The sequence below is a fragment of the Bacillus sp. SH5-2 genome (assembly GCF_008368905.1).
Taxonomy (GTDB): Bacteria; Bacillota; Bacilli; order Bacillales; family Bacillaceae_G; genus Bacillus_A; species Bacillus_A luti.
Window position 1 is genome coordinate 172,467 of record NZ_QOSD01000020.1, and the last position, 56,762, is coordinate 229,228.

Sequence of the window (56,762 nt, forward strand, 5' to 3'; positions counted from 1 at the left end):
GTAATACATGGTCAAGCAACTAGTCTTAAAAGATATGATGTTACAAAGAAAGTTAGGCTTTGCTTATCTTATATGTTTGTTTTTTCTCGCTATTGTTGATTTTCGCAGTGATAGTTTTCTGATGACATTTAGCATGTTTATACCTGTTCTTGGAATGATGCAGTCAATGAATTATGAGAATAAAAATAAAAGTGAAATGATAATAAACAGTTTACCGCTTCAGCGTAAAGAAATTGTCATAGCAAAATACATATTTGCAAGTATTTTAGTCGCTTTAGGCGGAGCTTTTCCTTTTACTGTTAGTTTAATCCAATTGCAAAATGAAAATACCACTGTATTTATGCTATGGGCAGCGATCCTTGGCGGAATAACGGGAGGGGTGGTTTATACTATGATCGTACTCCCGATTGAATTTTCAGTAGGATATAGTAGTGCAAAACAAATTGCTCCTTTCGCCGGACTTGCATTGGGATATTTAAGTGGAATGATTGTAAATAATGTGTGGTTAGATGTAGAGAATGCTTGGAGCACAAGTCTAGTCGTAAATATTTGTTTTATAGCAGGGTTGTTTCTTTTATCTATCATGTCTATGTTACTCTCAATTAATCTGTACAATGAGCGTGATTTGTGAGGGGGGAATAGCGTTGAAACAACTAATTTTAAAAGATTTCATCATTCAATGGAAATTTTTAATTTGGTACATACTGTATCCTGTTTTCTTTTATATGGCCTTAACAGATACGGAGAATCTGTTCATAATTATGTCGGTAATTATTACAATTGGGGCAACAGTAAAAACATTTGAAGTAGATAGTAAAAATGAGAGTGAAGTCATAGTAAATAGTTTACCAGTATTGAGAAAACAAATTGTGTTTGCAAAATATATAGTAGCAATTATTATTCTTTTTATAAGCGTAACGGTCGGTTGTTTCGCGATGGGGATGAAGAATGAGGTTAACCTATTTGAATTTATTGAAACGACAATGGTTGCTAGTATTAGCTTTATTTTAGTGTATTTAAGTTTTGTTTTACCAATATCCTTTTGGTTAGGGTATAAGAAAACTATTTTTATTACGATAGTAATATTCATGGCACCGATAGTTGTTTTAGAAGCTTTGTTTCAAATCAACTTGGAACAAATTCAATTATATAGTAGCTTGTTATTCATTGGTTCAATATGTATGTTCATAGCATCTGTCTTCGTTTCAGTGAAATTGTATGAGAAGAGAGAATTTTAAAAGGTGCCCTATAAAAGGCACCTTCTTCAATAACGACAATATGAAAGTAAAAGTTTATAAACAGAGAGGCTACCCGGTACAACATCTTTCGGAGTATGTAATATAAAGCTGAAAACGATAACGAGAATAAGAAAGAGGAAAAATAAAAATAGGATCTGCTTATGTATAGAATTTTGCATATTATCCACTCCTTTTTTAGGTAGTATGTCCAAAAGAAAGGAGTGTATGAAAAATTTTAGGAGGGAGAAGGATGAGCAAAAGAAAATGGTTATATAGAATAGGGGTACTTTTATTTTCAATCGGTCTCATATTAGCAAATGTTTACTCGAATATACCACCGCTATTTCCAAGTTTACATAAAGAGGTTGGTATAAGTATTGCCATAGTTGGTCTGTTTTGTCTTATCACATCTAACTTTTATAGAAAATCTGAATGAATACAAAAAAGGACAGTTACTCTTTTTCAGAAGAACTGTCCTTTTTAAATAACTTATTCCATAGAATGGCGATACTCCATATAATGATGATTGCAATGGAGGCAATGATGGACCAAACGATTGATATGATTTCAAGTGTCATGTTAGGAAGGAATGTGAGAATGGCTACCAGTTTATGAAACAACCATTCTATTATATGAAAACTTATTTGTAATAGAATGGCGATACCAAGTGTGATCCATGCTAACATTTGCTTTCCTTTTTCTTTCCACATGACATTCACCTCACGTTAGCTTAATAGTTTTAAGCCAACAGCGCCGCATAGAATGCAGCTTAAGAAAGCAAGACGACGCCAATCCGCTGATTCGCGGAAAATAAGGATGCCTAGAAGTGCACTTCCGGCAGTTCCGATTCCAGTCCAAATCGCGTAAGCAGTTCCCATCGGTAATGTGTTCATCGCAAGGGATAAGAAGAAGAAGCTTACGCCGAAGTTAGCGATTAAAATAACTTTTGGTGCCCAGCCTTTCTTTTCAGTGGCTACTTTCATAAAGAGTACACCAATAATTTCACAAATACCAGCTAGAATTAAAAATACCCAAGCCATTTTATGCGGCCTCCTTCGCTTCTTTTTCTTCTGTTACTCGTTTTAAACCAATTACGCCGAAGAAGATTAAACCAATTAATAATACTTTTACGATAGAGAATGGCTCTCCGAAAACGAAAATTTCTGTAAGAACGATTCCACCAGCTCCAATTCCAGTGAAGACTGCGTATACAGTACCAACAGGTAAATCTTTATAAGCTCTAAATAATAAGACGAAACTAATTGTAATTAATAACGCAACACCAGCCCATTCAAGTGGAGCCTCCGCGTGTTTTAATCCAATTACCCAAAAGATTTCAATAATACCAGCTAAGATTACATAAATCCATGCCATATGTCATTTCTCCTTCCTACCAGTCGTTAGGTAAAGGGCTTAAAAACGACGCATTGCAAAGGAGCAATCCGTCAGTTTGAAAGTCCACGCCAAAATACTTTCCAAGAAGCGTCTAAACGTGTCTCAAAACGATTTAAACCTGCGTATAGTAGTTCAACCATAAGACCGTCAAGTAAGCATAGAAAAGCCTCTAAGGCGTCTTTTACTTCAATGTTATGCAACTCATCTTGTTCGCTTGCTCTTTTAAATACAGGGAATAAAAGTTTTCCGACGTTTTCAATGTGTACATTTGCTTTATTAATAATTTGTTCGCGAAATGCATCAGGCGGAAAATAAGAAGTTCGTAACCAAAACATTGATTCTTCACTTTCACCAAATCGTTTTGCATAGCCCTTTAGTAACTGTAAGAGCAACTCTTCAGTAGACGAATTTGAAAACTTTTCTATATCGCCTGTGAAGCTCTGTAAATCTTTTTGAAGAGCAGATTCTAAGCATATAAAATATAGCTCTTCTTTTCCTTTAAAGTGTGCGTAAATTGATGGTTTTTTAATCCCGACTTCTTGAGCAATATTTGCTAATGAAGTTCCCTCGTAGCCGTAGCGTGCGAAATGAGAAAGTGCTACAGCTTTAATGCGATTTGCTGTCATTTTCATCCCCTACCTACCGTTCGTTAGGTTTATTATATGAGATGGAAAATGTAAAGTCAATAGGTGAAAGTCTGAAAAAGGAGCGTTATCGTTAACGCTCCTTTTTAGACTGTTCTCCGCTCAATTAAATGGAATGAAAGTTCTTCTGAGCTTCCGGTTATTTGTTCGTCTTGCATCTGTTTATGGAATAAGGTGAAAGCGCGTGATCCCATCGTGAGACCAGGATGTTCAATAGTCGAAATGTCTAACGCCTTTGAAATTTCATGATTATCAAATCCAAGAATAGCGAGGTCTTCGGGTACTTGAATGCCATGTTTTTTAGCCTCTGTTAGTAAACCGGCGGCAACTTGATCATTCGCTGTGAAAATAGCGGTTGGACGATTTTTCATCTTTAAAATACGATGAAGTATTTTTGCACCATCTTGCATCGTATAACATTGATGAAAAATCCAATCAGGATGTACCGTTTTACCTTCTTTACGAAGTGTATCAGCAAATGCTTTTTCACGCTCCATAGAATTTGCACTTGTTTTTCTTGCTAAACAAATCCCGATTTTTTCATGGCCTTTACTGAGTAAATAGGAAGTACCGAGACGGAAGCCTTCATAATGATCTACATAGACAGATGAAATGAGGGGGTGGTTCATTTTTTCACATGAAATAATAGGGGCAAATTTGGCGAAAGGTTCAATTTGTTCCCATGAACTCGTTTGAGAACAAATAATCATCCCGTCGAATTGTTTCATTTTCATCATTTCAAGAACGCGAATTTCTTCAATACTATCGTAATTTGTTTGGCATAAATTAATGTGATATCCAGCTGCTAATGCTTCGTTTCCGATTCCTTCAATAATGGTACTGAAGTATGGGAGGTTAATAAAAGGGAGCATAACACCGATTGTATATGTTTTACCCTTTATTAAATGAATAGCATTTATATTTTTGGCATAGTTCAATTCTTCAACAGCCTCTAAAACACGCTTACGTTTTTCTTCCTTTACGTAAGGGTGATTATTAAGGACGCGAGAAACAGTTGATATGGATACACCAGCGGTTTTTGCAATTTGTTTTATATTGGCCATATGTATCACCTCTTGCTCTTATTATAAAGGGAAAATAATAAGAATGAAAAAATCTTGACCTGAAAAGCTTTTCACAAACTATGTTATAAATATGACTTCTGTTATTCGCGTAACCTTTTTATTTGGGCGTGAGAATGATAGGGGTCTTTTTTGCGTCTATAAAAGAAGTTTTGTCAAAATGTGTGAGAATAACGTGGAAAGTATTCAAAGGAGGAGTTTGCGAATGAAGCGAATATGAAGAGCATATAAACGCTTCATTCGTTAAGAGAGCGGTAGGAAAGGACGGAAACAAATTGAAAAAAGGAATCATTTGTTTCGTGTTTTCTAGTCTAGTGCTAAGTTCATGTTCGTTTCAGCAAACGATGCAAGAAGAAAAAAACTTTGTGGGGACAACAGGTGGGGCTATGGATCGTGTTACGGATCCAATTCCGCTGAAGGAGCTTTCGAAATATTTTCCAGTGAAATTTAAAGTTCCGGCGTTTTTACCGTATGACATTACGAGTGATGTGAAGGGAGAAGTCAGAACGATTGGAAAAAAGAATGCTGTCGTAATGATTAAATATAAACAGCAGGATCCTGGTAGAAATGAGTATATTGAGTTAAATGTTGCGAACTTTCCTTATAGTTTTCCGGATCTTGTGGAAGAGAAACGATTTCAAGAACAATTGAAATTGAATAATGGAGCATTCGCTTATTTTAAAAATAAGGATGACTCCGAGCGAGGAGACGAATTTGCTGCGCTTATATGGAAAGAGAAAGGACTTGAATATCAGCTTCTGTATCGTAATGCACAAGAGAATGATAAAGATGTGATTAAGAAAAATTTATTATACATTGCAAATAATATGGAATGAAAAAACTAGCTGAATCACTCAGCTAGTTTTTGTATGTTATTATTTCTTTTTAATTTTTCCAGTCCACGATTTGAATCCACCTTGTAATTGGTAGAAATCTTTGTAGCCTTGTTTTTTTAAGTATTGAGCTGCACGACCTGTACGGAATCCGCTTTGGCAGTATAAGTAAACAGGTTGATCTTGACGAAGTTCTTTGTGACGAAGTCGAATTTGTGATAACGGAATGTTACGTGCACCTAAAATGTGCCCTGCGTTATATTCGTCTGCTTCGCGAATATCGATAAGCTGAGCTTTACGGTAGCCAGCGCGAAATTCTTCTTCTGTAAGAGTTTTAATTAATTTTTTCTGATAGAAATACATCCATACAGTGTAGCCGATGAACGCTACGATTACGGCTAATAAAATGATCCAAGTTGTTGACACGGTTCTATCGCTCCCTTTTTTCTTATCCTACTTTCAATATTATAATGCCCATATGTATTTATGCAACAGATTCATTTGTATATACGAAGAAATTTCGTATTCTTTCACAAACTTTGTCGAATTTGGTAGACTAGAGAATGTGAAAAATAATTGGTTATATGAGGTGCAGGATGGGAAAAGAAAAATGGTGTTATATTAACTCTGGTCAATGTTCACCAGCATTTAATATGGCGTTAGATGAATGTTTATTAAATTGGCAAAGTGAAAAGAAAATGCAACCAACAATTCGTTTTTATGAATGGGAAGTACCAACATTAACAGTCGGGTATTTCCAGCGTGTTGAAAAAGATATTAATATGGATATAGTTAATGAAAAGAAATATGGATTCGTTCGTCGTCAAACAGGTGGTAGGGGTGTATTACACGATAAAGAATTAACATACAGTGTTATTGTGTCTGAAGATCACCCGAATATGCCTAAAACAGTTACAGAAGCGTATCGTGTTATTTCGCAAGGTTTATTAGATGGTTTTAAAGCGTTAGGATTAGAAGCGTATTACGCAGTTCCGAAAACAGAAGCGGATCGTGAAAATTTAAAAAATCCACGCTCAGGCGTATGTTTTGATGCACCATCTTGGTATGAAATCGTAGTAGAGGGAAGAAAAATCGCAGGTAGTGCTCAAACACGTCAAAAAGGTGTTATTTTACAGCATGGATCGATTCCGTTAGAAATAGATTTAAACGAATTATACGACCTATTTTTATTCCCGAATGAACGTGTAAAAGAACGTATGAAGAGTATGTTCTCTTCAAAAGCGGTAGCAATTAATGAATTGACAGACCGTACTTTTACGATCGAACAATTAATAAAAGCGTTTGAGGTTGGGTTTGAAAAAGGATTAGATGTAGAGCTTGTTCCGTATGAATTAACAGAAGAACAGTTACATGAAGTTCAAACGTTAGCGAAAGAAAAGTATGAAAGTGTTGAATGGAATTATAAAAAATAAGAGGTGGCGATTGCCACCTCTTATTTTTTTATAGTAAATTAAGTACTTTTTCTACTTTGATTCCTTTATCTTGTAAAGAACGAAGGCGATTTACAACGTCCATAATTTCTTTGTCGAATGTAACGCTAATACCTTGGCTTTGTAGTTCTTCTTTTAAGCTTTCGATAGAATCATCTATGTCGATGCCAAGCTCGTAATCTTGACAAACTTCAATTGTCTTTTTCACGAGTTTCACATAATTTTCTTGTAGTTTTGAGTTTGTTTCAGTCAAAGCAGGCTGCTTCGGTTTTGCAGGAGTAACCGGTGCTGTCTCTTGCTTTGTAACTGGAGTCGGTACTTCTTTTTTCACAGGTGCTGGAGTAGATAATTCTACAGCTGCTTCCACACTTACTGGCTTCGGCGTTGATACCGGAGTAGGCCTAGGTATTGCAACAGGTGCTTCTACACGCGTAACAGGCTTTGGAGCAGGTGTAACTGCTTTTGGAGCTTCTACAACTACTTCTTTTTTCGGCGCTACTTCTACAGGTGCTTCTTCTTGCTCAGCAGCCTCTTTATTTTCTTTACTCCACATAACGCGTTCTATTTCTAGAGAAACATTGTTTTTGTTCATTGCTGTTAATGTAACTTTACCAACTTCAGCGTTTCCAGTGAAATCAACAATTTTATAAATAACACTCTTGTTCCAATCCACGTTTCCGCTCAAAAATAATTCTTCGTTACATTTCGGCGTTAAGCCCTCGATTTTAATTTCTGCGTTTACACCGTTTTCACTATATACCATAATTAGCGAAGCATTTACATCTTCGTCTGCTAACATTAGTTCACGTACCATTTTGCCGGTGCGTACTTGCGTTTTCTTCTTAACTGACATCTAATTTCTCCTCTCAAAAATTCAGTAATAATAAAAAAATCGTATAACGAAAAATAATTGCTCACGAAGATTTATGATACCGATAATAAAAGCATCACGTCAACAATTAACTTTAATTATTTTGCATTTTTCTTATTTTCTTTATGAAATTTTTCAATTTGTAAAATTAGACAGAAGAAAAACAGCCTTTTGAAAGGCTGTTAAAACGTGGAAAACTTTAATCTGTGTTAATTTTTCTTTGTTTCCCATACTAACGAGAGGAGGGGAAGCATATGAAACCATTTATGCCAAAGCTTGTTTACTTTGAACCGAAGGCGCTTGAATATCCACTTGGAAAAGAACTTTATGAGAAGTTTACGAAAATGGGATTAGAAATCCGTGAAACGACATCACATAATCAAATTAGAAATTTGCCAGGCGAAAATGATTTGCAAAAATATCGTAATGCAAAGGCGACACTTGTTGTTGGGGTGAGGAAGACATTAAAGTTTGATACATCAAAACCGTCAGCTGAATATGCAATCCCGCTCGCAACAGGGTGCATGGGACATTGTCATTATTGTTATTTGCAAACGACGCTTGGGAGTAAACCTTACGTTCGTGTGTATGTTAATCTTGATGAAATATTTGAGAAAGCAAAGCAATATATGGATGAAAGAGCACCTGAAATCACAAGATTTGAAGCTGCTTGTACATCAGATATCGTTGGGATTGATCATTTAACACACGCATTAAAGCGGGCGATCGAATTTATTGGAGAAAGTGAGCATGGGCGTTTACGTTTCGTTACGAAATATTCGCACGTTGATCATTTGTTAGATGCAAAACATAACGGGAAAACTCGTTTCAGGTTTAGTATTAATTCACGGTATGTAATTAAAAATTTTGAGCCAGGGACATCACCGTTTGAAGAGAGAATTGAAGCTGCTCGTAAAGTAGCAGGCACGGGTTATCCACTTGGCTTTATAGTTGCGCCACTTTATATGCATGAAGGATGGGAAGAAGGATATCGTGAACTATTTGAGCGACTGTACAATGCGTTAAAAGATTTATCGATACCGAATTTAACATTTGAACTAATTCAACATCGCTTTACAAAACCAGCAAAAAAGGTCATTCAAGAGCGTTATCCAAATACGAGGCTTGAAATGGATGAAGAGAAGCGGAAATATAAATGGGGACGATATGGCATTGGGAAATACGTCTATAAAAAAGATGATGCAGAAGTATTAGAAGAAACGATTAGAGGGTATATTCAACACTTTTTTTCGAACGCAGAAATTCAATATTTTACGTAAAAGGAACTTGTATTTGAAAGCAGGTTCTTTTCTCTTTTGTAGATTTGGGCTCGTTTTCACCTTGTCACGTTATTCTTTCTGGTGTATCATTTTATTGATTGCTTCGTACGGAATAAGCAAAATGAAATTGGATGGAGGAAACCGATGCCTACCCCTAGTATGGAAGATTATATTGAACAAATTTATTTGTTGATTGATGAAAAGGGTTATGCCCGCGTATCTGATATTGCTGAAGCGCTTAGTGTACATCCATCCTCTGTAACAAAAATGGTGCAAAAATTAGACAAAGATGAATATCTAATTTATGAAAAATATAGAGGGCTTGTATTAACATCAAAAGGTAAAAAAATCGGAGAACGTCTCGTATATCGTCATGACTTGCTCGAGCAATTTATGCGTATTATCGGTGTGGATGAAAGTAAGATTTATAATGATGTAGAAGGAATTGAACATCATTTAAGTTGGGAAGCCATTGACCGCATTGGTGATTTAGTACAATACTTTGAACAAGATGAAGTTCGAGTAGACACACTTCGTGGTGTTCAAAAAGCAAATGAAGAGAAAAGTAATTAAGGGGACCCTATGGCGTTTCCTTTTTTGTTTCAATTGAAAAAGACCGTATTTCCTAAAAGGAAGCACGGTCTTTCTTTTTGCTTTTCTTACCTTCAATGACAGTTAAATGAGATTGTTTTCTTTTTCGTTTCAAAGTAGAAGAATTCCCTTTTTTGCCCTTGTCATTAGAAGCATTTGACTTAAAGAAAGAATTGCTTAGGGGTGCTACATTTTGTTTCCCATGTTTGCGGTTCGATTGTTTGGCAGCGCGCTTATATGAGCTTTGCGAATTTGCAGAACCACTAGAATTTGTAAACATCTTGTATAGCAAATAAAAGATACCGACAACAAGTAACATGTACCCGATATTTCTTAATACACCCATTGGGTTTGTGATAACAGATGAAACAAGGCCGAATATTGCTAATCCGATAATAAGCACAAATATAGCGAATGTAAACGAACGACCGTTCATAAGGAACACCTCCTAAAAACATATATTGAAATTAGTATATTAACGATGAGGAAAGGAGTTGAACACCATTTTTAAATAATTATTGTTTGTTTTCTAAACGTAATAATTCTTCAAACGATGCAATGGCTACTTCCACTTGATCATCTGTTGGTTCTTTCGTTGTTAATAGTTGCAGCCATAATCCTGGATAGCCAAGTACACGCAATACAGGAACATCTCGTAATCGATTCGTAAATTGTAATACTTCAAACGAAATGCCGAGAACGACTGGAATTAATAAAATTCGGTTTACTACCCTTGCCCAAAGTGGATCTGTAGGGACGAGGAAATAAACAAACATTCCAATAATGACTGTAAATATAATAAAGCTACTACCACATCTATAATGGAGGCGGGTTTGTTTTTGAACATTTTCAACAGTCAATGGAAGGTTATTCTCATAAGCATTGATCACTTTATGCTCCGCACCATGGTACTGAAATACCCGCTTAATAAGTGGAGTTAAAGAAATAAAGTATATATAGCTCAATAATAGCATGAGCTTAATGACACTTTCGACAATGATTTGCCCTGTATGAGATGGGAAAATTGGTCTCGTTAATTCAGCTAGTAGTGCAGGAACTGCTGTGAAAATGACTTTACCGAATATGAAAGATAAAACGCCAACTGCTGCAACTCCTAATACCATCGTTAATTTCGATTGTTCTTCTTTTTTATTTGCAATTTGTTCGTCTTCTTCTGGGTGGACATCAAATCGTTCTGAAGCAAAGTTTAAATGTTTTGCCCCGTTCGCACTTGCATCCACAATAGCGGCAATCCCTCGTAAAAATGGAATTTTTTTTAGGATAGATAATGCTTTATTACGAACGCGTGGTAAACGATAAAATTCAATCGATTTATCTTTACGACGAACCGCTGTAACAGTATATTCTCTACCGCCAAACATAACTCCTTCTATGACTGCTTGCCCGCCATATATTTGTTTTGACTCTTCTGCCATGTTAACACCAACCTGTATTTGTTTCTCTCTTATGTAGAAAAAGAGGCAATTGTCATACTGGGTTCTGTCATTTTGAAATAAGACAATCACCGAGTTTCCTTTATTTTATCGACAAATACAAGTAGATGACAAGGGAAAATGTTACGAGAGTCGGACATTTCTTATTCTTTTTATAGACAAATTTCGCAGTATTTAAACATGGTTCAAAATAGTTTCGGGCATACTATTAAGCGGAGGTGTCGATGTGAGTCAAGAACAATTAGGAACAAGGAATTTTGTGCAAATTGGTTTATTTGGTGGACTCTTTTGGGGAGGGATATGGTATTTCCTTCATATATTTTCATTTACAGAAGTGGGACCGAATTATTTACTATTACCATTTGCCTTTGGAAGCTGGAAAGAAGGGATATGGGGCAATGTGTTAGGAATTGTTTGTATGGCACTACTTTCGATTTTAATTGCCTTTTTGTATAAAGCGTTTTTGGCAAAGTTTGAAGGAATTCTTCCAGGGATGATTTATGGTCTATTTTGGTGGGCGTTACTATTTTTCGGAGTGGGGTTACTAGCGCCTGCTATTAAAAGTGCGCTCCATTTACCGAAAGAAACAATTGTGACGACGATATGCATCTTTATATTGTATGGTGTGTTTATAGCATACTCTGTTTCCTACGCAGTAAATACGAATAAAGCTGAGCGAGAAGGAGAAGAGAAGACAAACTATTCAAATAAGTAACTCCTATGTTAAAATGTTATATAGATATTTAATATTAAGGAGTTTTAAACATATGAAAAAGGTACTCCTCGTAAACGGTCCTAACCTAAATCGCCTCGGTGTCAGGGAGGTAAATGTATATGGAAAGGGCACGCTAGCGACACTTGAAGCAGATATGAAGCAAAAAGCAGAAACAATGGGAGTGGAGTTAGAATGTTTCCAATCGAATCATGAAGGTGCGATTATCGATCGTATTCATGAAGCGGAAGATATATATGAAGGGATCATTTTAAATCCTGGAGCATTTACGCATTATAGCTATGCGATTCGAGATGCAATTGCGAGCATTTCGATTCCTGTTATTGAAGTACATATTTCTAACATTCACCAGCGTGAGTCGTTCCGTCACGAATCTGTGACGGCAGCTGTTTGTGCGGGACAAATTGTTGGATTTGGTTTTTATGGCTATAAGTTAGCGTTATTTGCATTAATGGAGAAATTGAGGGAGGCATAAAGTAATGGAAAAGATCGAGAAATTAAGAAGTGCGTTTGATGAGGCTGGTATTGACGGTATTTTGTTAACAAATGAACATAGCCGTAGATATATGGCGAATTTCACAGGAACAGCTGGTGTTGTACTGATTTCGAAAAATCGTGCTCAATTTATTACAGATTTCCGTTACGTAGAGCAGGCTACTAAACAAGCGGTTGGATACGAGATTGTACAGCATGCAGGATTAATTATCGATGAAGTTGCAAAGCAAGTGAAGGAACTAGGAATTCAAAAGCTTGGCTTTGAGCAAGATACTCTTACATATAGTTCTTATTCAGCTCATAAAGAAGCGATCGATGCTGAATTTATCCCAACTTCTGGGCTTGTAGAAAAGTTACGCTTGATAAAGACTGATTCAGAGATTAAGATATTAAAGGAAGCTGCACAGATTGCAGATGCTGCCTTTGAACATATTCTATCATTCATTCGCCCGGGAGTATCTGAAATTGAAGTGTCAAATGAACTTGAATTTTTCATGAGAAAACAAGGAGCAACATCTTCTTCGTTTGATATTATCGTTGCTTCAGGTCTTCGTTCGGCATTACCGCACGGCGTGGCATCTGAAAAAGTGATAGAAACAGGAGATTTCGTTACATTAGACTTCGGCGCTTATTACAAAGGATATTGCTCTGATATTACTCGTACGATTGCAGTCGGTGAACCATCTGATAAATTGAAAGAAATTTATAATATCGTTTTAGAAGCACAGCTTCGTGGTGTGAACGGTATTAAAGCTGGTTTAACAGGCCGTAAAGCAGATGCGCTAACGCGTGATTACATAACGGAAAAAGGATACGGTGAATACTTCGGACACTCTACTGGTCATGGAATCGGTCTTGAAATCCATGAGGCACCAGGTTTAGCGTTCCGTTCTGATACAGTACTTGAACCAGGTATGGCTGTAACAGTAGAACCAGGTATTTATATTCCAGGTATTGGCGGCGTACGTATTGAAGATGATATCATTGTAACGAGTGAAGGTAATGAAGTAATTACGAAATCACCAAAAGAACTTATTATTTTGTAATACACAGGAGGATTTTTTTACATGATTTCAGTAAACGATTTTCGTACAGGTTTAACAATTTCAGTGGATAATGCCCTTTGGCAAGTACTTGATTTCCAACACGTAAAGCCAGGTAAAGGTGCTGCTTTCGTTCGTTCGAAACTACGTAACATTCGCACAGGTTCTGTTCAAGAGAAAACATTCCGTGCTGGTGAGAAAGTAGAAAAAGCACACATCGAAAACCGTCGTATGCAATACTTATACGCGAGCGGTGAGGCTCACGTATTTATGGATAACGGAACTTATGAGCAAATCGAACTTGGTGAAAACCAAATCGAGCGCGAGCTTAAATTCCTAAAAGAAAACATGGAAGTAGCAATTATGACTTACCAAGGCGAAGTACTTGGTGTTGAACTTCCAAATACTGTTGAATTACAAGTGTCAGAAACAGAGCCTGGTATTAAAGGTGATACAGCTTCTAACGTAACAAAACCAGCTAAATTAGAAACTGGTCTTGTTGTACAAGTACCAATCTTCATTAACGAAGGCGAAATGCTTATCATCAACACTGGTGAAGGTAAATACGTTTCTCGTGCATAGTAAAAAAGCACTCGTGATTATCACGAGTGCTTTTTTATAGGAAATAGGGAAGGTAGTAAATCGCGGTGATAACAAAACTAATTAAAACAAGTGAAAGAGTACCCGCTATATATGGTGTGAAAACGAATTGAAATGGTTTTATTTCACCAGTCTCAACGCCAGTTAATGTTTTACTTACTGCGTGATCCATGTTGTTATTTCTATAGTTACTCATAATAATTAACCATGTGATTGCAAATATTGCCAAACTACCAAGAAAAAAAGTATCCATAAATGACCAACCGACCATTATTGAAAAAAGATAAATAAGAGCTAATTCTACTACAATCGTTAAACTAATTTTTAATGCCTTCATATTCTTCCTCCTCATTCTGTAATTCCAACCAGTTTAAAAAATTTTCACGTGACACGACATGCAGAGAACAAGGTGACTTTACTTCTTTCTCTAGTGCAGCGTGTTCGTCTGGAAACTTGTTTTCCACATGCAATGAAATATAAGGTAGTTTTTCTTGTGCTTTTAACGAGCGGATATTATTCATTTTAGCACCAGCAAATACGTAGGAAAGTTGTAAGTCTAAAAAGGCGATTTTAAAGATTTCTTTTTTAGCAGCCTCGTTATAGCCTTTTCCCCAGTACGGATAGCCAAGCCAACTACCAATGTGAGATTGCTTCTTCTCATCATTAATATGTTTAAGTGTGGTGAGACCAATTATTTCATTCTCTTCATTCACAATCATTCTCGATAAGGATTTTTTTTTGCGTTCTTCTTCTATTGCAAAAAGAAGAAACGCTTTCGTGTCTTTAATGTTTTCTACTGTTATCCCCAATGCATTTTTTATATGTGGATCACTTGATAGCTCGAAAATTAAATTTGTATAGCGTAAATCTAGTGGTAATAAAGTAACGTGCAGCATGGTTTATACCCCTTTTAAATTGAATATACCATAATATTCCGTGGAATAATATGAATATTCAGATTTAAATGCGGACTTTAGAGAAAAATTATGTTTTTACTTCTGAAATAGACAACCCCTGCATATGGTTGTACAAATATATTCTTTTTTTGAATGTAGAATTCGTAACCGTTACGAGAGAAGGTGGGAGAATGAAACAGTGGCTAGCGGCAATGGAAACATCTGTGCTTGTAATGGGATTACTTCGGTTGTTTTCAGGTAGCGCGGAAATATTCGCCGCTTTGCTTATGCTTTATGTGAATGATGCGAAGAAAGCATTATTTATAAATGGTATGTTGGCGTTTGTTGGACCGACCGTATTAATTTTAACGATGACAATTGGGATAGCGAGTGTGGCAAGTGAGATTTCTTTCTTAAAACTCTTTTTTCTAGCACTTGGAATCGGCTGTATTTTTATCGCGTTGTTGAAATAAGTAAGCCAGGTATAGTGGGGAGAAGCATATGAAAGAAGTATTAGAGGTTTTACCGAAGACGATGAAACAGTTAGTGGAAGGGTGTCAGCAATATGATACTTTAGAGGAAATTCGGGTTCGAATTGGAAAACCGCTAGAGTGTATTGCACATGGAGAGGTGTTTTTTTATGACTATATCACTACAGCAGAAGATGCTATTTACTTATTGAATAAGCTAAGTCAATTCTCAATTTATACGATGGAAGAGGAATTGAAACGAGGATACGTGACGCTTCGAGGGGGACATAGAATTGGTCTAGCTGGAAAAGTCATTACAGAAAAAAGTGCAGTGAAAATGATTCGTGATGTCTCTTCATTTAATATTCGTATTGCTCGTCAAAAAATAGGAATAGCTGAGCCACTTTTGCCGTATTTGTATGAAACAAGATGGTTAAACACAATGGTAATTGGCCCGCCGCAAACGGGGAAAACGACACTGTTAAGAGATGTAGCGCGCTGCATGAGTCAAGGGATAAGTGCTTCAGAAATTCCTTCTTGTAAAGTGGGAATTGTTGATGAGCGGTCAGAAATTGCTGGCTGTGTGAAAGGAATTCCTCAGTATGAATTTGGCACACGAGTAGATGTGCTAGACGCATGTCCAAAGGCTGAAGGCATGATGATGATGATTCGTTCTATGAGCCCTGATATTTTAATTGTGGATGAAATTGGCCGTAAAGAAGATAGTGAAGCAATTATGGAAGCGGTGCATGCAGGGGTTCAGCTTTTCATAAGTGCACATGGATTTTCCTATGAAGATGTTGTAAAGCGACCGTCGCTAAAGGCGGTGCTGGAGCTGGGTGTATTTGATAGGTTTGTGGAATTGTCAAAAGCAAGAGGCCCAGGGACAGTTATGCAAGTGAAAGATAGAGATGGAAAACCAGTACTATCAAATAGAAAGGCTGGGGGCGTATGGTGAAAATAATTGGTGCCGTGTTAATAGTTGCAGTTAGCACCTTTTTCGGGTTTTCATACGCTAAGAGGTACAGTGAGAGACCGAGGCAACTTAGATTGTTAAAAGCGGCACTTCAATCACTAGAAGCAGAAATTATGTACGGGCACACACCTTTATCCGAAGCCGCTGAGCGATTAGTTAAACAAATGCCGAAGCCACTAAATTGGATCTTTCAAAGTTTCGCTCAAAAATTAGAAAGCGGAGAGCAAACAGTGAGAGAAGCTTGGATAGATAGTTTGAAAGAGAACTGGAAGTTAACAGCATTTCAACAAACTGAGTATGAAATACTGCAGCAATTTGGTGAAACGCTTGGACAACATGATCGTGACTCTCAACAAAAGCATATTCGCTTATGTATTACACATTTGGAGAGAGAAGAAGGAGAAGCGAAAGCATTACAACTGCAATACGAAAAAATGATTAAGAGTTTAGGGGTACTAGCAGGACTACTTATCGTAATTTTACTGCTATAGGAGGGAGAAAGGCGATGTCCATTGATGTTGGATTAATATTTCAAATCGCCGGAATCGGCATTGTTTTAGCTTTCATTCATACTGTACTAAAAGAATTAAAGCGTGAGGATATTGCAAATTGGGTTATCCTTGTCGGTTTTGTCGTTATTTTATTTCACGTTGCATTTTTAATTAATACGCTATTCGACAAGATTAAAAGTGTCTTTCTCTTCCAGTAAAGGAGGCGGTTCGAATCGAAATTATACAAATTGTCGGATTAGGCCTCGTTGCTACATTTTTAGCAGCTGTTTTAAATCAGCATAAATCTAGTATTACATCGTTATTTATTGTGTTTGTAGGTAGTGTAATGTTTCTTCTATTAATTGATCAAATTCACTCTATTTTACAAATGATAGAGAGAGTAGCAAGTGAAGCGAAAGTTAGCAATGTATATGTAGAAACATTGCTGAAAATTATTGGGATTGCTTATATCGCTGAGTTTGGAGCGCAAATTACAAAAGATGCTGGTCAAGGTGCCATTGCTTCGAAAATTGAATTAGCTGGAAAGATCTTGATTCTCGTAATGGCAATTCCTATTTTGACGGTTGTAATTGAAACTATTCTCGGATTTTTACCGACGGGATAAGGGGGAGTGAATGTTGAGGAGGTTTGGAGCTAAGCTGCTATTTGCTTGCTTCCTTTTCTTTTCTTTACCAGTTGTTGTACAAGCTTCTCCTGTAGAAACAAACGTCGTTGATCAACAATTGGATAAGCTCGGAATTGAAGATGTGAAGCAATTTTGGGACGGGCTTGTTACAAAATATGGAGGCTATTTGCCAGAGAGTCAAAAAGGAAGCTTTATGGAGTTTGTAAAGGGAGAAAAAGAATTCTCTATAAAAGAGTGGATGATAGGTTTATTAAAATATTTGTTTCACGAGCTTGTTGCAAACGGAAAACTACTTGGAACGCTCATTATGCTCACAGTTTTTAGTGCGCTGTTGCAATCATTGCAATCTGCTTTTTCAAAGAGTAGTGTAAGTAAAATTGCCGATGCAGTTGTATATATGGTACTTATTATTTTCGCTTTAAATAGTTTTTACGTCGTCATGACATATGCAAGAGAAACGATACAAACAATGGTAGATTTCATACTAGCACTATTACCAATTTTGCTTGCACTCATAGCAACTGGGGGCGGTGTTGTATCTGTATCGTTTTTTCATCCGATTATCATTTTCTTGATGAATACAAGTGGGCTTCTTATGAATTATATTGTTCTACCACTTTTATTACTGGCAACGATATTAAGTATTGTAAGTACGATGAGTGATCAATATAAAGTTACGAAATTGTCCAAGCTTTTGCAAAACGTTAGCGTTGGGATTATCGGTATCTTTTTAACGATTTTTTTAGGGGTATTATCTGTACAGGGAACAGCGACAGCTGTTGCTGACGGGATAGCGGTGAAAACTGCCAAATTTGTAACAGGCAACTTCATTCCGGTAGTCGGAAGGATGTTTACAGAGGCGGCGGATACTGTTATTAGTGCGTCGGGATTATTAAAAAATACAGTCGGAATTATTGGGCTTGTCATTCTATGCTTAATTGTCGCTTTTCCAGCGATTCAAATCTTTTGTATCGCATTTATTTATAAATTCGCAGCAGCAGTATTACAACCAGTAGGCGGAGGAGCAATTATTCAATGTTTAGATATCATTGGTCGGAGCATCATTTACGTATTTGCTTGCTTAGCTATCGTATCATTTATGTTCTTTTTAAGTATCACAATTATTATTGCTGCGGGGAACATTACACTTATGATGCGGTAGGGGGTGGAGAGTATGCAATTTGTTACAGAATGGATTAGAAATATTATCGTTTTTTTACTCTTAGCGACAATGCTTCATCTTATTCTTCCAAATTCGAATTTGCAAAAGTACGTTAAATTTGTTGTAAGTCTATTATTAGTTGTTTTAATTTTAACGCCCCTTTTTAAACTATTGCAAACAGATGTAAATGAAGTAATCGCAAATTTTAATGAAGAAAAGTACGTGGCAGAAGGATCTGTAAAAAATTCAATAGATTCGAAGAAAAAAGAAATACAAGCTCTAACACGTGCATATAGTTTAGAAGAGATGGCTACCAAAATGAAAAAAAAAGTAGGAAAAGAATTTGAGAAAAAGTATGGTATGGCAGTCTCTGAAATACAAATAGTCGCAACGGAAAGTACAGAAGAAGTAAAGTCAGCAAAAGATATTCAATCTGTTGTGGTGACGTTGAAAGAAAAAGAACGTAGTAAAAATGATGCAATTGAAACAGTAAAGCCAATTGAAATTAATACGAAAGAACCTCCAAAAAAGGTAGAAGAAACAAATGTAGAAATGAAAGATTTCTTTTCAAGCAGGTGGCAACTAGAGAATAAACAAATCCAAGTTCAAATGGAAGGGAGGACAGGTAGAGTAAATGGACAATAAAGATAAAAATTCGAAGTTCTCATTTTTTCGAAACTTATTAAATGGGGATGAAAAAGAAAGCAGTGAGAAGGGAAAGAAGGTAACACCTAAGTTTTTACTTGTCCTACTTATACTTGGGATTTTGCTTATGTTTTCTAGTAGTCTCTTTTCAGGAAAAAAAGAAGAAGTGCCTGTATTTAAAGAACAAAAAAATCAAAACCAAGAAAAGGACGTACCAACTTTCGGGCAAAAAAGTAATGATAGTATGTCAAATGTAGAAAAGTATGAAAAAGCGTATGAACAAGAATTAAAAGCAGCTTTAGAAGAAATTGCGGGGGTAAAAGATGTAACGATTAAAGTGAATTTAGACTCTTCAGAGGAAAAAATATTAGAAAAAAATACAGTGAAACGTTCACAAACAACAGGTGAAACAGATAAGGCAGGCGGCAAGAGGGAAGTAGAGGACGAGTCTCTTGATGAAAAGACAGTCATTATACGTGAAGGGGATAAAGAAACCCCAGTTGTTTTACGAACAGAGAAACCGAAAGTGCGAGGTGTTCTTGTCGTAGCAAAGGGAGTGGATAATATACAAGTTAAAGCGATGGTAAAAGAAGCTGTCATACGGCTGCTAGATGTACCAGCTCATCGCGTTTCAGTATCACCGAAAAATTGATAGGGAGGAAATAAAGTGTTAAAAAAACAAACGGTTTGGTTATTAACGATGTTAAGTTTGGTGGTTGTACTATCTGTTTATTACGTAACAACTCCTGACAAAATGAATACAGCATCGCCGGCAACAGGTGAAAAGATTGGACAAGAAAAACAAGGTACTGATAAAGCAGTAACAAATGAAACGCCAAGCAAAGAAACAACAAAAGAATCTTCAAATAAAGAAAATACAAGTAAGGAAACACCAAATAAAGAAACAAATAAAGAAACTGATAAAAAAGAGAGTGCAAAAAAAGAAACAAGTAAAAAAGAAGCTAATGTATCAGTTCAATCAAGTGATGAAAACTTTACAGCTTTGCGCATGCAAATGGATGATCAAAGAAGTGAACAAAAAGCAAGATTACAAGAAGTAATGAATTCATCAAAATCTTCAGCAACAGAAAAGAGTAAAGCAAAAGATAATTTTGATGCGATCACTACAATGGAAACGAAACAAGAATTACTTGAAACAGTAATTAAGTCTCAAGGGGGATATAAAGATGCCCTTGTAAGAGCTGATGGAACTGACATTAAAGTAACTGTTAAAGCGGCAAAGCATTCACAAAAAGAAGCGAATAAAATTATACAGCTTGTAAGAAGTGAAGGCGGATCAAAAGATGTAGGTGTGAAATTTGATCCACCAGCAAAATAAATGGAATTTTAATCCGTGGGAAATTCCCCACGGATTATTAGCGATTGTATGCAAATGGTAGGAAGAGATAAAGGTTTATGTACTTCAAAATAGTTAGATAAAAATAATAATAGAAAAAAGCTATCACTTTCGATAGCTTTTTTCTATATCATCTTTGTAGTTGTTTTTACTATGTTCAACTCGAAACGGAGAAATACGCTGTGAGTAAAAGATTAACGGTTCATGGTAGTGGTGATTACTTTTCCCAGATTTGACGTGGATGAAGAGAACAAATGCCCAGACCATTACGGCAGGTAAGAAGAGAATGAGCCATATCATATGTCCACACCTCGATACAATATATTTTCTACACTTTGAACATACTATTTTTATATGAAGGAAGGATGAACGGTGTGTAAACAAAAAAATAATATTTGGTAAAAATATGTTATTGACTATAAATGAGGCGAAGAGTGGAGAGGGGATTGTATGTTTATGGTGTAGTATTTTTTAAAAGTAAGGAATGTTTTTTAGGAAGTGGTCTTGCCAATTTTGTGTGAAACTTGGTATTATTACTAGGTAATAATTTTTTAGTGGAATAATATTTTTACAGGAGTTTCGATTTATTATAAAGAAAAATAAATTGGAATGTTTAAAAAATTTATCGTAAGATAGGAATAGTTAAGATTTCTATTAGTAAATGAAATAAATTTTCTAATAGAATACATCGTATTTTTACAGTCAATCTAGTTTTAGTATCTGTAAAAACGGGACAAACAAGAGTATGGGAGTGGATTTTACATGTTTAAAATTCAAGAAGTTCGTGAATTAATTAAATTAATTGATAGCTCTAATATTGATGAATTTGAATACAAAAAAGATGGTACAACAATTAAAATGAAAAAGCGTGGTAATGAAGTTGTTGCGATGCAAGCACCTGTAGCAAAACAAGTTATGCAACCAGTAGCGCCTGTTGAAGTAGAAACAACAGTGGCAGCAGCACAAGTGGAAGCACCAAAACAAGAAGAGAAGAAAGCTATTCAAAATGAAAACCTACATAAAATTACATCACCAATGGTAGGCACATTTTATGCTTCATCTTCACCAGATACACCTGCATATGTAAGTGTTGGGGATAGAGTATCGAAAGATTCTATCGTATGTATCGTCGAGGCTATGAAGTTATTTAACGAAATTGACGCAGATGTAGAAGGCGAAATTGTTGAAATTCTTGTTAATAACGGACAGCTTGTTGAGTATGGACAACCGCTATTTCTTGTAAAAGCGTAATAAGGGAGTCTTTGTGATGATAAAAAAAGTATTAATAGCCAATCGTGGGGAAATTGCTGTACGAATTATTCGTGCTTGTAAAGAAATGGATATTGAAACAGTCGCAATTTATTCAGAAGCAGATAAAGAGTCACTTCACGTGCAAATTGCAGATGAGGCGTATTGTGTAGGACCAACGGTTTCAAAAGAAAGCTATTTAAATTTGACGAACATTATTAGCGTTGCGAAGTTAACGGGCTGCGATGCTATTCATCCAGGATACGGATTTTTAGCAGAGAATGCAGACTTTGCAGAGTTATGTCGTGAATGTAACTTGATTTTTATCGGCCCAAGCCCAGAAGCTATTTCAAAGATGGGCACAAAAGACGTTGCTCGTGATACAATGAAAGAAGCAGGGGTTCCGATTGTACCAGGTTCACAAGGGATTATTAAAAATACCGAAGAAGCGATCGAGCTTGCTAATCAAATTGGATATCCAGTTATTATTAAAGCGACTGCAGGTGGCGGCGGAAAAGGTATTCGTGTTGCACGCCATGAAGAAGAGCTTGTAAAAGGAATTCAAATTACACAGCAAGAAGCTAGTACCGCTTTTGGGAACCCTGGTGTATACTTAGAAAAGTACGTTGAAGATTTCCGCCATGTTGAGATTCAAATAATGGCAGATACACATGGAAATGCCATTCATTTAGGAGAGCGTGATTGTACAATTCAGCGCCGTTTGCAAAAACTATTAGAAGAAAGTCCATCACCTGCACTTGATGAAAATATTCGCAAGCAAATGGGTGAAGCGGCAGTTAAAGCGGCGGTAGCGGTTGATTATACAGGTGCTGGTACGGTTGAGTTTATTTATGAATATAAAACGAAAAGCTTTTATTTCATGGAGATGAATACGAGAATTCAAGTTGAGCATCCGGTTACTGAAATGGTAACAGGGATGGACTTAATTAAAGAACAAATTCTTGTTGCTTCTGGAGAAAAGTTATCGTTACAGCAAGAAGAAGTACAATTTAATGGTTGGGCAATTGAATGTCGAATTAATGCGGAAAACCCTGCCAAAAAATTTATGCCATCTCCAGGTAAAGTAGAAATGTACTTACCACCAGGCGGATTTGGTATTCGCGTCGATTCAGCTGTATATCCGGGATATTCAATCCCACCTTTCTATGATTCGATGGTTGCTAAATTAATTGTTCACGGAAAAACACGTGAAGAGGCAATTGCAAAAATGAAGCGCGCGCTTAGTGAATTTGTCATTGAAGGCGTACATACAACAATCCCGTTCCATTTGCAATTGCTAGATCATCCTGATTTTGTAAAAGGTGAGTTTAATACGAAATTTTTGGAAGAGCATGAACTTGTGACGCAGTGATACATTAAAGGAGGTTTTTTTCATGGCTGAACATATGTTAGATATGGGTCAAGATACAACTCTTGGTAAAGTAGAAATTGCACCAGAAGTAATTGAAGTAATTGCAGGTATTGCAGCTGCTGAAGTAGAAGGTGTAGCGGCAATGCGCGGTAATTTTGCTACAGATGTTGTTGAGAAGTTAGGTAAGAAAAATCATGGTAAAGGTGTAAAGGTTGAATTAGCAAACGAAGATATTATCGTTGACCTTTATGTTGTAATGTATTTTGGCGTAGCAATTCCAGTTGTTGCACAAAAGATTCAAGACAACATTCGCCAAGCACTCTTTACAATGACAGGACTTGAGCCAAAAGAAGTGAATGTTCACATCGTTGGCGTAACATTCGAAACACAAAAAACAGAAATCGAACCAGTGTAAGAATGAAAAAGGTGCCTAGTAACATAGGCATCTTTTTTATCGTTTCGTTTCTTCACAAATTACAACCCTCTAATTATTATACTATTTCAAAAAATGAGAAATAAGAAAGAAAATATTTCGTTTTTCCAAAAAACGTACATTGTGATAAGATATGGAACTTGAAGTTAATCTTTTTATTATTTTTCAGCCTTGTAACCCGTGTGTGAAACGATAAATTGTGTTATTATCATTGTATTATAAGGTTGGAAAATCAATGAAAACTGTAAGAGTAAGTGAATTGACGGCTTATAAATTATAATAATATAACAAAGCATAAGGAAAGACTTGAAGCATAAAGGAGAGTTACAATGAAACGTAGGACGGCTAGAGAAAGAGCTATGCAAGCATTATATCAAATGGATATTACAGGTGAATTAGAACCGAAAGTAGCGGTGGAAAACACGCTAGATGAAGGTGAAGAAACAAATGAGTTTCTAGAATCACTTGTTGTAGGTTTTGTAGAAAATAAAGAAGCAATTGATGAAGCAATTCGTCAAAATTTAAAAAAGTGGAAGCTTGAGCGTATTAGTATTGTTGACCGCAGTATTTTACGTGTAGCTGTGTATGAAATGAAATACATGGAAGAAATTCCACACAATGTAACAATTAACGAGGCAATTGAAATTGCTAAAACATTTGGGGATGAGGAATCTCGTCGTTTTATTAACGGCGTTTTATCTAATATAAAAGATACACTGTAATTTCTTTAAGGGGGAATCTTAAAATGGTAGCAGTAATCATCAAAGGAAATGAAGTTGCGGAGAAAAAACGAACACAATTAAAAGAAGAAGTTGTGAAGTTGAAAGAGCAAGGGATTGTACCAGGATTAGCAGTTATTTTAGTTGGAGAAGATCCAGCATCTCGTTCTTACGTAAAAGGAAAAGAAAAAGGCTGTGAACAAGTAGGGATTTATTCAGAGCTAATTGAACTTCCTGAAACAATTACTGAGGAACGTTTGCTTGCTGAAATCGATCGCTTAAATGGCGATGACCGTATTAATGGCATATTAGTGCAATTACCTTTACCAAAACATATTGAAGAAAAAGCTATCATTGAAAGAATTTCACCAGAAAAGGATGTAGATGGATTTCACCCAATCAGCGTGGGACGTATGATGACGGGGCAAGATACATTCCTTCCATGTACACCGCATGGTATTGTAGAACTAGTAAAAGAAACGAATCTCGATATTTCGGGAAAACATGTTGTAGTAATTGGAAGAAGTAATATTGTCGGCAAACCAGTGGGACAATTGTTCTTAAATGAAAATGCAACTGTCACATACTGTCATTCTAAGACGCAAAATATGAAAGAGTTATCGAAGTTAGCGGATATTTTAATCGTAGCAGTTGGGCGACCTAAAATGATAACAGCTGATTACATTAAAGAAGGAGCAGTTGTAATTGATGTGGGTGTAAACCGCTTAGAAACAGGAAAGCTTTGTGGTGATGTTGATTTTGACAACGTATTAGATGTTGCAGGTTACATTACGCCTGTTCCAAAGGGTGTTGGTCCAATGACGATTACAATGCTTCTTCATAATACTGTTGAATCTGCCAAGCGTGCAGGTGTTGTTTGTAAATAATTTGAGTCGGCTATGAGGAGAGAGAAATGGAGAAACAATATTTAACCGTTACAGCATTAACACGCTATATAAAAACAAAAATAGAATACGACCCGCATTTGCAGTCTGTTTGGTTAAAAGGTGAAATTTCCAACTTTAAAAATCATAGCCGTGGTCATATGTATTTTACATTGAAAGATGAAAATGCAAGAATTGCAGCGGTTATGTTTGCGGGTCATAATCGTAATATTAAATTCAGACCAGAGAATGGAATGAAGGTACTCGTGAAAGGGAAAATCTCTGTTTACGAGGCGAGTGGTTCTTATCAAATTTATATTCAAGACATGCAACCTGATGGAATCGGAAACTTGCATTTAGCTTACGAACAGTTAAAAGTTCGTTTAGAGGAAGAAGGTTTGTTTTCTCAAGTTTATAAAAAAACAATTCCTCCATATGCTAAAACAATAGGTGTGATTACGTCGCCAACAGGAGCAGCGATTCGTGATATTATAACAACGATTAAACGTCGTTATCCAATTGGAAATGTTATTGTATTTCCAGTACTTGTACAGGGGGAGTCAGCAGCTCCCTCAATTGTACAAGCAATTCGTACAGCGAATGAAATGGGAGAGATAGATGTACTAATCGTTGGACGCGGAGGAGGTTCTATTGAGGAATTGTGGGCTTTCAACGAAGAAATGGTTGCAAGAGCAATCTTTAAAAGTGAAATTCCTATTATTTCGGCAGTAGGCCATGAAACGGATTTTACAATCGCAGATTTTGTTGCAGATTTACGCGCACCAACACCGACTGCAGCAGCTGAGCTGGCAGCACCTAACATTATAGAGTTGCAAGAAAAGGTATTACAAAGAACTCTTAGATTGCAAAGGGCGATGAGAGAGTTAGTACATAAAAAAGAAGAAAAATTACAAGTATTGCAAAAATCTTATGCGTTCCGTTATCCAAGACAAGTATATGAACAAAAGGAAGAGCAATTAGATCGAGCATTAGAACAGCTTGTGTTAGCGAAAGAGCGCTATATTGATAAAAAAGTAAACCAGTTAAAACAGCTTTCATTTTATTTAGAAAAGCACCACCCATCTCAAAAAATTATGCAAACGAAGGTAGCAGTTGAAACGTTGCAAAAACAATTGCAACGTGAAATGCAAACGTTACTTCAAACGAAAGAATTTGCCTTCGTAAGAGCAGCTCAAAAACTTGAGGCATTAAGTCCTCTTAAAGTAATGATGAGAGGGTATGGGCTTGTATATGGTGAAGAGAAGCAAGTGTTAAAAAGTGTGAAAGATGTCAGCCTTGGAGATGCTGTTTCAGTTCAATTACAAGATGGAATACTAGATTGTAGCGTATCAGGCATAGAGGAGCGTGAATTGAATAATGGAAAATAAATTAAGCTTTGAAGAGGCAATTTCGCAACTTGAGCATCTCGTTTCTAAGCTAGAGCAAGGTGACGTACCTTTAGAAGAAGCAATCTCTTATTTTAAAGAGGGTATGGAGTTATCAAAGCTTTGTGATGAGAAGTTGAAGAATGTACAAGAACAAATGGCAGTTATTCTTGGGGAAGATGGAGAGCTTGAACCGTTTACTGCTTTAGGAGATGAAGCATAGTGACTATCGCTTTTGATACTTTTTTGAAAGAAAGTAAAACTTTCGTAGAAGAGAAACTTGTAAGCTATGCAAATGAATTGCAATGTCCAAATGTACTTCGTGAAGCGATGGCATATTCTTTGGAAGCGGGTGGAAAACGTCTCCGCCCGTTACTTTTATTTGCAACATTACAAGCGTTTGGGAAAGAAAGAAATCTTGGAGTAGGTGCAGCTTGTGCTCTTGAAATGATTCATACATACTCGTTAGTTCATGATGATTTACCTTGTATGGATGATGATGATTTAAGAAGAGGAAAGCCCACAAATCATAAAGTATTTGGTGAAGCGATGGCAGTTTTAGCGGGAGATGGTTTGTTGACGTATGCTTTTCAAGTTATTATGGCATATGAGCAAAAGGAAATCTCTGCTGAAAAAAAAGTAAGACTTGTACTTGAACTTGCAAAGGCAGCAGGACCCGAAGGAATGGTTGGCGGACAAGTGGCAGATATGGAAGCTGAAGGGAAACTGCTTACAATTGATGAATTGGAGTATATCCATAAGCATAAGACAGGGAAACTGCTTGAGTTCGCTGTACTTGCAGGAGCGATACTTTCTGATGCCACAGAAGAGCAGGAAAAAAACTTACTTACGTTTGCAAAATATATCGGTCTAGCTTTCCAAATTCGAGATGATATTTTAGATGTAGAAGGAACCGAAGAAGAGATTGGAAAACCGATTGGTAGTGATGTTTCAAATGAAAAGAGCACATATACAACGTTGTTTACTGTAGATAGAGCAAAAGATATTTTAGAAGACACAATTGCAAAAGCAAAAGATGCAATCAGCTCCTTGCAATTACAAGATGAATATCTATTATCTATTTGCGACTTGATTGCAAAACGTAATAACTAATATAACAGCGTTTTCATTTGTTGAGTCATTCATCATTTTATGATATAAATGTAGGAAAAGGTTTTTCTTTTCTTGTTATTGGCAAAAATATATGTAGATTACATTGCCGTTATCACTTCGTGTTAGCGGCTATTTTTTTCATCGCCTAAAGAAATATGGTTTATAATAAGATTAGGGTACAATAGACTGGTTAATAGCGAAACAAGATGAAAAATAAAAAGAGAATTTCTTGTGTTGTGTAAATGTTTCTTATAGTATTTGACATGTTGACAGATTATGAAATGAAAGTGAGTGATCCATGTGGATCTAACGCAAATTCAAAACCCTAGTTTTTTGAAAGATATGTCTATCAGTGAACTAGAGGGATTGAGTGAGGATATTCGTAAATTTTTAATTGAAGAGCTCTCTCAAACAGGTGGACATATTGCACCTAATTTAGGTGTAGTAGAACTCACAATTGCTCTGCATAAATTATTTGATAGTCCGAAAGATAAATTTTTATGGGACGTAGGACATCAATCCTATGTACATAAAATTTTGACAGGACGTGCAAAAGAATTCGGCACATTAAGGCAATATCAAGGACTATGTGGTTTCCCAAAACGTTGCGAGAGTGAGCACGATGTATGGGAAACTGGTCATAGCTCGACGTCATTATCTGCTGCAATGGGAATGGCTCTAGCACGTGATTTAAAGAAAACGAAAGAATATGTTATACCAATCATTGGAGATGGTGCTTTAACAGGCGGAATGGCTTTAGAAGCATTGAACCATATTGGACATGAAAAAACAGACATGATTGTTATTTTGAATGACAATGAAATGTCAATTGCACCAAACGTTGGTGCGCTTCATAATGTGCTTGGACGTCTACGTACCGCAGGAAAATACCATTGGGTAAAAGACGAACTAGAGTATATATTGAAGAAAATCCCAGCAGTTGGCGGGAAAGTTGCTGCGACAGCAGAGAAAATAAAAGATAGTCTTAAATATTTATTAGTATCTGGTGTCTTTTTCGAAGAGTTAGGCTTTACATATTTAGGTCCAGTCGATGGACACGATTATGAAAAGCTATTCGAAACGTTGCAATATGCAAAGAAAACAAAAGGCCCAGTGCTTGTTCATGTTATTACGAAAAAAGGAAAAGGTTATAAACCAGCTGAGAGTGATGTTATAGGAACTTGGCATGGAACAGGACCTTATAAAATTGAATCCGGTGACTTCGTTAAACCGAAAGAAGTTGCGCCAGCATGGAGTGCTGTTGTTAGTGAAACAGTACTTAAGCTAGCGAGAACGGACGAGCGTATCGTTGCAATTACTCCGGCAATGCCTGTTGGATCGAAACTTGAGAAATTCCAAAAAGAATTCCCGGATCGTATGATTGATGTAGGTATTGCAGAACAGCATGCTACAACAATGGCAGCGGGTATGGCAACGCAAGGTATGAAGCCATTCTTAGCGATTTATTCAACATTTTTACAAAGAGCATATGACCAAGTTGTTCATGATATATGCCGCCAAAATTTAAATGTTTTCATCGGAATCGATCGCTCTGGTTTAGTAGGAGCAGATGGTGAAACGCATCAAGGTGTATTTGACATCGCATTCTTACGTCACTTGCCGAATATGGTACTTATGATGCCAAAAGATGAAAATGAAGGGCAACATTTAGTATATACGGCGATGCAATATGAAGATGGACCAATCGCATTACGTTATGCGCGTGGTAATGGACTTGGTGTTCATATGGATGAAGAATTAAAGGCGATTCCAATCGGTTCATGGGAAACGTTAAAAGAAGGTACACAAGCCGCTATTTTAACGTTTGGTACAACGATACCAATGGCAATGGAAGCAGCTGAGCGTCTTGAAAAAGCTGGAGTTTCAGTGAAAGTAGTGAATGCTCGCTTTATTAAACCGATGGATGAAGCATATTTACATGATCTCCTAGGAAAAAATATACCGATTTTAACGATTGAAGAAGCTTGTTTAATCGGTGGTTTTGGAACAGGCGTAGTTGAATTTGCGTCTGAGAATGGGTACCATAGTACATTAATTGAACGAATGGGTATTCCGGATCGTTTCATAGAGCACGGTAGTGTAACAAAATTATTAGAAGAAATTGGTTTAACGACAGAGGCAGTTGTAGACCGTATTCATACAATGATTCCATCAAAACAAAAAAGGGCGTAACAAATGAGTGCAAAAAAAGAAAGAGTAGACGTACTATTAGTAGAGCGAGGACTTATAGAAACACGTGAGAAAGCAAAACGCGCCATTATGGCAGGCCTTGTATATGCAAATGAGATGAGACTTGATAAGCCAGGAGAGAAAATCCCACAAGATACAGAGATTACGGTGAAGGGACAAGTTATGCCGTACGTAAGCCGTGGTGGTTATAAACTTGAAAAGGCATTAGAGACGTTCCATCTTAATTTACAAGATAAAGTTATGATAGATATTGGTTCATCAACTGGTGGCTTTACAGATTGTGCGCTTCAAAATGGAGCGAAATTATCTTATGCATTAGATGTAGGATACAATCAACTTGCGTGGAAATTACGTCAAGATGAGCGTGTTGTCGTAATGGAACGAACAAACTTCCGTTACGTGACACCAGCAGACTTGGAACGTGGTTTACCGCAATTTGCTAGTATCGATGTTTCGTTTATATCATTGAAGCTTATATTGCCAGTTTTAAAAACAATGCTTATGCCTAATGGGGATGTAGCAGCGTTAATTAAACCGCAGTTTGAAGCTGGAAGAGAGCAAGTTGGGAAAAAAGGTATCGTTCGTGATAGAAAAGTACATGAGGCTGTCGTAGAAATGATTGTCGATTTTGCTTTAAAAGAAGGATACGATGTAGAAGGTTTAACATTCTCACCAATTACGGGCGGGGATGGTAATATTGAATTTTTAATCCACCTGAAATGGCATGGTGAACGTGAGAATGGCGAAAATCATTCTCCAGTTTCTGTTGAGCAAGTTGTTACAGAAGCGCATGATGTTCTAAAACAAAAAGGAAAAGGGGAATAACATATGTTGTTCCTCTTTTTGTTGTAATTGTATAATGATTGTAAAAACAATTGTGTACAAGTAACGAATTATACGTTAACATAAATAAGTGAAGTATACCAATGTTTAAACTATGGTAAGAGATAGTGTGAGGTGCAAATGTATGAATAAAGGTCAGCGCCATATTAAAATCAGGGAAATTATTGCGAACAAAGAAATTGAAACACAAGATGAATTAGTTGATATTTTACGTAATGAGGGATTTAATGTAACGCAAGCGACAGTATCGCGCGATATTAAAGAGCTGCACTTAGTGAAAGTGCCATTACATGATGGTCGCTATAAATATAGCTTGCCAGCAGATCAACGATTTAACCCGTTGCAAAAATTAAAACGAAATCTAGTGGATTCATTTGTAAAATTAGACACGGCAGGACATATGCTTGTGCTAAAAACATTGCCTGGTAACGCTCATTCACTTGGGGCACTTATTGATCATTTAGAGTGGGATGAGATCATCGGAACCATCTGTGGTGATGATACTTGCTTAATTATTTGCCGTACACCTGAAGACACAGGTGTTGTCTCTGATCGTTTCTTAAATATGCTGTAACAAAAAAATCTTGTTTACTTTCCTCTATAAAGTGGAAAGTAAACAGGATATTTTTATGGATTAAAAATATGTATTTTCAATTGCAATATAATATTTTGTTTGAATAAAGTTAGAAAATAGGTGGATTGACCCGTAAAACAAATGTTTGGTACAATGGAGCGGGTTAGAAAAGTAATGTATACATACAAATATATAGTATGACTATTTGAATAAAGAACTGAGAAAAGCCCTAATAGGGGATTAGTTTATAACGAGGTGAATGGGGCATTGTTATCGGAATTATCGATTAGAAACTTTGCTATTATTGAGGCATTAAATATTTCTTTTCAAAAAGGTTTAACGGTTTTAAGTGGTGAAACAGGAGCCGGGAAATCGATTATTATTGATGCGATTAGTTTGCTTGTAGGTGGCCGTGGTTCAGCAGAATTTGTTCGATACGGAACAGAAAAAGCTGAGATAGAGGGGCTATTTTATGTAGAAGATGATAAGCATCCATGTATTGAAAAGGCAGAAGAGTTGGATATAGAAATAGAAGATGGCATGATTATTTTGAAGCGAGACATCGCTGCAAACGGAAAGAGTGTATGTCGTGTAAATGGGAAACTGGTTACACTGAGTATATTAAAAGAAATTGGGAAAACGCTTGTTGATATTCATGGACAGCATGAAACACAAGACTTAATGAATGAAGAGCGTCACCTATTTATGCTCGATCATTTTGATGGAGAGCGTATTGTTAAACAATTGGATATATATCAAAACGTATACGCTGACTACGAGAAATTAAAAAAACAGTTGAAATCGTTAAGTGAAAATGAACAACAAATGGCACATCGCTTAGATTTAATTCAATTTCAGCATGAAGAAATTCGTAAGGCGGATTTAAAGATGGATGAAGAAAATGAATTAACTGAGGAACGATTGCAAATTTCTAATTTTGAAAAGATTTATAAAGCGTTAGGTGATGCGTATCGTTCGTTAAGTGCTGACGGACAAGGATTAGATAATGTTAGAAGCGCAATGGGACAAATGGAGAGTATTACACATTTAGATGAAGTGTATCAAGAAAATCATGATTCAATTGCAAACAGCTATTATTTATTAGAAGAAGTGGCGTATCAACTTAGAGAAAAGCTCGATATGATGGAATATGATCCGAATCGTCTAGATGAAATTGAGACACGTTTAAATGAAATTCGTATGTTAAAGAGAAAATATGGAAATACTGTAGAAGAGATTTTAGCGTATGCTGATAAAATTGAACAAGAAATTTTTACAATTGAAAATAAAGATGTTCATATCGAAACGACGAAGAAACAGTTAAAGGAATTAGAAAGTGTTATTCTGCAAGAAGCAACGTTGTTAAGTACTATGCGTCATGAGCTTGCAGAGCATCTTACAAATGCCATTCATCAAGAATTAAAAGAATTATATATGGAAAAAACGAAATTTGAAGTGAGAATCATGAAGAGAGAAGGAAATACAGAAGAACCTCTTGTGGAAGGTACACCAGTAAGACTGACGGCAGATGGTTATGATCATGTGGAGTTTTATATTTCAACGAACCCAGGTGAACCGCTAAAACCACTTTCAAAGGTCGCTTCTGGAGGGGAGTTATCTCGTATTATTTTAGCTTTAAAAAGTATTTTTTCTAAGCATCAAGGTGTTGCGTCTGTTATTTTTGATGAAGTGGATACAGGTGTGAGTGGCCGAGTTGCACAGGCTATTGCGGAGAAGATTTATCGTGTATCAGTAAACTCGCAAGTACTTTGTATTACGCACTTACCTCAAGTAGCTTCAATGGCGGATTCACATTTATTTATTCGAAAACAAGTAGCGAATGATCGGACAATTACATCAGTAACTGTTTTAACTATGGAGGATAAAGTAACAGAAATAGCTCGAATGATTTCTGGTGTGGAAATTACGGATTTAACGACAGAACATGCGAAAGAGTTACTTACGCAAGCACATCATTTTAAACAGACAGCAGAGGCTATCCAGTAATGGATAGCTTTTTTTCTCAAATGACGATTTCTTAATTCTTCCGGTTATAAATAAAGCACTGCAAGGAGAGATTAAAAAGTGAAGCCAAGAGGCTGAATGTGGGGTAGGAGCGAGGAGAGTGAACAAATTGAAATTAGAAAGATTTCGCAAAATAATAGGTCTTTATCTCCTTGTTTCTTTAGTATTTATTGGATGTTTTAAACCGCTTCGAACGTTTATTTCATCACCGAAACAACTTGTTATTTTTGAAGGACAACAATCAGAAATAGCTTCATTACCAGTTTTTCAAGCTTCATCTACAGATCGTCATGTATTTACAGTGAGTTCGAACGAACAAAAACAAGGACTTATGGTAAATTCTCACCAAAATGGTGAAGCAGATATGGTGTTTCAGCTTGCTGGTTTTCCAGTGAAAAAAGTAAATATAAAAGTGCTGAAAGATTTTAAAGTTATTCCAGGTGGACAATCGATTGGTGTGAAATTAAACACAAAAGGTGTACTGGTTGTAGGCCATCATTTAATTCAAACTGAAAAAGGTAAAATATCTCCTGGTGAAACAGCAGGTGTGCAAATTGGAGATATGATTACTGAAATTAATGGTAAAACAATTGAAAGAATGAGTGATGTGGCACCATTTGTTCATAGTAGTGGTGAAACAGGTGAGCCGCTTAATCTTGTTTTGTTACGAGATGGAAAATACATTCGCACTAAGTTAACACCACAAAAAGATAGTGGTGAATCGTCTTATCGTATTGGCCTATATATTCGAGATTCGGCAGCTGGAATCGGAACGATGACATTTGTTCATCCAGATTCTATGAAATACGGGGCGCTTGGTCATGTTATTTCTGATAATGATACAAAAAAACCGATTCAAGTTGAAGATGGGCAAATTATGCGTTCAACAGTTACATCAATTGAAAGAGGAAGTCATGGGAATCCAGGGGAGAAATTAGCAAGGTTCTCACCAGATCGTGAAGTGATTGGCAATATTACAATAAATAGTCCATTTGGAATTTTTGGGAAGTTAAATACAAATATGACAAATGGTATAATGGATAAAGCAATGCCCATTGCATTATCAAATCAAGTAAAAGAGGGACCAGCAAAGATTTTAACAGTTATTGATCAAGATAAAGTAGAATCTTTTGATATTGAAGTTGTTAGTACAGTGCCGCAAAAATTTCCAGCCACAAAAGGTATGGTTATCAAAGTAACGGATAAACGTTTATTAGCGAAAACTGGTGGTATCGTACAAGGAATGAGTGGAAGCCCAATCGTACAAAACGGGAAAGTAATTGGTGCTGTTACGCATGTATTTGTAAATGATCCAACGTCAGGATACGGTGTTCATATTGAATGGATGTTACATGAGGCTGGAATTAATATTTATGATCAGGAAAAAAAAGCGAGCTAATTTATTAATTAGCTCGCTTTTTCTGTTTAAAAATTCGTTGAAATTTTGTAAAAGCTCCGCAAGAGGTGTTTTTTGTTGTAAAATAAAAGGAAAGGGTTGAACGTTTCGTTGTATTTCTATGATGGAATGTGTTGTGAAAGGGAAAAAATGAACGATAAACATATTTTTTTGTGATTTTATCGGAAAGTAACAAACTTTAAAAGGGAATTTTCACACAATTGTCGAACAATTCATGTAGCCTAGAAGGATACACATGTCGGAGAATCGATTCGGTAAGGGAGGAAAAGCTGTGGAGAAAATTAAAGTATGTCTTGTGGATGATAATAAAGAATTAGTATCAATGCTAGAGAGTTATGTTGCTGCTCAAGATGATATGGAAGTAATCGGAACTGCTTATAATGGACAAGAGTGTTTAAACTTATTAAAAGACAGGCAGCCGGATGTACTCGTATTAGATATTATTATGCCACATCTAGATGGTTTAGCTGTATTAGAGAAAATGCGCCATATTGAAAGGCTAAGACAGCCTAGCGTAATTATGTTAACAGCATTTGGACAAGAAGATGTGACGAAAAAGGCGGTTGATTTAGGTGCTTCATATTTCATATTAAAACCATTTGATATGGAGAATTTAACAAGTCATATTCGCCAAGTGAGCGGTAAGGTAAACGCTACCATTAAACGTCCATTGCCATCTTTCCGATCAGCGACAACAGTAGATGGAAAACCGAAAAATTTAGATGCGAGTATTACGAGTATCATTCATGAAATTGGTGTACCTGCTCATATTAAAGGGTATATGTATTTACGAGAAGCGATCTCTATGGTATACAATGACATCGAATTATTAGGTTCTATTACGAAAGTATTATATCCAGACATCGCAAAAAAGTATAATACAACAGCAAGTCGTGTCGAACGAGCAATCCGTCACGCAATAGAGGTAGCTTGGAGCCGTGGGAATATAGATTCTATTTCGTCCTTATTCGGTTATACAGTATCAATGTCAAAAGCAAAACCTACGAACTCAGAGTTTATCGCAATGGTTGCGGATAAGCTGAGACTTGAACATAAAGCTAGCTGAGAATAGGTAAACTAAAGAGTTTACTCTTTAGTGAAACCGATGAATTATTGAATTTCATACTGAATATCGATTTTTAAACAAATAAATTATTTCACCTAAAGACCAATGGATTTTATGATTCATTGGTCTTTTTATTTACTTTGATTTAAGAATAGTGAGGTGATTTAATGGAATATATATGTAGAAAGGTGCAGGGAAAAAAGTGGGTTGTATAGGGAATACGTGAGTTTGACATCGTAATCTTGATAACGTATTATTGATTGGGAAATGATATAGATATAGGAGAATATAAGAATGTCTGTAAAAAAAATAGTGGATCGATTGTATCCAATCATTGTTATGACAGTGTTTTTGGCTGTATTTTCAATGATAGTAAGTAAGTTTTTCATTCCGAAAATAATTTTGATGAGTGGAGAATTTCCATATCCGACTGAGGAGTATACTGCAAGCAAAATAGGCGTTGTTATAGTAGCGACACTTCTTTTATTTGCACTCTTCTTTATGTATTACAAATGGGTTATTAATAAAATGAAAAGAACGTATACAAATATTATGATTACCTTAGGGATAATAAGTATTTTGATGGTAGAAATATTTATTACTTCTATAGCGTTTAATCCTGTTGTAGGGGATTATGCCATCCTTAAACAAGGAATTGTTTCTGTGTTTAATGGAGATAATCAATTTTTAGAAATGGGACAGCTTCTGTTTTATCCATATAATACACATATTGTATTATTAGGAGGATACTTTTCCAAATTAATAGGAAGCGTAGATGTAGCCATAAAAATATTACCAATAGTATGTATAACAGGTAGTATTATTTTAAATGTATTGATTGTAAGGAAGATTACAAACTTTAAAGTTGCTCACATATCGATTGTGTTATCTGTGCTAAATATTTTTATATATTGGCAGGCTCCGGTTTTTTACACGCATACATTAGTAATATTTTTTATTTCAGCAACGATGTATACATATTTGTGCTTGAAAACGGCGGAAACAAAACGAATGCAGATTATTTTGTGGATTTTGTTGGGAGTTTTCGCAGCTTGTACTTATATTATCAGACCGACAGCATTGGCGGTAGCGTTAGCGATTTTAATTGAAAATATTTTAAAGTTTCGTAAGGGATATTCTGTAAAGGTGTTAAGTAGTGTTGTATTTTGTTTAATCCTTATTGTAAGTTTTAAGGGTATAACGACAAAGCTAAATCTTAGTACCGATAATGAAATTGAAAAAATTCCGTATACTCATTGGGTAAAAATGGGTTTAAACAAAGATACGTATGGTGTTTGGAATCAGGCAGATGCGGATTATATTGATGATGAAAACATAAAGAATACGAAGGACTTGAATGAACACAATAAAGAAGTTATAGTACAACGTTTCAATGAGCTTGGTGTAATGGGTTATGTACAACATTTGAATGAAAAAATAACTAGAGAATGGGTATCGAGTCAGTTTTCTATGTACCGTATTGGGCAATGGTTCGAGCAGAAAAATGACAAGGTAACTAATTTTGTGTCGAACTATAGTACAACGAAGTATAAAATCGTTACTATATATTCTTACGTTATTAAATTATTCGTGTACATAGCTGTTATGGCGGCTGTTATTCTTTATACAAAGAAAGATGAAAAAGAATCGGAAGTTATACGAATTGCGATGATTAGTACATTAGGGGTATTTACTTTCTTGTTACTATGGGAAACAGCCCCGCATTATACTTATGAGGCATTTGCATTTATGAATATTCCAGCTTCTTTAGGATTGTATAAATTGTTTACGATTGTGACAAAAGATAAACACGGACAATTCGAATAATTAAAATGTTATAGTAAAACCCCCTCTTTTCATAAAAGAGGGGGTTTTACTATGTATAATTGAAGAGGGGTTTAAATTGGGGAATAGAATGTGCGTTGTATATTTTTAGTGGAGAAGTCATCCGTGATATAATAGTTGATAATAAAAAGCCCTGCAAAACAGGACCATATTATTCTTCATCTTTATTTTGTTTTTCTAATTCAACTAGCTTTTGAATTAAAATGTGCTGTGGCATATGCATGAGCTGTTCAAGTGGGACACCTAACGCTTTTGATAGACGGACTGCAGTGTCTGGAGAAATTTGTAATGGTCTCATAGAAGTACCTCCTTTTTCGTATAGTATAGCATAAGATTGGGGGAGTGAGGATGACTCTTATATTTGCACATCGTGGTGCAGCGGGAACATACCCAGAAAATACAATGATTTCATTTGAAGCGGCGGAGTCTTTTGGAGCGGATGGAATTGAGCTTGATGTTCAATTAACGAAAGATGGAAAGGTTGTCGTTATTCATGATGAAACGGTGAACCGGACAACAAATGGAAAAGGTGCCGTTCGAAATTATTTATATGAGGATTTATGTAAGTTAAATGCAAGTTATAAATTTGGTGATAAAGTAGGTTTTTGTAAAATACCACTTTTAGAAGAGGTATTAGAATGGCTTGTAAAAACAGATTTACTACTTAATATTGAACTTAAAAATAATAAAATCCCATATAGAGGTTTAGAAGAAGAGGTTATAACACTTGTGCGTAAATTTAGCCTAGAGGATCGGGTTATATTTTCATCGTTTAATCACTACAGTATGAAACGATGCCATATGATGGCTCCTGATATTCAAACGGCTATTTTATATCGCGAAGGTTTGCATAGTCCGTGGGCATATGCGAAAAAAATGGGTGCAACAGCAGTACATCCGAATTATCGTTACCTTCCAGATGCTATTGCTGAACTAACGATAGAAAGTGGCATAGAGGTTCGCCCTTATACAATAAATGAAGAAACACTTATGCGTAAATATTTTGATATGAATATATCGGCGATTATTACGGATTATCCTGAAACAGCAAGAACTTTATTGCCTATAAAAAAATGAGACCGAATGTAACGGTCTCATTTTTTTATTTATCCCGCTATTTTTCAGGCTAAGAATCCCGCCGCAAACAAGGTAGGTGGGGAATAGGGGCCAGAAAAGCCAGAGTGATGGGGCTAATTGATTAACTTTTTACCTTATTAATAGAAGAAAATTTTTCTATCTTCTAAAGCGGGCTTGAACTTTATTTCGTTTGCGGTCCCGGTGTAAGACGAAGCCACCAAAGATATAAAAGCCGAGTGCGAAGCAGAAAGCTCCGATTAAAAATTGTAACCATAGTATAGAGATTGGTGGAAATAGAATGCCGAATAAAGTATCCCTCATTAACTTAATGCCAAGCACGGCTAATGAAATGGGAATGAGTGCTAATAATAGAGCGAGGTAACGCTGCATACATAACGCTCCTTTTCAGATTATTTAGTATATTTTAATGATGTTATATGAAAAGGGGGTTTGTCAAGAGATTGCTGAACGAGTAAGATAAGGGTGTGAAAAAAATTGCAGAGATACTTCGAGAGGAAGTGTACGATATGAAACAAAAGGTGTTAATTGTTGGTGCAGGTGAAGGTGGTAGTACACTGCTGAATCTGTTACAAAGTTCGAATATATTTCAAATTATAGGGGTTATAGATATAAATCCGATGGCGAAAGGATTACAAATTGCTAAGGAATATGGGATTACGATTGGAGAAAGTATAACTCCGTTTCTTTCTATGCACATTGATGTAATGTTTGATATGACAGGTGACGATAATTTACATAAAGTTTTATTAGAGAAAAAGGATAAAGATACTCTTCTTATACCAGGTGATATTGCAAAAATTGTTACGAGATTAGCGCATGAGAAGGAAGATTTAATTGGAAAATTAGAAGAACAAACACAACAAGGGGATTTAATTTTAAATTCTACACATGACGGTATGATTGTCATCGATCGAGAGGGGCAAGTCCGCCTTTTTAATAAAAGTGCGGAGCGTATTATCGGATATAAAAAAGAAAACGCAATAGGGAAACATATTTTAGACGTGATTCCAACGAGTAAGTTGCTTCGTATCATACGAACGAAACAAATAGAAGTGAATTATGAACTGACGTTAGAGAATGAAAAGAAAATTATTACAACACGTATTCCAATATTGAAAGAGGGAGGAGAGGTGCAAGGAGCGTTTGCGATTTTTAAAGATATTACAGAAGTCGTAGATCTCGCGGAAGAAGTTACGGATTTAAAAGAGATTCAAACGTTACTTGAGGCGATTATTAACTCATCGGAGGAAGCGATTTCGGTCGTGGATGAAAAGGGAAGAGGATTAGTAATTAACCCCGCCTATACGAAGTTAACTGGATTAACAGAAGAAGATATACTTGGACAACCAGCTACAACAGATATTGTAGAAGGTGAAAGTATGCATATGAAAGTACTTCGAACACGCCGAGCGGTACGTGGAATACATATGAAAATTGGTCAAAAAAAGCGAGATGTAATCGTCAACGTAGCGCCAGTCATTGTTGATGGTATATTGAAAGGAAGCGTCGGTGTAATTCGTGACGTATCAGAAATTCAAAAGTTAACAAATGAATTGAATAGAGCAAGGCAAATCATTCGAACATTAGAAGCGAAATATTCATTTGATGATATTGTCGGAAATTCAGATGAAACAACGGCAGCTATTGAACAGGCGAAACTGGGAGCGAATACACCTGCAACTGTATTACTACGCGGAGAATCTGGCACAGGTAAAGAATTATTTGCGCATGCAATTCATAATGGGAGTAATCGAAAATATAATAAGTTCGTTCGTGTGAACTGTGCGGCTATTTCAGAGACGCTGTTAGAAAGTGAGTTATTTGGCTATGAGGAGGGTGCGTTTTCTGGAGCGAAGAGAGGCGGGAAACGTGGGTTCTTTGAGGAAGCAAATAACGGCAGTATCTTTTTAGATGAAATAGGAGAGTTATCTGCTAATACACAGGCGAAACTCCTTCGCGTGCTGCAAGAAAAAGAAATTGTAAAAGTTGGTGGGACGAAAGCGATACCTATTAATGTTCGGGTAATTGCAGCAACACATGTGAATTTGGAAAAGGCTATTTTAGAAGGGGAATTTAGGGAGGATCTTTATTATCGTTTAAATAAAATTCCAATTCAAATTCCATCTCTTCGTCAGCGTAAAGGAGATATACCGGCGATTGCAGAAAGATTAATTCAAAAAATAAATCAAGATTATGGCCGAAATGTTGAGGGGCTTACCGATTCGGCTATTTCATATTTACAATCATATGAATGGCCTGGAAATGTGAGGGAGCTTGAAAATATTTTAGGGAGAGCTATTATCTTTATGAATTATAACGAGATATATATTGATGTGCATCATTTACCACCTTTACATAAAGAAGAGCAGCAGGAGTTGAAACAAAATAACTTGTTACCTGAATTAGAAGAAAAGCCACTTGAACATTTAGTGACAGAGTTTGAAGGGAATATCATTCATAAATATTTAGAGAAATTTGATGGGAATAAAACAAAAACTGCAAGAGCGTTAGGAATTTCAGTTCGAAATTTATATTATAAGCTAGAAAAGTATGACTGTGCAAAAAATAGCATGCAATAAATTGCGTACCGTGCAATTTATTGCATGGTATACAAAAAGTGACAAAATAAGACAGAATCTTTTGTTATTTTCCAAAGTATTGATTTTACTGCATTTTGAATGCGTTTTCATTATTGGTAAGACCACTTTTAAAAGTTGGCACGGTATTTGCTTTATAAATAGACGAGGGACGACGGAAAGGGTTGATTACAAAATATGAAGTTAGAACACTTAATTGATCAAGCAGCAGGACAGCCTAAAAAAACTGTGGCTGTAGCAGTAGCTGAAGATCATGAAGTAATTGAAGCTGTAGCGAAAGCAATTACATTACAGCTAGCTCAATTTCGTCTATATGGAAATCAAGAAAAAATAATGGGGATGCTACAAGAACATGGTTTACAAACTTCAGAACATATTGAAGTGATTGCAGCAACATCAAATGCTGAGGCTGCAGAACTTTCTGTTAAAGCTGTGAGAAACGGTGAAGCAGATGTGCTTATGAAGGGAAACATCCCAACAGCAAATATTTTGAAGGCTGTGTTAAATAAAGAGTGGGGGTTACGTAAAGGTAGCGTACTTTCACATGTAGCAGCGTTTGAAGTTCCAAATTATAATCGTCTTATTTTCGTTACAGATGCAGCGATGAACATCGCACCTGATGTAACACAGAAAGCTGCTATTATACAAAATACTGTAGAAGTTGCCCGGGCAATAGGAATTGAGTTGCCAAAAGTGGCGCCAATCGCAGCAGTAGAAGTTGTGAATCCAGCGATGCAGGCGACAATTGATGCAGCGATGTTAACACAAATGAATCGCCGCGGACAAATCAAAGATTGTATCGTTGATGGACCACTTGCTTTAGATAATGCAGTATCACAAATTGCAGCAGAGCATAAAGGCATAGTAAGTGATGTAGCAGGTAAGGCAGACATTTTACTCGTCCCAACGATTGAAGCTGGAAATGTGCTATATAAATCACTCGTTTACTTTGCGGATGCCAAAGTAGGAGCAATGATTGCAGGCGCAAAAGCACCGATTGTTTTAACGTCTCGTGCTGATTCAGCAGAAACAAAAGTATATTCATTAGCATTGGCAGTTGCGACTGCTTCAAAATAAACCAAAAAGGGTAAAACATTAGGGGGAAACGACAATGACATTAGAAATCTTCGAATACTTAGAAAAATATGATTATGAGCAAGTAGTATTTTGTCAAGATAAAGAATCTGGTTTAAAAGCAATTATTGCAATTCATGATACAACTCTTGGACCAGCTCTTGGTGGAACAAGAATGTGGACATATGATTCTGAAGAAGCGGCGATTGAAGATGCATTGCGTCTTGCAAAAGGGATGACATACAAAAACGCAGCAGCTGGTCTAAACTTAGGTGGTGCGAAAACAGTAATTATCGGTGATCCACGTAAAGATAAGAGCGAAGCGATGTTCCGTGCGTTAGGACGTTACATTCAAGGACTAAACGGACGTTACATTACAGCTGAAGATGTTGGTACAACTGTAGATGATATGGATATTATCCATGAAGAAACTGACTTTGTAACAGGTATTTCACCATCATTCGGTTCTTCTGGTAACCCATCTCCAGTAACTGCATACGGTGTTTACCGTGGTATGAAAGCAGCTGCGAAAGAAGCTTTCGGTACTGATAATTTAGAAGGAAAAGTAATTGCTGTTCAAGGTGTTGGTAACGTAGCATATCACCTATGCAAACATTTACACGCTGAAGGAGCAAAACTAATCGTTACAGATATTAATAAAGAAGCTGTACAACGTGCAGTAGAAGAATTCGGTGCAACAGCTGTTGAACCAAATGAAATTTACGCTGTTGAATGTGATATTTACGCACCATGTGCATTAGGTGCAACAGTTAACGATGAAACTATTCCACAACTTAAAGCAAAAGTAATCGCAGGTTCTGCAAATAACCAATTAAAAGAAGATCGTCACGGCGACATCATTCATGAAATGGGTATTGTATACGCACCAGATTATGTTATTAACGCAGGTGGCGTAATTAACGTAGCAGACGAATTATATGGATACAATAGAGAACGTGCATTAAAGCGTGTTGAGTCTATTTATGACACAATTGCAAAAGTAATCGAAATTTCAAAACGCGATGGCATTGCAACTTATGTAGCAGCAGATCGTCTAGCTGAAGAGCGCATTGCAAGCTTGAAAAACTCTCGTAGCACATACTTACGCAACGGTCACGACATTATTAGCCGTCGCTAATCATTCATATATAACTTTTACAAAAGGTGTGGATACCTCTTATGAGGTTTCCACTCCCTTTTGAATTTATTAGTGGAGGTAGCAACATTGTCTGTAAATCGAATTCTTGTTATTAACCCAGGTAGTACATCCACAAAAATTGGTGTTTTTGATAATGAAAGACCTGTTCTAGAAGAAACGATTCGTCATGACGTAGAACAGATTGGAAAATATAAGAGAATTATCGACCAATATGAGTTTCGTAAAGAAACGATTTTAGAAGTTCTACATTCTCATGGTATTAACATTTCAAAATTAAACGCTGTTTGTGGACGTGGCGGATTACTTCGTCCAATCGAAGGCGGTACGTATACAGTAAACGATGCGATGTTAGAAGATTTGAAAAATGGGTTTAGTGGTCATCACGCTTCAAACCTCGGAGGCATTTTAGCCTATGAAATTGCTTCTGGATTAAATATTCCTGCATTCATTGTGGATCCGGTCGTTGTAGATGAGATGGAGCCAATTGCTCGTATAAGTGGTATTGCTGGTATGGAACGCAAAAGTATTTTCCATGCATTAAATCAAAAAGCAGTTGCTCGTAAAGTAGCTGATCAATTAAATCACAAATACGAGGATTTAAATTTATTAGTTACACATATGGGCGGCGGTATTACAGTTGGTGCTCATAAAAAAGGAAAAGTTATCGATGTAAATAATGGCTTAAACGGAGAAGGGCCATTTAGTCCAGAGCGTGCTGGTACAGTACCGGTAGGACAACTAGTTGAAATGTGTTTCTCTGGTGAGTATTACCGAGACGAAATGGTGAAACAGCTTGTCGGACAAGGTGGACTTGTAAGTCTAATCGGTACAAATGATGCGATTAAAGTAGAACAAATGGTTGAAAAAGGTGATCCTGAAGCAACTCTTATCTATAAAGCAATGGCATATCAAGTTGCGAAAGAGATTGGCGGAGCTAGCGCGGTACTTCGCGGGAAAATTGATGCAATCGTATTAACTGGTGGACTTGCGTACAGTAAAATTCTTGTTGATGAAATAAAAGAACGAGTAGATTGGATTGCAGATGTTATCGTACATCCAGGAGAAGATGAGTTAGAAGCGTTAGCAGAAGGAGCACTACGTGTATTACGTGAAGAAGAAGCGGCGAAAGAGTATGTTGTAAGAGAAAAACAAACAGTAGCTAGGGGTTGAGATAATGGCAAGAGAATATGATTTAGTCATCGTTGGCGGTGGTACTGGTGGATATGTTGCTGCTATTCGTGCATCACAACTAGGTTTAAAAACTGCACTTGTTGAAAAAGAAAATCTTGGTGGTACTTGTTTACACAAAGGATGTATTCCTAGTAAAGCCCTTTTACGTAGTGCGGAAGTATATGCAACTGCTAAAAAAAGCGAAGAGTTCGGAGTTATTGCAAGTAATGTAGAACTAAACTTTGCGAAAGTACAAGAGCGTAAAGAGAAGATTGTAACGCAGCTTCATAAAGGCGTTCAACATTTAATGAAACAAGGTAAAATTGATGTGTTTGAAGGTATTGGCCGTATTCTGGGCCCATCTATTTTCTCTCCGATGCCAGGGACAATTTCAGTTGAACTTGCAAGTGGAGAAGAGAATGAAATGTTAATTCCAAAAAATGTACTTGTTGCAACAGGTTCTCGTCCAAATTCATTACCAGGTTTAGAGTTAGACGGAGAGTACGTAATGTCTTCAGATCATGCTCTAAAAATGGAAACGCTTCCTAGCTCGATCATTATCGTTGGTGGCGGTGTAATTGGTATTGAGTGGGCATCTATGCTTGCTGACTTCGGTGTAGAAGTTACAGTGTTAGAGTATGCGAAAACGATATTACCACTAGAAGATCAGGACGTTTCAAAAGAAATGCAGCGTCTATTCAAGAAAAAAGGTATTAAAGTGGTAACTGGTGCAAAAGTATTACCAGAAACATTGGTAAAAGATAATGGAGTAACAATTCAAGCTGAACATAACGGTGAGAATAAAGAATTTAAAGCAGAAAAAATGCTTGTATCTGTAGGACGACAAGCGAATACGCAAAATATTGGTTTAGAGAATACGGATATCGTTGTGGAAAAAGGATACATTCAAACAAATGAGTTTTATCAAACGAAAGAATCTCACATTTACGCAATTGGTGATGTAATCGGTGGCTTACAGCTTGCTCACGTTGCTTCTCATGAAGGAATTGTTGCAGTAGAACATATTGCTGGTAAAGAAGTTACACCAATTGATTATTCTATGGTATCAAAATGCGTATATAGCAGTCCAGAAGTTGCTTCTGTCGGTTTAACAGAACAAGAAGCGAAAGAAAAAGGCTACAAGTTAAAAGTAGGTAAGTTCTCATTCCGCGCAATCGGAAAAGCACTTGTATACGGAGAATCAGATGGATTTGTAAAACTTGTAGTTGATGAAGAAACAAATGATATTCTTGGTGTTCATATGATTGGACCACATGTAACAGATATGATTTCTGAAGCTGGTCTTGCAAGAGTACTTGATGCAACACCTTGGGAAGTAGCACATACAATTCATCCGCATCCATCATTATCTGAGGCGATTGGTGAAGCAGCATTAGCTGTAGATGGAAAAGCGTTACACGCATAAAAATGTGGATTTAGGAGGTTATGAAAAATGGCAGAAGTAAAAGAAAAGCGCCATGAAGAGCTTGGCTTAAGTGATGAGCAAGTATTAGAAATGTTCCGTACGATGTTACTTGCACGTAAAATCGACGAACGTATGTGGTTATTAAACCGTGCAGGTAAAATTCCATTCGTAATTTCTTGTCAAGGACAAGAGGCTGCGCAAGTTGGAGCGGCGTTCGCTCTTGATAGAGAAAAAGATTATGCATTACCATACTACCGTGATATGGGTGTTGTATTAGCGTTTGGTATGACAGCGAAAGAGCTTATGTTGTCTGCTTTCGCGAAAGCTGGAGATCCGAACTCTGGTGGTCGCCAAATGCCTGGTCACTTCGGTCAAAAGAAAAATCGTATTGTTACAGGTTCATCTCCAGTAACAACACAAGTACCACATGCAGTTGGTATTGCATTAGCTGGAAAAATGGAGAAGAAAGATTTAGTAACGTTCGTTACATTCGGAGAAGGTTCTTCAAACCAAGGTGATTTCCACGAAGGTGCAAACTTTGCTGGTGTACACAAACTACCTGTTATTTTCATGTGTGAAAATAATAAATACGCAATCTCTATTCCGGTTGAAAAACAATTAGCATGTAAAAACGTATCAGATCGTGCAATTGGTTACGGTATGCCTGGATATACAATAGACGGAAATGATCCGCTTGCAGTATATAAAGCTGTAAAAGAAGCAGCAGACCGCGGCCGTCGTGGTGAAGGTCCAACTTTAATTGAAACAGTATCATATCGTTTAACAGCACACTCTAGTGACGACGATGATCGTGTTTATCGTGATAAAGAAGAAGTTGAAGAAGCAAAGAAAAAAGATTCAATTATAACATTCGCAGCTTATTTAAAAGAAGCTGGCGTGTTAACTGAGGAATCTGAAAAACAAATGTTAGACGAAATTATGCATATCGTAAATGAAGCAACAGAATATGCAGAAAATGCTCCGTATGCAGCACCTGAAGATGCATTGAAGCACGTATACGCAGAATAGGGGGGAACGTTTCATGGCTGTAATGTCTTATATTGATGCTATTACATTAGCAATGCGCGAAGAAATGGAACGCGATGAGAAAGTATTCGTTTTAGGAGAAGATGTTGGTAAAAAAGGTGGCGTATTTAAAGCGACACACGGTTTATATGATCAATTTGGTGAAGATCGTGCGCTTGATGCACCGCTTGCAGAATCTGCAATTGCTGGGGTAGCAATTGGTGCGGCAATGTATGGTATGCGTCCAATCGCTGAAATGCAGTTTGCTGATTTCATCATGCCAGCGGTAAACCAAATTGTTTCTGAGGCAGCAAAAATCCGTTATCGTTCTAATAACGATTGGACTTGTCCAGTTACAATTCGTGCGCCATTTGGCGGCGGGGTTCACGGTGCATTGTATCATTCACAATCTGTAGAAGCGATGTTTGCAAACCAACCAGGTTTAAAAATTGTTATCCCTTCTACACCATACGATGCAAAAGGCTTGTTAAAAGCAGCAATTCGTGATGAAGATCCAGTATTATTCTTCGAACATAAACGTGCATATCGCTTAATTAAAGGTGAAGTGCCAGAAGATGACTATGTATTACCAATCGGAAAAGCAGATGTAAAACGTGAAGGTGATGATATTACTGTTATCACATACGGATTATGTGTTCACTTTGCTCTTCAAGCAGCTGAGAAGTTAGCGCAAGATGGCATCTCTGCACACATTCTTGATTTACGTACTGTATATCCATTAGATAAAGAAGCAATTATTGAAGCTGCTTCAAAAACTGGTAAAGTTCTTCTTGTAACAGAAGATAATAAAGAAGGAAGTATTATGAGTGAAGTGGCAGCTATTATCGCTGAAAATTGTCTGTTTGATTTAGATGCACCAATCGCACGTCTTGCAGGTCCAGACGTTCCAGCAATGCCATATGCACCAACAATGGAAAAATTCTTTATGGTAAATCCAGATAAAGTTGAAAAAGCAATGCGTGAACTTGCGGAATTTTAATCGGGGGGACTATACATGGCTGTAGAAAATATTACAATGCCTCAGCTCGGGGAGAGCGTTACAGAGGGTACAATTAGTAAATGGCTCGTTAATGTTGGCGATCACGTAAATAAATATGATCCGCTTGCAGAAGTAATGACTGATAAAGTAAATGCAGAAGTACCATCTTCTTTCACTGGTATTGTGAAAGAGCTAATCGCTGGTGAAGGTGATACATTAGCTGTAGGTGAGGTTGTTTGTGTCATTCAAGTAGAAGGCGCAGATGAAGTAGCTGCAACAGCTGTAGAGGAAAAAACGAAAGAAGAACCAAAGGTAGAAGTAACTACTGCTGAGAAAGCACCAAAAGCGAAACAACCAACTGATGGAAAACCACGTTTTTCACCAGCTGTGTTAAAACTTGCGGGTGAGCATAATGTTGACTTAGATCTAGTAGAAGGTACAGGATCAAATGGTCGTATTACTCGTAAAGATATTTTAAAACTAGTGGAATCTGGAAATATTCCGCAAGCAGGTGCGAAAAAAGAGGAAGCAGTAGCAGCTGTAGTAGAAGTGCGTCCAGAAGCACCAAAAGCAGCGCCGGTAGCACAAAAAGTAGAAGCTGCGAAACCAGTTTCTGTACCGACAATGCCTGGAGATATCGAAATTCCAGTAACAGGTGTGCGTAAAGCAATTGCAGCGAACATGTTACGTAGTAAGCACGAGGCGCCTCATGCTTGGATGATGATTGAAGTAGATGTGACAAACCTTGTGTCATACCGTAATTCAATTAAAGGCGATTTCAAGAAGCGTGAAGGATTTAACTTAACATTCTTTGCTTTCTTCGTAAAAGCGGTAGCACAAGCATTAAAAGAGTATCCTCAAATTAACTCAATGTGGGCTGGCGATAAAATCGTTCAGAAGAAAGATATTAACCTTTCTATCGCTGTTGCAACAGAGGATGAACTATTTGTACCAGTAATTAAGCAAGCAGACGAGAAGACGATTAAAGGTATCGCTCGTGAAATTACAGAACTTGCAGGAAAAGTACGCACGAAATCGTTAAAAGCGGACGAAATGCAAGGCGGAACATTTACAATTAATAACACAGGATCATTTGGTTCTGTTCAATCTATGGGTATTATTAATTACCCACAAGCGGCTATTTTACAAGTTGAATCAATTGTAAAACGACCAGTAATTATGGATAACGGTATGTTCGGTGCTCGCGATATGGTTAACTTATGTTTATCACTTGATCACCGCGTACTTGATGGCTTAATTTGTGGTAAGTTCTTAGGACGTGTAAAAGAAATTTTAGAAAACACGTCAGAAAATAATACATCTGTATATTAATAAAAAGCTCGCTTATGCGAGCTTTTTATTATCTTATTTTTTCTTCTTTTACTCCTACTATATGTACAACACTTTTCCCAGTAATCTTACAATGGACGATTATGTATTAGGAATTTACGAAAATACATTGCTGATATATGGTATATGGATATAAAATAAAAAAAGAATAATTTTTTTGGCAAATCTTACTGACGAAACTGTAGTATAATATATTGTATTGTATGAAAAAGAGAGTTATTCTATATAAGTGTTTTATAGATAATGTGTAATCAGTCGTCAAAACATGAAGAGTATTGACTCCTGGTTTTTTATTTTGCCGTAACAATGTTTCAGGAGGATGTCATGAAAAGAAGTACCGAGTTTCTAAAAAGTTTAGATGTAAAATTAATTTTAATTTTGTTTGCATTTTGTGTTATAAGTATAACTGCTATATATAGCAGTCAGCAAACCGGACAATATGGAGATGCAAACTTTGCTATGAAACAAGGTGTCAACTACATAATTGGGGTTGTATTGTTACTTCTTGTTGCAAGCATTGATTTAGATCAATTGCAAAAATTGTCTTGGCCGCTTTATATTGCTGGATTTGGCTCACTTATTCTTTTGAAAATACTACCGGTTTCCAGTTTCACACCTGAAAAATTAGGTGCAAAACGATGGTTTGTTTTTCCTGTATTTGGACAAATCCAACCGTCTGAGTTTTTCAAAATTTCATTGCTTCTCATAGTAGCAAGTATAGCAGTGAAACATAATGCGCAGTATATGGCGAGGACATTCCAGACGGATTTAAAACTAGTAGGTAAAATTATGCTAGTATCTCTCCCGCCTATGGCCGTTGTATATAGCCAACCAGATACAGGTATGGTGTTCTTATATGCTGCTGCTATTGCATGTATTTTATTTATGTCAGGTATTCAGAAAAAATTGATAGCATTATGTACAGTTATTCCAGTGACCATATTAACCACCTTAATATTTATTTACGTAAGGTATGAGGATTTCTTCTTTAAAAATTTAGTTACATTATTAAAGCCTCACCAACAATCACGTATTTTAGGTTGGTTAGATCCATTTGAACATACAGACCAAGGTTATCAAACGCAGCAATCAATTTTAGCTGTAGGTAGCGGAGGTATGGAAGGGAAAGGATTTGGCGAAGGGAATGTCTATATCCCAGAGAAGCATACTGACTTTATTTTCGCTACAATTGCCGAAGAAGGCGGATTTATAGTAGCGGCGTTAGTTGTATTCTTGTTCCTATTACTACTATATAGAACAATTATTATCGGTTATTCTGCTGATAATTTATTCGGTACATTATTATGTGCTGGGTCGATTGGAATATTAACGGTTCAAATATTCCAAAATATCGGTATGATCGTTGGATTAATGCCTGTAAAAGGTATTGCGTTACCTTTCTTATCATATGGGGGAAGTTCCTTATTCTCGAATATGATTATGATGGGGCTCATATTATCGGTACGGAAAACGTATAAAAAATATATGTTTTCAGTTAAGTAAAAAAAGCTGGTTCGTGTAAAAACGAACCAGCTTTTTTACATATATGCTCTTAAACGTTGCAAACTAAAACAGACTTGTAGTTTGGAATGTTTAAGGAGTGCAATGTGATGCATATGCATATTTTTGAAGGAGCACGGCACCTTTCTAATAGCGAATGGGTTGTTCGAGCTATTATAGCGTACATATTTTTAATATTAGTTGCGAAATCGATGGGACAAAGATCCATCGCACAACTTCGATTTTTAGATGTTGTATTAGTGTTATTGCTAGGTGGGAATATTTCTAACGCGCTATCTGATGAAAAGGTCGGATTACTCGGTTCGATGATTACAACGTTTATACTCGTTGTACTACACATCATAAGCTCAGTTTTAATGCTGAAATGGGATAGATGGAGACGCTTTTTAGAGCCAGCACCTATCATTCTTATACACAATGGTTCCATTGATTTTAGCAATTTGAAAAAAGCGAGAATTACCGTGGAATATTTATTTTCGGAACTTCGTATGCGAAATGTGAGCGATATTCAAACGATCAAATTAGCATTATGGGAAGCGAACGGTGTCGTTTCTATATTTCGGTATCCAGAATATGAAGCAGTTTCGCGACTTGATCTTAAAGTGGCGGGAAAAAAATCTCCAGTTTCTTTTGTATTAGTAAAGGATGGGAGGATTCAGAAAGATGTTCTTGCTTTATTAGGAAAAACAGAAGAGTGGGCGAGAGAATTTCTAGAGGAGAGTACAGAAGTCGAATCCATTATGTTGGCTACAGTAGATGAAGCACATAAAATAAATATTTTGTTAAAAAAATGAAAAATATACGCATTTTGTCGTTTCATACATATGATACAATAGTGTGGACAACGAAAAAGGAGGGATACGATGGGATATGTAGAAGAATTACGGAAAATAGTTGGTCATCGCCCTTTAATTTTAGTTGGTGCTGTTGTACTCGTTATAAATGAAAATGGAGATGTTTTATTGCAGCAAAGAACAGAGCCGTACGGAAAATGGGGGCTGCCTGGGGGGCTCATGGAGCTTAGCGAATCACCAGAAGAAACAGCTTGCCGTGAAGTATATGAAGAGACGGGAATAGAAGTGAAGAACCTACGATTAATTAATGTATTTTCTGGAGCGAACTATTTTACAAAATTAGCAAACGGTGATGAATTTCAATCTGTAACGACCGCTTATTATACGGATGAATACGAAGGGGATTTTGTTATGAATAAAGAAGAAGCAGTTCAGCTTAAATTCTTCCCAGTAACAGAACTACCGGACTATATTGTAGGATCACATAAAAAAATGATTGCTGAATATATGAAAATTATGGAAAAAAATATATAATGATAGTGAAAGAAATACAAAAACACAGCTCTGGTTGGTAGTCCAGACGCATGATTTCATGTCAGTAACCTTCCCCTCCGGGATGTCCCGTATTTCTAATTTTTTTAAGGAGGGGCTGTCAATGGAGTTGACAGTATATCACGATGGCCAATTTTTTGTTGGAATTATTACATGCAAAGAACAAGGGAAATTGTATGGAGCGAGATATATTTTTGGAGCGGAACCGTCAGATGAAGAAGTGCTTATGTTTGTGAATGGTTCACTTTTAGAGCATTTTCAACACTTTGCAAAATGTGGTGTAGAAGTTAAAGAAAAACAGCGTCCTAAAAACATAAAGCGTAACATACGACAAGCAGCAAAAGAAACAAATGTTAAACGTTTTACTAAGGCGCAAGAGGCAATTAGTTTATCTTATGAACTGCATAAACAAGAGAAGAAAGTGCAATCTAAAGAGAAATGCGAAGCTGAAAAACAAAGAAGACGTTTAATCAAAGTACAAAAAGCAAAGAAAAAACATCGTGGTCATTAAGAAAAGGTGTTAGAGCCCTGCTCTAACACCTTTTCTATACCCAAATGCAAGTAAACTTACTTGTATTTCATAAACATTAACTGGTAAGATACAAATAGGTAGAATTAGAGGAGGGAAAAGATTGATTAATTTTAACTTTTTTATGAATGATGTTGTTCGCCAAGCGCGTGAAGAGATTGTCTCTGCTGGATATACAGAATTAACGACGCCAGAAGCAGTAGAAGAAGCGTTTAAAAGAAATGGAACAACACTTGTAATGGTGAACTCTGTATGTGGCTGTGCAGGCGGTATTGCTCGTCCTGCTGCTGCGCATTCCGTACATTATGATAAACGTCCTAACCATCTTGTAACGGTGTTTGCAGGCCAAGATAAGGAAGCAACAGCAAGAGCACGTGAGTATTTCGAAGGATATCCACCTTCATCTCCATCATTTGCTTTATTAAAAGATGGGAAAATTGTAACGATGGTAGAACGCCATGAAATTGAAGGTCATGAACCAATGCAAGTCATTGCGAAACTACAATCGTATTTCGAAGAAAATTGTGAAGAACTATAAAATGAAACTTTAATCAGTGGGGGCATCCCTACTGATTATCAGCCCTCACCAATTGGGCGTTTACGATCTGCAAATAGCGGAATAAATAATTGAAAAGGCGGTATACCCACGATTAAGTGGGTGTATCGCCTTTTTTATTTATTATTCAAAGTGATGAATTATACAGTTAGATGTTAGTTTATACATTATTTTATGCATTGTAAATGAAGTTTTTAATGGTATTTTATTTATTTTTATTTTATATATTGCATAAAAATAAAAGTGCTGATACAATACAAACATCGAATAAATATTCTATTAAACTTTTAAATATACATCATTAGGGGGAAGAAAGATGAAGAAGTTATTATCAATATCGTTTGCACTTATTTTAATTGTAAGTATGTTCAGTGCTTGTAGTAATGGAGAAGAAAAGGCTACTGGAAAAAATGAAAAAGTACTGGTTATGGGTACTTCAGCGGACTATAAACCATATGAATACGTAGAAGCTTCAAAAAGTGATGAAATTATCGGCTTTGATATTGATGTTGCTAAATATATCGGAAAAGAACTTGGTTATGAAGTGAAAGTGAAAGATATGGATTTTGGTGGTTTATTAGCATCTCTTAGCTCAGGAAAAGTTGATTTCGTAATGGCAGGTATGACGCCAACTGCAGAGCGTAAAAATAATGTTGATTTCACAGATATTTATTTTGTTGCGAAAAACATGGTCGTTTCTAAAAAGGATTCTAATATTAAATCTGTAGAGGATTTAAAAGGGAAAAAAGTAGGGGTACAAACAGGATCTATTCAAGAAGAGAAAGCAGCAGAATTTAAAAAACAAGTAGATTTCAAAGTTGAGGGACGTGACCGTATACCAGAAATCGTACAAGAAATTAAAGCTGGTCGTTTTGACGCTGCAATTATAGAAGACACAGTTGCTAAAAATTATTTAGAGAAAATGAAAGATTTACAAGGAATTGAAATTAAAGAAGCGCCAGAAGAAGTAGGATCTGCAATTGCCCTTCCGAAAAACAGTGATAAAACAGCTGAATTTAATAAAGTGATTAAAAAAATGCAGGAAAATGGAGAAATGGATAAATTAGTGAAGAAATGGTTTGGCAGCGGAAAATAAGCTGCCTTTCACTTTTCTGTGAGGGGAATGAAAAGAATGAACTTAGATTTTTCGGCGATTACGCCTTCGATACCGTATATATTAAAAGGTCTAGAAGTTACTTTAAAAATTGTAGCAGTATCCGCTTTAGCGGGATTTATTTTAGGCACGTTATTAGCACTTTGTAAAATTGCTAGAATACGAGCATTAAATATAGCGGCAGATCTTTATACATCAATTTTTCGTGGTACACCACTTGTATTGCAATTAATGATTATTTATTTCGGTGTCCCACAAATAATTGGTTATGAAATACCAGCATTCTTGGCAGCTGTACTAGCATTTAGTTTGAATTCAGGTGCATACATGTCAGAAGTAATCCGTGCCGGCATTCAAGCGGTTGATAAAGGACAAACAGAAGCGGCGATGGCTTTAGGAATTCCGTACGGAAAAATGATGCGAAATATCATTTTTCCTCAAGCTTTAAAAAATATATTACCGGCACTTGTAAACGAGTTTGCGACACTTACGAAAGAATCGGCTGTAGTAACGGTAATAGGCGCGACGGATTTAATGCGCCGTGCTTACATTGTAGGCGGTGAAACGTTTAAATATCTTGAACCATTACTTTTTGTTGGACTGATTTATTATATGTTAGTCATTATTCTTACACTAGTCGGGAAGGCAATTGAAGGGAGAATGAAGAAAAGTGATTAAAATTGAAAACCTTCATAAATCATTTGGAAAAAACGAAGTATTAAAAGGGATTACAACAACAATTGAAAAAGGGGAAGTAGTTGCAATTATCGGACCGTCTGGATCAGGAAAATCAACATTTTTACGCTGTATGAATGTGTTAGAGGCACCGACAAATGGTCACATTTGGATTGGAACGGAAGAAGTAACGAATCCGAAAACAAATATAATGCATGTTCGTGAAAATGTCGGAATGGTATTTCAGCATTTCCACCTATTTCCTCACATGACTGTATTAGAAAATGTTACGTATGCGCCTATCAATGTAAAAGGTGTAACGAAACAAGAAGCTGAAAAGAAAGCCGAAAAACTGTTAGAAAAGGTAGGATTATTAGATAAAAAAGATACGTATCCGAATCGCCTTTCAGGAGGACAAAAGCAACGTGTAGCAATTGCAAGAGCGTTAGCGATGGAACCGGAAGTTATGTTATTTGATGAACCGACATCGGCGCTAGATCCAGAAATGGTGAAAGAAGTGTTAGAAGTTATGAAATCATTAGTTACGACAGGAATGACGATGGCTATCGTTACACATGAAATGGGATTTGCAAAAGAAGTAGCAGACCGTGTTCTCTTTTTAGATGGTGGAAAGCTTGTAGAAGATAGTGCCCCAGCAGAATTTTTTGCAGCACCGAAAAGTGAACGTGCGCAACAATTTTTACAAAAGATATTGTAATGTGTAAAGGTTAAGTGAATAATAAGCAGAAAAGGATGACACTGTGTCATCCTTTTTTTATACTAACTGTAAGTACATTTATACATATAGGAGCAATGATATGTTCAAAATTGGATACCGTACAGTAAAAACAGCAATAGGGACAGGCGCAGCCGTTTTTATTGCTCAGTTATTAGGATTAGAATTTTATAGTTCAGCGGGTATTTTAGTTATATTATGTGTACAAAATACGAAGCGTAAATCGCTTCAAGTATCGTTACATCGTTTTTTAGCTTGTGTGTTATCAATGGTATTCGCGTTTTGTATTTTTGAAACGATTGGTTATACACCACTTGCAATTAGTGTATTATTACTTACATTTATCCCGACTGCAGTTATGTTTAAAATTCAAGAAGGGATTGTTACGAGCTCAGTTATCGTCATGCATCTATATTCATTGAAACAAATTACATGGCTTATAGTTGGAAATGAAATTGCTATATTGACGATAGGAATTAGTGTGGCTCTATTAGTGAACATGTATATGCCAAGCAGTGAAAATAAGCTAAGGGAGTATCAGGATACAATAGAAAGTAATTTTAAAACGATTTTGTTTGAAATGGTTGTGTATTTACGAAATCGAGAAAGTAGTTGGAGCGGAGCGGAACTCATCGAAACTGAGAACATGCTAAATGAAGCAAGTGATTTATCGTTTAAGAAACTTGAGAATGCATTTATGCGAGAAGATGACTATTACTATCGTTATTTTAATATGCGTATGCAACAATTCGAAATTTTAGAGCGAATGATACCGTTAGCGGCTTCTTTATCATGGACATATGAACAAGCTGATATGATTGCCGATGTTGTTGAAAACATTGGAAATGCGATTAGCCCTGAAAGTACAGGAGTTATTTCCTTAAGGCAGCTTCAAGA

At 36.4% G+C, this 56,762-nt stretch carries 67 protein-coding genes (1 of these 67 only partly in view); 53 read left to right on the top strand and 14 right to left on the bottom strand.

The features are described from left to right. Positions 1-7 precede the first annotated feature (7 nt). The 3 genes from DN410_RS15970 (at position 8) to DN410_RS15980 (ending at position 1,674) form a co-directional block, all read left to right on the top strand. Complete coding sequence (locus DN410_RS15970; RefSeq protein ID WP_149177223.1) at positions 8-631, top strand: ABC-2 transporter permease; 624 nt, start codon at positions 8-10, stop codon at positions 629-631. Between the two features lie 13 nt (positions 632-644). After that, positions 645-1,238, top strand: coding sequence for an ABC-2 transporter permease (locus DN410_RS15975; RefSeq protein ID WP_149177224.1), 594 nt, complete (start codon positions 645-647; stop codon positions 1,236-1,238). 250 nt (positions 1,239-1,488) lie between these two features. After that, positions 1,489-1,674, top strand: coding sequence for a hypothetical protein (locus DN410_RS15980; protein WP_149177225.1), 186 nt, complete (start codon positions 1,489-1,491; stop codon positions 1,672-1,674). A gap of 16 nt (positions 1,675-1,690) precedes the next feature. Here the strand turns inward: DN410_RS15980 and DN410_RS15985 are convergent, their stop codons facing one another. From DN410_RS15985 to DN410_RS16005, 5 genes are all read right to left on the bottom strand, one after another. Beyond that, positions 1,691-1,948 (bottom strand): DUF3975 family protein, encoded by a 258-nt coding sequence (locus tag DN410_RS15985; protein ID WP_149177226.1) that lies wholly within the window; start codon positions 1,946-1,948, stop codon positions 1,691-1,693. A gap of 15 nt (positions 1,949-1,963) precedes the next feature. Further along, entirely contained in the window at positions 1,964-2,278 is a 315-nt protein-coding gene (locus DN410_RS15990) for a DMT family transporter (RefSeq protein ID WP_000312623.1), read from the bottom strand. Position 2,279: 1 nt separating this feature from the next. After that, complete coding sequence (locus DN410_RS15995) at positions 2,280-2,612, bottom strand: DMT family transporter (RefSeq protein ID WP_000312349.1); 333 nt, start codon at positions 2,610-2,612, stop codon at positions 2,280-2,282. A 71-nt stretch (positions 2,613-2,683) separates the two neighbouring features. Then, a complete protein-coding gene (locus DN410_RS16000; RefSeq protein ID WP_003267456.1) occupies positions 2,684-3,265 on the bottom strand; it encodes a TetR/AcrR family transcriptional regulator in 582 nt (193 codons plus the stop codon). Positions 3,266-3,363: 98 nt separating this feature from the next. Beyond that, positions 3,364-4,341: a LacI family DNA-binding transcriptional regulator gene (locus DN410_RS16005; protein ID WP_149177227.1), complete on the bottom strand. Its 978-nt coding sequence runs from the start codon at positions 4,339-4,341 to the stop codon at positions 3,364-3,366. A gap of 317 nt (positions 4,342-4,658) precedes the next feature. Here DN410_RS16005 and DN410_RS16010 point away from each other — a divergent pair, with 317 nt between their 5' ends. Next, a complete protein-coding gene (locus tag DN410_RS16010; RefSeq protein ID WP_149177590.1) occupies positions 4,659-5,195 on the top strand; it encodes a DNA polymerase III subunit delta in 537 nt (178 codons plus the stop codon). Positions 5,196-5,234: 39 nt separating this feature from the next. Here the strand turns inward: DN410_RS16010 and DN410_RS16015 are convergent, their stop codons facing one another. Continuing rightward, positions 5,235-5,618: a rhodanese-like domain-containing protein gene (locus tag DN410_RS16015; protein ID WP_000108653.1), complete on the bottom strand. Its 384-nt coding sequence runs from the start codon at positions 5,616-5,618 to the stop codon at positions 5,235-5,237. A 170-nt stretch (positions 5,619-5,788) separates the two neighbouring features. Between DN410_RS16015 and DN410_RS16020 the strand changes: the two genes are divergently transcribed. After that, positions 5,789-6,625 (top strand): lipoate--protein ligase family protein, encoded by an 837-nt coding sequence (locus tag DN410_RS16020; RefSeq protein ID WP_149177228.1) that lies wholly within the window; start codon positions 5,789-5,791, stop codon positions 6,623-6,625. Positions 6,626-6,653: 28 nt separating this feature from the next. Here the strand turns inward: DN410_RS16020 and DN410_RS16025 are convergent, their stop codons facing one another. Then, positions 6,654-7,496 (bottom strand): hypothetical protein, encoded by an 843-nt coding sequence (locus DN410_RS16025; RefSeq protein WP_149177229.1) that lies wholly within the window; start codon positions 7,494-7,496, stop codon positions 6,654-6,656. A gap of 272 nt (positions 7,497-7,768) precedes the next feature. Here DN410_RS16025 and splB point away from each other — a divergent pair, with 272 nt between their 5' ends. Together splB and mntR are read left to right on the top strand one after the other, a co-directional pair. Continuing rightward, positions 7,769-8,794 (top strand): spore photoproduct lyase, encoded by a 1,026-nt coding sequence (splB, locus tag DN410_RS16030; RefSeq protein ID WP_149177230.1) that lies wholly within the window; start codon positions 7,769-7,771, stop codon positions 8,792-8,794. Between the two features lie 144 nt (positions 8,795-8,938). Then, entirely contained in the window at positions 8,939-9,367 is a 429-nt protein-coding gene (gene mntR / locus DN410_RS16035) for a transcriptional regulator MntR (protein ID WP_088230954.1), read from the top strand. Between the two features lie 52 nt (positions 9,368-9,419). Here the strand turns inward: mntR and DN410_RS16040 are convergent, their stop codons facing one another. Continuing rightward, a complete protein-coding gene (locus tag DN410_RS16040; RefSeq protein WP_149177231.1) occupies positions 9,420-9,821 on the bottom strand; it encodes an SA1362 family protein in 402 nt (133 codons plus the stop codon). Between the two features lie 79 nt (positions 9,822-9,900). After that, positions 9,901-10,821 carry a DUF1385 domain-containing protein gene (locus DN410_RS16045; protein ID WP_149177232.1) on the bottom strand — a complete coding sequence of 307 codons (921 nt, stop codon included), beginning with the start codon at positions 10,819-10,821 and terminating at the stop codon, positions 9,901-9,903. 244 nt (positions 10,822-11,065) lie between these two features. On the opposite strand from DN410_RS16045, the gene DN410_RS16050 reads away from it, so the two are divergent. The 4 genes from DN410_RS16050 to efp are packed head-to-tail and all read left to right on the top strand — an operon-like array spanning position 11,066 to position 13,692. Beyond that, positions 11,066-11,554 (top strand): YqhR family membrane protein, encoded by a 489-nt coding sequence (locus DN410_RS16050; protein WP_149177233.1) that lies wholly within the window; start codon positions 11,066-11,068, stop codon positions 11,552-11,554. 52 nt (positions 11,555-11,606) lie between these two features. After that, positions 11,607-12,047, top strand: coding sequence for a type II 3-dehydroquinate dehydratase (gene aroQ / locus DN410_RS16055; RefSeq protein WP_149177234.1), 441 nt, complete (start codon positions 11,607-11,609; stop codon positions 12,045-12,047). A gap of 4 nt (positions 12,048-12,051) precedes the next feature. Next, entirely contained in the window at positions 12,052-13,113 is a 1,062-nt protein-coding gene (pepQ, locus tag DN410_RS16060) for a Xaa-Pro dipeptidase (RefSeq protein WP_149177235.1), read from the top strand. A 21-nt stretch (positions 13,114-13,134) separates the two neighbouring features. Then, the gene (gene efp / locus DN410_RS16065; protein WP_149177236.1) at positions 13,135-13,692 is read left to right on the top strand and encodes an elongation factor P; all 558 of its coding nucleotides are present in this window, start codon (positions 13,135-13,137) and stop codon (positions 13,690-13,692) included. 34 nt (positions 13,693-13,726) lie between these two features. On the opposite strand, the gene DN410_RS16070 is transcribed toward efp, so the two are convergent. Both DN410_RS16070 and DN410_RS16075 read right to left on the bottom strand, forming a co-directional pair. Next, entirely contained in the window at positions 13,727-14,047 is a 321-nt protein-coding gene (locus tag DN410_RS16070; protein WP_149177237.1) for a hypothetical protein, read from the bottom strand. Next, positions 14,028-14,606 (bottom strand): GNAT family N-acetyltransferase, encoded by a 579-nt coding sequence (locus DN410_RS16075; protein WP_149177238.1) that lies wholly within the window; start codon positions 14,604-14,606, stop codon positions 14,028-14,030. The genes DN410_RS16070 and DN410_RS16075 overlap by 20 nt, the downstream gene beginning before the upstream one ends. A 191-nt stretch (positions 14,607-14,797) precedes the next feature. Here DN410_RS16075 and DN410_RS16080 point away from each other — a divergent pair, with 191 nt between their 5' ends. From DN410_RS16080 to DN410_RS16120, 9 genes are read left to right on the top strand one after another with little or no spacing between them, the layout of a single operon-like run. Continuing rightward, positions 14,798-15,079 carry a YqhV family protein gene (locus DN410_RS16080; protein WP_000816054.1) on the top strand — a complete coding sequence of 94 codons (282 nt, stop codon included), beginning with the start codon at positions 14,798-14,800 and terminating at the stop codon, positions 15,077-15,079. A gap of 28 nt (positions 15,080-15,107) precedes the next feature. Continuing rightward, entirely contained in the window at positions 15,108-16,034 is a 927-nt protein-coding gene (gene spoIIIAA, locus DN410_RS16085) for a stage III sporulation protein AA (protein ID WP_149177239.1), read from the top strand. Continuing rightward, entirely contained in the window at positions 16,028-16,543 is a 516-nt protein-coding gene (gene spoIIIAB, locus DN410_RS16090) for a stage III sporulation protein SpoIIIAB (RefSeq protein ID WP_033665263.1), read from the top strand. Before spoIIIAA ends, spoIIIAB begins: the two co-directional genes overlap by 7 nt. Before the next feature lie 14 nt (positions 16,544-16,557). Next, positions 16,558-16,761, top strand: coding sequence for a stage III sporulation protein AC (spoIIIAC, locus tag DN410_RS16095; protein ID WP_000020914.1), 204 nt, complete (start codon positions 16,558-16,560; stop codon positions 16,759-16,761). Positions 16,762-16,784: 23 nt separating this feature from the next. Next, a complete protein-coding gene (gene spoIIIAD, locus DN410_RS16100) occupies positions 16,785-17,168 on the top strand; it encodes a stage III sporulation protein AD (protein WP_079998460.1) in 384 nt (127 codons plus the stop codon). A 10-nt stretch (positions 17,169-17,178) separates the two neighbouring features. Further along, positions 17,179-18,351, top strand: coding sequence for a stage III sporulation protein AE (gene spoIIIAE, locus DN410_RS16105; RefSeq protein ID WP_149177240.1), 1,173 nt, complete (start codon positions 17,179-17,181; stop codon positions 18,349-18,351). A 12-nt stretch (positions 18,352-18,363) separates the two neighbouring features. Continuing rightward, positions 18,364-18,996, top strand: a complete 633-nt coding sequence (gene spoIIIAF / locus DN410_RS16110; RefSeq protein WP_149177241.1) for a stage III sporulation protein AF — start codon at positions 18,364-18,366, stop codon at positions 18,994-18,996. Next, on the top strand, positions 18,986-19,648 hold the full coding sequence (spoIIIAG, locus tag DN410_RS16115; protein ID WP_149177242.1) for a stage III sporulation protein AG: 663 nt from the start codon (positions 18,986-18,988) through the stop codon (positions 19,646-19,648). The genes spoIIIAF and spoIIIAG overlap by 11 nt, the downstream gene beginning before the upstream one ends. A 15-nt stretch (positions 19,649-19,663) precedes the next feature. Further along, positions 19,664-20,335, top strand: a complete 672-nt coding sequence (locus tag DN410_RS16120) for a SpoIIIAH-like family protein (protein ID WP_149177243.1) — start codon at positions 19,664-19,666, stop codon at positions 20,333-20,335. Positions 20,336-20,458: 123 nt separating this feature from the next. On the opposite strand, the gene DN410_RS16125 is transcribed toward DN410_RS16120, so the two are convergent. Beyond that, the gene (locus DN410_RS16125; RefSeq protein WP_149177244.1) at positions 20,459-20,653 is read right to left on the bottom strand and encodes a DNA recombination protein RecO; all 195 of its coding nucleotides are present in this window, start codon (positions 20,651-20,653) and stop codon (positions 20,459-20,461) included. A 462-nt stretch (positions 20,654-21,115) separates the two neighbouring features. Between DN410_RS16125 and accB the strand changes: the two genes are divergently transcribed. The 15 genes from accB to DN410_RS16205 all read left to right on the top strand — a co-directional run bounded on the left by accB (position 21,116) and on the right by DN410_RS16205 (position 37,470). Beyond that, positions 21,116-21,604: an acetyl-CoA carboxylase biotin carboxyl carrier protein gene (gene accB, locus DN410_RS16130; protein WP_149177245.1), complete on the top strand. Its 489-nt coding sequence runs from the start codon at positions 21,116-21,118 to the stop codon at positions 21,602-21,604. 16 nt (positions 21,605-21,620) lie between these two features. Further along, positions 21,621-22,973 (top strand): acetyl-CoA carboxylase biotin carboxylase subunit, encoded by a 1,353-nt coding sequence (gene accC, locus DN410_RS16135; protein WP_000592883.1) that lies wholly within the window; start codon positions 21,621-21,623, stop codon positions 22,971-22,973. Between the two features lie 22 nt (positions 22,974-22,995). After that, positions 22,996-23,388 (top strand): Asp23/Gls24 family envelope stress response protein, encoded by a 393-nt coding sequence (locus DN410_RS16140; protein ID WP_000807630.1) that lies wholly within the window; start codon positions 22,996-22,998, stop codon positions 23,386-23,388. Positions 23,389-23,735: 347 nt separating this feature from the next. Then, positions 23,736-24,128: a N utilization substance protein NusB gene (gene nusB / locus DN410_RS16145; protein WP_000830247.1), complete on the top strand. Its 393-nt coding sequence runs from the start codon at positions 23,736-23,738 to the stop codon at positions 24,126-24,128. 23 nt (positions 24,129-24,151) lie between these two features. After that, positions 24,152-25,012, top strand: coding sequence for a bifunctional methylenetetrahydrofolate dehydrogenase/methenyltetrahydrofolate cyclohydrolase FolD (gene folD, locus DN410_RS16150; RefSeq protein WP_149177246.1), 861 nt, complete (start codon positions 24,152-24,154; stop codon positions 25,010-25,012). 26 nt (positions 25,013-25,038) lie between these two features. Then, positions 25,039-26,397: an exodeoxyribonuclease VII large subunit gene (gene xseA, locus DN410_RS16155; protein ID WP_149177247.1), complete on the top strand. Its 1,359-nt coding sequence runs from the start codon at positions 25,039-25,041 to the stop codon at positions 26,395-26,397. Then, on the top strand, positions 26,387-26,617 hold the full coding sequence (gene xseB, locus DN410_RS16160; RefSeq protein ID WP_000428423.1) for an exodeoxyribonuclease VII small subunit: 231 nt from the start codon (positions 26,387-26,389) through the stop codon (positions 26,615-26,617). The genes xseA and xseB overlap by 11 nt, the downstream gene beginning before the upstream one ends. After that, positions 26,617-27,507: a (2E,6E)-farnesyl diphosphate synthase gene (gene ispA, locus DN410_RS16165; protein ID WP_149177248.1), complete on the top strand. Its 891-nt coding sequence runs from the start codon at positions 26,617-26,619 to the stop codon at positions 27,505-27,507. Before xseB ends, ispA begins: the two co-directional genes overlap by 1 nt. Positions 27,508-27,807: 300 nt before the next feature. Next, positions 27,808-29,700 (top strand): 1-deoxy-D-xylulose-5-phosphate synthase, encoded by a 1,893-nt coding sequence (gene dxs, locus DN410_RS16170; protein WP_149177249.1) that lies wholly within the window; start codon positions 27,808-27,810, stop codon positions 29,698-29,700. Between the two features lie 3 nt (positions 29,701-29,703). Further along, positions 29,704-30,543: a TlyA family RNA methyltransferase gene (locus DN410_RS16175; protein ID WP_149177250.1), complete on the top strand. Its 840-nt coding sequence runs from the start codon at positions 29,704-29,706 to the stop codon at positions 30,541-30,543. 142 nt (positions 30,544-30,685) lie between these two features. After that, a complete protein-coding gene (gene argR / locus DN410_RS16180) occupies positions 30,686-31,135 on the top strand; it encodes an arginine repressor ArgR (protein ID WP_001032581.1) in 450 nt (149 codons plus the stop codon). A 267-nt stretch (positions 31,136-31,402) separates the two neighbouring features. Then, entirely contained in the window at positions 31,403-33,142 is a 1,740-nt protein-coding gene (recN, locus tag DN410_RS16185) for a DNA repair protein RecN (protein WP_149177251.1), read from the top strand. A gap of 118 nt (positions 33,143-33,260) precedes the next feature. Continuing rightward, positions 33,261-34,559: a SpoIVB peptidase gene (spoIVB, locus tag DN410_RS16190; protein ID WP_149177252.1), complete on the top strand. Its 1,299-nt coding sequence runs from the start codon at positions 33,261-33,263 to the stop codon at positions 34,557-34,559. Positions 34,560-34,848: 289 nt separating this feature from the next. Next, the gene (gene spo0A, locus DN410_RS16200; protein WP_033665531.1) at positions 34,849-35,643 is read left to right on the top strand and encodes a sporulation transcription factor Spo0A; all 795 of its coding nucleotides are present in this window, start codon (positions 34,849-34,851) and stop codon (positions 35,641-35,643) included. A gap of 294 nt (positions 35,644-35,937) precedes the next feature. Next, positions 35,938-37,470, top strand: coding sequence for a glycosyltransferase family protein (locus DN410_RS16205; protein WP_149177253.1), 1,533 nt, complete (start codon positions 35,938-35,940; stop codon positions 37,468-37,470). Between the two features lie 169 nt (positions 37,471-37,639). On the opposite strand, the gene DN410_RS16210 is transcribed toward DN410_RS16205, so the two are convergent. Beyond that, positions 37,640-37,786, bottom strand: a complete 147-nt coding sequence (locus DN410_RS16210) for a YycC family protein (protein WP_001247671.1) — start codon at positions 37,784-37,786, stop codon at positions 37,640-37,642. 50 nt (positions 37,787-37,836) lie between these two features. Here DN410_RS16210 and DN410_RS16215 point away from each other — a divergent pair, with 50 nt between their 5' ends. Beyond that, the gene (locus tag DN410_RS16215) at positions 37,837-38,565 is read left to right on the top strand and encodes a glycerophosphodiester phosphodiesterase (RefSeq protein ID WP_149177254.1); all 729 of its coding nucleotides are present in this window, start codon (positions 37,837-37,839) and stop codon (positions 38,563-38,565) included. 156 nt (positions 38,566-38,721) lie between these two features. Here the strand turns inward: DN410_RS16215 and DN410_RS16220 are convergent, their stop codons facing one another. After that, on the bottom strand, positions 38,722-38,955 hold the full coding sequence (locus DN410_RS16220) for a DUF2627 domain-containing protein (RefSeq protein WP_149177255.1): 234 nt from the start codon (positions 38,953-38,955) through the stop codon (positions 38,722-38,724). 137 nt (positions 38,956-39,092) lie between these two features. On the opposite strand from DN410_RS16220, the gene DN410_RS16225 reads away from it, so the two are divergent. The 17 genes from DN410_RS16225 to DN410_RS16315 all read left to right on the top strand — a co-directional run. After that, entirely contained in the window at positions 39,093-41,165 is a 2,073-nt protein-coding gene (locus DN410_RS16225; protein WP_149177256.1) for a sigma 54-interacting transcriptional regulator, read from the top strand. 195 nt (positions 41,166-41,360) lie between these two features. Then, the gene (yqiS, locus tag DN410_RS16235; protein WP_000763071.1) at positions 41,361-42,260 is read left to right on the top strand and encodes a phosphate butyryltransferase; all 900 of its coding nucleotides are present in this window, start codon (positions 41,361-41,363) and stop codon (positions 42,258-42,260) included. 34 nt (positions 42,261-42,294) lie between these two features. Continuing rightward, complete coding sequence (locus tag DN410_RS16240) at positions 42,295-43,395, top strand: leucine dehydrogenase (RefSeq protein WP_088230995.1); 1,101 nt, start codon at positions 42,295-42,297, stop codon at positions 43,393-43,395. Between the two features lie 87 nt (positions 43,396-43,482). Then, the gene (gene buk, locus DN410_RS16245; protein ID WP_149177257.1) at positions 43,483-44,586 is read left to right on the top strand and encodes a butyrate kinase; all 1,104 of its coding nucleotides are present in this window, start codon (positions 43,483-43,485) and stop codon (positions 44,584-44,586) included. A 4-nt stretch (positions 44,587-44,590) separates the two neighbouring features. Beyond that, positions 44,591-46,012 (top strand): dihydrolipoyl dehydrogenase, encoded by a 1,422-nt coding sequence (lpdA, locus tag DN410_RS16250; RefSeq protein ID WP_000090438.1) that lies wholly within the window; start codon positions 44,591-44,593, stop codon positions 46,010-46,012. A 27-nt stretch (positions 46,013-46,039) separates the two neighbouring features. Next, positions 46,040-47,041, top strand: a complete 1,002-nt coding sequence (bfmBAA, locus tag DN410_RS16255; RefSeq protein WP_000852551.1) for a 3-methyl-2-oxobutanoate dehydrogenase subunit alpha — start codon at positions 46,040-46,042, stop codon at positions 47,039-47,041. 13 nt (positions 47,042-47,054) lie between these two features. After that, positions 47,055-48,038, top strand: a complete 984-nt coding sequence (gene bfmBAB / locus DN410_RS16260; protein WP_000290071.1) for a 3-methyl-2-oxobutanoate dehydrogenase subunit beta — start codon at positions 47,055-47,057, stop codon at positions 48,036-48,038. Positions 48,039-48,053: 15 nt separating this feature from the next. Then, the gene (locus DN410_RS16265; protein ID WP_149177258.1) at positions 48,054-49,370 is read left to right on the top strand and encodes a dihydrolipoamide acetyltransferase family protein; all 1,317 of its coding nucleotides are present in this window, start codon (positions 48,054-48,056) and stop codon (positions 49,368-49,370) included. Between the two features lie 342 nt (positions 49,371-49,712). Further along, positions 49,713-50,891: an FtsW/RodA/SpoVE family cell cycle protein gene (locus DN410_RS16275; RefSeq protein ID WP_149177259.1), complete on the top strand. Its 1,179-nt coding sequence runs from the start codon at positions 49,713-49,715 to the stop codon at positions 50,889-50,891. A gap of 107 nt (positions 50,892-50,998) precedes the next feature. After that, entirely contained in the window at positions 50,999-51,703 is a 705-nt protein-coding gene (locus DN410_RS16280; protein ID WP_149177260.1) for a DUF421 domain-containing protein, read from the top strand. 69 nt (positions 51,704-51,772) lie between these two features. Continuing rightward, positions 51,773-52,237 carry an NUDIX hydrolase gene (locus DN410_RS16285; RefSeq protein ID WP_149177261.1) on the top strand — a complete coding sequence of 155 codons (465 nt, stop codon included), beginning with the start codon at positions 51,773-51,775 and terminating at the stop codon, positions 52,235-52,237. 121 nt (positions 52,238-52,358) lie between these two features. Beyond that, complete coding sequence (locus DN410_RS16290; protein ID WP_149177262.1) at positions 52,359-52,766, top strand: YjdF family protein; 408 nt, start codon at positions 52,359-52,361, stop codon at positions 52,764-52,766. Positions 52,767-52,908: 142 nt separating this feature from the next. Continuing rightward, on the top strand, positions 52,909-53,322 hold the full coding sequence (locus DN410_RS16295) for a BrxA/BrxB family bacilliredoxin (protein WP_001979317.1): 414 nt from the start codon (positions 52,909-52,911) through the stop codon (positions 53,320-53,322). Positions 53,323-53,656: 334 nt separating this feature from the next. Further along, positions 53,657-54,436, top strand: a complete 780-nt coding sequence (locus DN410_RS16300) for a transporter substrate-binding domain-containing protein (protein ID WP_149177263.1) — start codon at positions 53,657-53,659, stop codon at positions 54,434-54,436. Positions 54,437-54,472: 36 nt separating this feature from the next. Then, on the top strand, positions 54,473-55,132 hold the full coding sequence (locus DN410_RS16305; protein ID WP_001046917.1) for an amino acid ABC transporter permease: 660 nt from the start codon (positions 54,473-54,475) through the stop codon (positions 55,130-55,132). Further along, positions 55,125-55,847: an amino acid ABC transporter ATP-binding protein gene (locus DN410_RS16310; RefSeq protein ID WP_070172670.1), complete on the top strand. Its 723-nt coding sequence runs from the start codon at positions 55,125-55,127 to the stop codon at positions 55,845-55,847. Before DN410_RS16305 ends, DN410_RS16310 begins: the two co-directional genes overlap by 8 nt. A 100-nt stretch (positions 55,848-55,947) precedes the next feature. Continuing rightward, positions 55,948-56,762: the 5' portion of an aromatic acid exporter family protein gene (locus tag DN410_RS16315; RefSeq protein ID WP_149177264.1), read on the top strand. It continues 154 nt past the right edge of the window; the window shows 815 of its 969 coding nt (coding positions 1-815); it begins with the start codon at positions 55,948-55,950; the stop codon falls past the right edge of the window.

Coding starts and splice junctions, on each gene's coding strand:
- DN410_RS15970 (WP_149177223.1), top strand. CDS start 8: ATGGTCAAGCAACTAGTCTTAAAAGATATGATGTTACAAAGAAAGTTA.
- DN410_RS15980 (WP_149177225.1), top strand. CDS start 1,489: ATGAGCAAAAGAAAATGGTTATATAGAATAGGGGTACTTTTATTTTCA.
- DN410_RS15985 (WP_149177226.1), bottom strand. CDS start 1,948: ATGTGGAAAGAAAAAGGAAAGCAAATGTTAGCATGGATCACACTTGGT.
- DN410_RS15990 (WP_000312623.1), bottom strand. CDS start 2,278: ATGGCTTGGGTATTTTTAATTCTAGCTGGTATTTGTGAAATTATTGGT.
- DN410_RS15995 (WP_000312349.1), bottom strand. CDS start 2,612: ATGGCATGGATTTATGTAATCTTAGCTGGTATTATTGAAATCTTTTGG.
- DN410_RS16000 (WP_003267456.1), bottom strand. CDS start 3,265: ATGAAAATGACAGCAAATCGCATTAAAGCTGTAGCACTTTCTCATTTC.
- DN410_RS16005 (WP_149177227.1), bottom strand. CDS start 4,341: ATGGCCAATATAAAACAAATTGCAAAAACCGCTGGTGTATCCATATCA.
- DN410_RS16020 (WP_149177228.1), top strand. CDS start 5,789: ATGGGAAAAGAAAAATGGTGTTATATTAACTCTGGTCAATGTTCACCA.
- DN410_RS16025 (WP_149177229.1), bottom strand. CDS start 7,496: ATGTCAGTTAAGAAGAAAACGCAAGTACGCACCGGCAAAATGGTACGT.
- splB (WP_149177230.1), top strand. CDS start 7,769: ATGAAACCATTTATGCCAAAGCTTGTTTACTTTGAACCGAAGGCGCTT.
- mntR (WP_088230954.1), top strand. CDS start 8,939: ATGCCTACCCCTAGTATGGAAGATTATATTGAACAAATTTATTTGTTG.
- DN410_RS16040 (WP_149177231.1), bottom strand. CDS start 9,821: ATGAACGGTCGTTCGTTTACATTCGCTATATTTGTGCTTATTATCGGA.
- DN410_RS16045 (WP_149177232.1), bottom strand. CDS start 10,821: ATGGCAGAAGAGTCAAAACAAATATATGGCGGGCAAGCAGTCATAGAA.
- aroQ (WP_149177234.1), top strand. CDS start 11,607: ATGAAAAAGGTACTCCTCGTAAACGGTCCTAACCTAAATCGCCTCGGT.
- pepQ (WP_149177235.1), top strand. CDS start 12,052: ATGGAAAAGATCGAGAAATTAAGAAGTGCGTTTGATGAGGCTGGTATT.
- efp (WP_149177236.1), top strand. CDS start 13,135: ATGATTTCAGTAAACGATTTTCGTACAGGTTTAACAATTTCAGTGGAT.
- DN410_RS16070 (WP_149177237.1), bottom strand. CDS start 14,047: ATGAAGGCATTAAAAATTAGTTTAACGATTGTAGTAGAATTAGCTCTT.
- DN410_RS16075 (WP_149177238.1), bottom strand. CDS start 14,606: ATGCTGCACGTTACTTTATTACCACTAGATTTACGCTATACAAATTTA.
- DN410_RS16080 (WP_000816054.1), top strand. CDS start 14,798: ATGAAACAGTGGCTAGCGGCAATGGAAACATCTGTGCTTGTAATGGGA.
- spoIIIAA (WP_149177239.1), top strand. CDS start 15,108: ATGAAAGAAGTATTAGAGGTTTTACCGAAGACGATGAAACAGTTAGTG.
- spoIIIAB (WP_033665263.1), top strand. CDS start 16,028: ATGGTGAAAATAATTGGTGCCGTGTTAATAGTTGCAGTTAGCACCTTT.
- spoIIIAC (WP_000020914.1), top strand. CDS start 16,558: ATGTCCATTGATGTTGGATTAATATTTCAAATCGCCGGAATCGGCATT.
- spoIIIAE (WP_149177240.1), top strand. CDS start 17,179: ATGTTGAGGAGGTTTGGAGCTAAGCTGCTATTTGCTTGCTTCCTTTTC.
- spoIIIAF (WP_149177241.1), top strand. CDS start 18,364: ATGCAATTTGTTACAGAATGGATTAGAAATATTATCGTTTTTTTACTC.
- spoIIIAG (WP_149177242.1), top strand. CDS start 18,986: ATGGACAATAAAGATAAAAATTCGAAGTTCTCATTTTTTCGAAACTTA.
- DN410_RS16125 (WP_149177244.1), bottom strand. CDS start 20,653: ATGATATGGCTCATTCTCTTCTTACCTGCCGTAATGGTCTGGGCATTT.
- accB (WP_149177245.1), top strand. CDS start 21,116: ATGTTTAAAATTCAAGAAGTTCGTGAATTAATTAAATTAATTGATAGC.
- accC (WP_000592883.1), top strand. CDS start 21,621: ATGATAAAAAAAGTATTAATAGCCAATCGTGGGGAAATTGCTGTACGA.
- DN410_RS16140 (WP_000807630.1), top strand. CDS start 22,996: ATGGCTGAACATATGTTAGATATGGGTCAAGATACAACTCTTGGTAAA.
- nusB (WP_000830247.1), top strand. CDS start 23,736: ATGAAACGTAGGACGGCTAGAGAAAGAGCTATGCAAGCATTATATCAA.
- folD (WP_149177246.1), top strand. CDS start 24,152: ATGGTAGCAGTAATCATCAAAGGAAATGAAGTTGCGGAGAAAAAACGA.
- xseA (WP_149177247.1), top strand. CDS start 25,039: ATGGAGAAACAATATTTAACCGTTACAGCATTAACACGCTATATAAAA.
- xseB (WP_000428423.1), top strand. CDS start 26,387: ATGGAAAATAAATTAAGCTTTGAAGAGGCAATTTCGCAACTTGAGCAT.
- DN410_RS16175 (WP_149177250.1), top strand. CDS start 29,704: ATGAGTGCAAAAAAAGAAAGAGTAGACGTACTATTAGTAGAGCGAGGA.
- argR (WP_001032581.1), top strand. CDS start 30,686: ATGAATAAAGGTCAGCGCCATATTAAAATCAGGGAAATTATTGCGAAC.
- DN410_RS16205 (WP_149177253.1), top strand. CDS start 35,938: ATGTCTGTAAAAAAAATAGTGGATCGATTGTATCCAATCATTGTTATG.
- DN410_RS16210 (WP_001247671.1), bottom strand. CDS start 37,786: ATGAGACCATTACAAATTTCTCCAGACACTGCAGTCCGTCTATCAAAA.
- DN410_RS16215 (WP_149177254.1), top strand. CDS start 37,837: ATGACTCTTATATTTGCACATCGTGGTGCAGCGGGAACATACCCAGAA.
- DN410_RS16220 (WP_149177255.1), bottom strand. CDS start 38,955: ATGCAGCGTTACCTCGCTCTATTATTAGCACTCATTCCCATTTCATTA.
- DN410_RS16225 (WP_149177256.1), top strand. CDS start 39,093: ATGAAACAAAAGGTGTTAATTGTTGGTGCAGGTGAAGGTGGTAGTACA.
- yqiS (WP_000763071.1), top strand. CDS start 41,361: ATGAAGTTAGAACACTTAATTGATCAAGCAGCAGGACAGCCTAAAAAA.
- DN410_RS16240 (WP_088230995.1), top strand. CDS start 42,295: ATGACATTAGAAATCTTCGAATACTTAGAAAAATATGATTATGAGCAA.
- lpdA (WP_000090438.1), top strand. CDS start 44,591: ATGGCAAGAGAATATGATTTAGTCATCGTTGGCGGTGGTACTGGTGGA.
- bfmBAA (WP_000852551.1), top strand. CDS start 46,040: ATGGCAGAAGTAAAAGAAAAGCGCCATGAAGAGCTTGGCTTAAGTGAT.
- bfmBAB (WP_000290071.1), top strand. CDS start 47,055: ATGGCTGTAATGTCTTATATTGATGCTATTACATTAGCAATGCGCGAA.
- DN410_RS16265 (WP_149177258.1), top strand. CDS start 48,054: ATGGCTGTAGAAAATATTACAATGCCTCAGCTCGGGGAGAGCGTTACA.
- DN410_RS16275 (WP_149177259.1), top strand. CDS start 49,713: ATGAAAAGAAGTACCGAGTTTCTAAAAAGTTTAGATGTAAAATTAATT.
- DN410_RS16280 (WP_149177260.1), top strand. CDS start 50,999: ATGCATATGCATATTTTTGAAGGAGCACGGCACCTTTCTAATAGCGAA.
- DN410_RS16285 (WP_149177261.1), top strand. CDS start 51,773: ATGGGATATGTAGAAGAATTACGGAAAATAGTTGGTCATCGCCCTTTA.
- DN410_RS16290 (WP_149177262.1), top strand. CDS start 52,359: ATGGAGTTGACAGTATATCACGATGGCCAATTTTTTGTTGGAATTATT.
- DN410_RS16295 (WP_001979317.1), top strand. CDS start 52,909: ATGAATGATGTTGTTCGCCAAGCGCGTGAAGAGATTGTCTCTGCTGGA.
- DN410_RS16300 (WP_149177263.1), top strand. CDS start 53,657: ATGAAGAAGTTATTATCAATATCGTTTGCACTTATTTTAATTGTAAGT.
- DN410_RS16305 (WP_001046917.1), top strand. CDS start 54,473: ATGAACTTAGATTTTTCGGCGATTACGCCTTCGATACCGTATATATTA.